Origin of the sequence: Bradyrhizobium sp. B039 (assembly GCF_038965675.1) — a bacterium.
GTDB classification, from domain to species: Bacteria; Pseudomonadota; Alphaproteobacteria; order Rhizobiales; family Xanthobacteraceae; genus Bradyrhizobium; species Bradyrhizobium diazoefficiens.
Genome location: NZ_CP152416.1, coordinates 1,420,851 through 1,475,142, shown reverse-complemented (window position 1 = coordinate 1,475,142; position 54,292 = coordinate 1,420,851). Strand labels below are relative to the sequence as shown.

The following is a 54,292-nucleotide window of genomic DNA, read 5'->3' as shown; positions in this document are numbered from 1 at the left end:
GGCTCGCGAACGCGCCGATGAAGCCGGGCTTGTCCTCGTTGGTCACGTAGATCATCGACTTGCCGAACTCGGCATCGACGCGGATGCCCTTGACGTCGACGAGGCGCGGCTTGCCGTCATGATACACGGTGCCGGAGACCGAGCGCTCCTGGCGCTCCGTCGCCACCGTGACGGTGATCAGGCTCTCATAGTCGCTCTGGGCGGCGCGCACGATCTCGTCCACCACCATGCCGCGCTCCTTGGCGACCACGGGCGCGGACACCACGTTGACCTCGCCCAGCATCGGCCGCAGCAGGCCCGACAGCACGGCGGAGGTGATCGCCTTGATCTTCATCTCGGCGACGTGGCCCTCATAGGTGATCTCGACCTTGAGGATGCCGCTCTCGGTGAGCTGGCCGGCGAACGAGCCGAGCTTCTCGGCGAGCGCGATGAACGGCTTCAGCTTCGGCGCTTCTTCCGCCGTGATCGAGGGGAAGTTGACCGCGTTCGAGATCGCGCCGGTGAGCAGATAGTCCGACATCTGCTCGGCGACCTGGAGCGCGACGTTCTCCTGCGCTTCGGTGGTGGAGGCGCCGAGATGCGGCGTGCAGATCACGTTGGGATGGCCGAACAGCACGTTGGTATTCGCGGGCTCCTCGACGAAGACGTCGAAGGCGGCGCCCGCGATGTGCTTGGAATTCAGCGCATCGACCACCGCCTGCTCGTCGACGAGACCGCCGCGGGCGCAGTTGATCAGGCGCACGCCCTTCTTCATCTTGCCGATCGCGGCAGCATCGATGATGTTCTTGGTCTTCTCGGTCAGCGGGGTGTGCAGCGTGATGAAGTCGGCGCGCTTGAGGAGGTCGTCGAGATCGACCTTCTCGACGCCGATGTCCTTGGCGCGCTCCGGCGACAGGAACGGATCGAACGCGACCACCTTCATGCGCAGGCCGAGCGCGCGGTCCGCGACGATCGAGCCGATATTGCCGCAGCCGACCACGCCGAGCACCTTGCCGGTGATCTCGACGCCCATGAAGCGGTTCTTCTCCCACTTGCCGGCCTGGGTCGAGGCGTCGGCCTGCGGGATCTCGCGGGCGAGCGCGAGCATCAGGGTGATGGCGTGCTCGGCGGTCGTGATCGAATTGCCGAACGGCGTGTTCATCACGATGATGCCCTTGGCCGTGGCGGCGGGGATCTCGACGTTGTCGACGCCGATGCCGGCGCGGCCGATCACCTTGAGGTTGGTTGCCTTCTCGAGGATCTTGGCGGTCGCCTTGGTCGCGGAGCGGATCGCGAGGCCGTCGTAATTGCCGATGATCTCGGCGAGCTTGTCCTTGTCCTTGCCGAGATTGGGCTGGAAGTCGACCTCGATGCCGCGATCCTTGAAGATCTGCACGGCGGCGGGCGAGAGCGCGTCGGAAATGAGAACTTTGGGTTTGGTCATGGGAATGATCCTCTACCTTCCTCGCAAAGAGGGGCGGCCTTCGGGAGCAGGGTGATGCTGTTTCTTCTCCCTCTCCTCGTTCTTACGGGGAGAGGGTTGGGGTGAGGGGCAGCCACAGGCGAAGGTACTCGCGGAGAGAGCCCCTCACCCGGATTGCTGCGCAATCCGGCCTCTCCCCGTAAGAACGGAGAGAGGCTAAGAAAGCTCACGCCGCCTTGGCGAGCTGCGCCTTGGTCTCGGCGAAGGCCCAGTCGATCCACTGGGTCAGGAGCTCGACGTCCCTGGCCTCGACAGTGGCGCCGCACCAGATGCGCAGGCCGGCCGGTGCATCGCGATAGTAGGCGAAGTCGTAGCCGGCGCCTTCCTTCTCGACCAGCGCGACCAGCTTCTTGGAGAACTCGGCCTGCGCGTCGTCCGAGAGCGCGGTGAGCGCGGGATCGATGAACTTCAGGCACACCGAGGTGTTGGAGCGGATCGAAGCGTCCTTGGCCAGGAAGTCGATCCAGGGCGTCTTCGCCTTCCAGTCGGCCAGCACCTTGGTGTTGGCGTCGGCGCGCGCGATCAGCGCCTTGAGGCCACCGATCGACTTGGCCCAGTTCAGCGCATCGAGATAGTCCTCGACACAGAGCATCGACGGCGTGTTGATGGTCTCGCCGACGAAGATGCCTTCGTTGATCTTGCCGCCCTTGGTCATGCGGAAGATCTTCGGCAGCGGCCAGGCCGGCTTGTAGGTCTCGAGCCGCTCCACCGCGCGGGGCGACAGAATCAGCATGCCGTGCGCGGCTTCGCCGCCGAGCGCCTTCTGCCAGGAGAAGGTGACGACGTCGAGCTTGGCCCAGTCGAGGGCCTGCGCGAACGCCGCCGAGGTGGCGTCGCAAATGGTCAGGCCTTCGCGGGTCGCGCTGATCCAGTCGGCGTTCGGGACGCGCACGCCTGAGGTGGTGCCGTTCCAGGTGAAGACGACGTCCGACTTCGGATCGACCTTGGAGAGATCGGGGATTTCACCATAGGCCGCATTGAGCTTGGTGACGTCCTTGAGCTTCAATTCCTTGACGATGTCGCTGACCCAGCCTTCGCCGAAGGATTCCCAGGCGAGCGTGGTGACGGGCCGCGCACCAAGCAGCGACCACAGCGCCATCTCGACCGCGCCGGTATCGGAGGCCGGCACGATGCCGATGCGATAATCGGCCGGCACTTCAAGCACTTCGCGCGTCAGATCGATCGCGAGCTTGAGCTTGGTCTTGCCGACCTTCGCGCGATGCGAACGGCCGAGCGCTGCGTCCTTGAGATTTTGGGCATTCCAGCCGGGGCGCTTGGCGCAGGGGCCGGAGGAGAAATGCGGCACGTTGGGCCGCGAAGCGGGCTTCGCTACAGTCATATTCTACCCTTCCAGATAGTAAGCCTCCCGTTGGGGGGAGGTGTCCCGCCGCGGCTGATACGGGAAACGGGAAGAGTCGTCAAGGAAGTTCCGGCACCTCACGCGCGAGTGATGGCGCTTCCGGCGCGATATCGGGGGATTCAACCCTGGCGAGCGCGTTCAGCAGATCCGTGGCCTCGCTGATCAGTTGCGCGGCTTTGCGTCGGCTGCCGACCTTCAAAATGCATTTGTCATTGGCCTGCACAACGTAGTCGTTGTCGACCTTGATCATCGAATAGCTTGTCATCGAAATCCCCGAACCGACCGAGCTCGGTGTCTGACGCTGCCGTAGCACCGTTCGTTCCCGGCTCAACGTGAACGACGGCTGGGTAGTTTACCGGCTCTTAACATGAACGAATGCGCGATCCGAATTCGCTGATTACGCAAGGCGCGCGACCGGAGCCCCATTCCGATACAATCGGAATGGGGCTCTTGATTTTGGTGTTGACGCGTTTTCTTTACGCGAACCGGTATCCACTTCGCTCGAAAACGCTCTTACTGCCTCAAAAGCGGACAGTCATGCCGACATGACTCGCTGTGAATCCGAGCCGCTTGTAGAAGCGCTGCGCGTCTACTCGCGTCTGATGCGTCAACAGCTCGACCAGGTTGCAGCCACGCGCTTTCGCTTCCGCGATGGCCCATTGCACCAATTGCTCGCCGATGCCGCGGCTGCGACAATCGGCGGCAACGCGCACGTCTTCGAGCAGACCGCGGATGCCGCCTTGCGAGCTGATGCCTGCCAGCACAGCAAGTTGCAGGCAGCCGACCACCCTGCCCTCGCTCTCGGCAACCACCAGCGCGAGATTTGGATCGCGCTCGACCCGCGCGAACGCCTCGTAATAGGCGGCAGGCAGCGGCTCCTCCACGCGCTCGCGGCCGCGCCCGAGATGATCGTCGGCGAGCATCGCCACGATCGCAGCGACGTCCTCGCGGCGTGCGCGACGAATGGAGACGGATTCGGCGTTCATACGGAAACTCCAGGACTCAGCGCGCCGGCGGCAGGCCGAGAAAGGTCTCGACTTCGCCGATCCAGCGGCGGACCGCCGCGTAGCGACCAAGATCGAAGCCGCCCTCATGCGCGACGCGCGTATAGGCGAGCAGCGAGACGTCGGCGAGCGAAACCGCTTCGCCGGCGAAGAAGCGGCTACCGGAGAGATGCTGCTCCATGCGGTCGAGCGCCGCATAGCCGCGCTTGACCTTTTCGGGATCAAGCTCGGAGGCGTCCTTGCCGAGATAGACGAGCTGAAAGCGGCACACCGCGATATAGGGCTCGTGGCTGTACTGCTCCCAGAACAGCCATTCATCCATCTTGGCAGCAGTAAAGGCGTCGCGCGGGATCAGCGCGCTGTCGCGGGCGAGGTAGCGGATGATGGCGTTGGACTGCGCCAGCGTGCGGCCGTCGTCGAACGCAACGGTCGGCACCTGGCCGGCGCCGTTCATCGCCAGAAATTGCGGCGTGCGCGTCTCGCCCTTGCGGGTGTCGATGTCGATCCAGTCGTAGGGCAATGCGAGCTTGTCGCAGACCCACTTCACCTTGAGACAATTGCCGGAGTTGGTATCGCCGTAGATCTTCATCGCTGCCGCCCCGCTTCGGAGCGACAGAGCATCAGGACGGAGGGAAACTGTCAACCGCGCTGCGGCGATCCAGCGTCAGAACTTGTAGCCGAGTCCGACGCGCGCATTGTTCAGCGTCACCGAGGTGTTCATGACCGGCGAGAATTTCACGTATTCGTATTCCACGCGCGCGAACAGACCGTCCCAGATGCAGTATTCGACGCCGAGGCCGGCGGTCCAGCCCACCGCGAATGCGTTGGTTCGACGCTGAGTCTGCGACTGAGACTGAGCCGGAACGGCCTGCGGCGCTCCGAAGGTGGTCGTGGTCAACGTGGCGCCGCCGACGACAATCGTATTCGTCACATCCTGACGCAAATCCACAATGCTCGTCACCGAGCGGGACACGTCCATTCGGCCAACCGCAGCGCCCATGAAGGCATACGGCATGAAATCGCCGCCGTCCCAACCCACCCGGCCCCGGAGCGTGATCATGTCCTTGACTTTCGCCGCGGCAGTGCCGGTCAGCGTCACGTCATAATTGTCGGTGACGTTCGCAGCGTGTGCGTCGCCGGGCGGGTTGACGATCGTGAGCGAGTTGGTGCCCGACGTGAGCGTCGAGAGGTTGTTGAAGTAGCTGTAGGTGCCCTCAAGACCGAGAATGGCATCGTACCATTGCCAGTTGCGGCCGACGAAGGCGCCGAAATTTGTGCTCTGCGTGTTGGTCTTGTTCATCAGCGACCAATTCGCGGTCGGCTGCTGCAGCACGCTGTCGCGGAAAATGAAATTGGTCAGGCCGACGACGCTCTGGCTGAAATCGGTCGCGTCGGCCGTGTAGCCGCCATTGACGCCGACATAGGCGCCATCCCAACGATGGGACGTCTTGGACAGACCGTCGGTGAAGCCGCCGCGCAGGACGGGCAGATCCGGCATGTCGGCCGCGTGTGCGGCGGATACAGATCCGAACACCGCCGCCACCAACCAAAGCCTACGCATTGCAACGCTCCAAATCGAACTCGAACTTTCGCCATGATCATGGCTCGTTAACCTTAACCAATGGTTGCGCCGGAGCCCTTCGTCGCCGCGAGCAATGAAAAATACGCAAAGCAAAACGGCGCGGGATGATCCCGCGCCGTTAAGAAGTCCTAACCGATGAGGCTGACGATCAGCCCTTGGTGACGAGCGGCGGCGGCACGTAGGCCGGCGGGCTGTTGAGATCCCAGCGCACGCCGAGCTTGAGGTCGTGCGAGGTGAGCTCCTTGAGCTTGATCGAGGTCGGGCCCGAAGCGCTGTTGTCGAACAAGCGGAAGTTGCCGGGCGCCGCGTCGCCGAGGTTCATGTAGCTGTAGGCCAGTTCGACGGTGAACCCGGGATTGACCTTGTAGGCGAGACCGGCGTGGGCGGCCCAGGCGAAGTTCCACTTTCCGCTGTCGGCGAAGTAGGCAACGCTGGCGCTCGGGGTCGGGGTCAGTGCGGCGAGATAGGCAATGCCGTCGTCGCGGAAGCCGCTGATCTTGTTGTAGGAGCCGCCGACACCGGCGCCGATGAACGGGGTGATGCACCACCAGGTGCCGAGATCGACATAGGCGTTGGCCATGACGACCCACTCGGACTTGCTGCCGCTGTAGTTGTCGGAACCGACGAAGCCGGGCCCAATGACGTTGTCCGCACCATGCAGGTTGGCCTTGCCCCGGTACTGGCCGATCACGTCCGCACGAAACCAGTTGTTGAAGCGATAGCCGACGCCGAGGTCGAACAGCGGGGACGAGTCGAAGCCGAGTCCCTCCGTCGTCTTCGTAAACCCGGGCGCTACGGTGGCCTCGATGCTCTTGGCGCGCTGGTTGGTCATGCCGATGTCACCGCGCAGATACCAGCCGCCGAAGTCGGCGGGCGGAGCCGGCGGCGCGTACATGGGAGGGGGCGCCGCGATCGGCATATCGGCGGCGAACGCCATCGACGAGATCAGGGATGCCGCACCCGCGGCAAGGAGAGACTTAACGCTACGCATTGGCTTCGTCCTTATGGCCGGTGAGGCAAAATGCAGACGCCTCACGTTCTGGAAACTCACGGCCCGGACGATGGCAGCAAATGTTTAAGCGCCACTTAACCCTAATTTTTAAGGTTGATTTTTTCTGACTGTACACGCGGATGCGGCGGAAGCGTTGCAAAAATGCAGCGCCCTTTGTCCTCATTTGCTAACGATGTATGAAGCCGCGTTGCTGCAAAAAAGGATCTGTTAACGCGCGTGCCGCGGCAGTTTTGGCAGGAACACGGCGAGCAGCCCGATCGCCGGGAGGTAAGCGCAGACCTGATAGACGAACTCGATCGAGGTGTGGTCGGCGAGCTTGCCGAGCACGGCCGCGCCGAGGCCTCCGATGCCGAAGGCGACGCCGAAGAACACGCCGGAGATCATGCCGAAGCGGTGCGGCACCAGTTCCTGCGCGAACACGATGATCGACGACGTCGTCGACGAGATGATCAGGCCGATGATGACGCTGAGCACCGCGCTGGCGTGGAGCCCGGCATAAGGCAGCGCCAGCGTGAACGGCAGCGCGCCCAGAATCGAGATCCAGATCACGATCTTGCGCCCGAAGCGATCCCCGAGCGGACCACCGAGAAACGCGCCGACCGCGTTCGCGGCAAGGAAGACGAAGAGATAGATCTGCGCGGCCTGCGTCGACACGCCGAAGCGGTCGATCAGATAGAAGATGTAGTAGCTCGACAGGCTCGAGACGTAGAGCTGCTTCGAGAACAGCAGGGCCACCAGCACGAGCAGCGCGACCGCGACGCGGCGCGAGCTCGGCGCGTCAGGATGGGCTTGAACCGCCGCCGTCTTCTTCGCCTTGATCTGCGGCGCGTACCAGCGGCCGATGCGCCAGAGAACGACGATGGCAAGGAACGCGATCGAGGAGAACCAGGCGATGCTGCCCTGCCCGAACGGCACCACGATCAGCGCCGCCAGCACCGGGCCCATCGACGTGCCGAAGCTGCCGCCGAGCTGGAACACCGATTGCGCGAAGCCGTAGCGGCCGCCGGAGGCGAGCCGCGCGATGCGCGCGGATTCCGGATGAAACACCGCCGAGCCGAGACCGACCAGCGCAGCGGCGACGAGGATGACGAGATATTGGTGCGCGGCGCTGAGCAGCAAGAGACCGAAGAAGGTCGAGGCCATGCCGATCGCCAGCGAATAAGGCTGCGCCTTCTTGTCGGTGTAGTGCCCGACCACCGGCTGAAGCAGCGAGGCCGTGAACTGGAAGGCCAGCGTGATCATGCCGATCTGCGCGAAGTCGAGCGCGTAGGTGTCCTTCAGGATCGGGTACACCGAGGCGATCAGCGACTGCATGGTGTCGTTGAGGAAGTGCGAGAAGCTGATGCCGGCGAGCACGACATAGGCCGGCCCCGCAGCCTTGGCGGCAGCGGGCGCCACGTCGCTGACGACGACGGGCTCGGTCAGCGTTTCCGCAGGTACGACGACAGGCTTGTTCAACGGACCAATCCCGGCAGGCGCGGCGAACCGCCGCATCCGCTAGTTACGATGCAAGCGGCGGTGGAACCACCGCCAAACGTCGATGGCTGGGATGCGCTCGTCTGGCCCTCTCCCCTTGTGGGAGAGGGTGGATCGCCGCGCAGCGGCGAGACGGGTGAGGGGTCTGCCTCCGCGAGTCGATCTAGCAGCTGTGGTCGGGGATAGAACCCCTCATCCGGCGCTTCGCGCCACCTTCTCCCACAAGGGGAGAAGGAAGAGCTCAGGCCGCCGCCTGTCCGAGCGCCGAGACGATGGTGTCGACGACGTCCTCGACCAGGATGCGGTCCTCGCCTTCGCCCATGACGCGGATCACGGGCTCGGTGCCGGAGGAGCGGATCAGCAGGCGGCCATGGCCGTTGAGGCGCTTCTCGCCGTCGGAGATCGCCGATTTGACGTCGGAATCGTCGAGCGGCTTGCCGCCCTTGTGCCGGACGTTCTTGAGGATCTGCGGCAGCGGATCGAAGCGGTGGCAGACTTCCGACACCGGCCGGCGCGACTTCTGCACCACGGCCAGCACCTGCAAGGCGGCAACGAAGCCGTCGCCGGTGGTGGCGTAGTCGGACAGGATGATGTGGCCGGACTGCTCGCCACCGAGATTGTAGCCGCCGCTCAGCATCTGCTCGAGCACGTAGCGGTCGCCGACCGGCGTGCGCACGAGATCGAGCCCCTGCCCTTTCAGGAAGCGCTCGAGCCCGAGATTGGACATCACGGTGGCGACGATGCCCGGCCGCGACAGCCGGCCGTCTTCCTTCCAGCTCTGCGCGATCACCGCGAGCAGCTGGTCGCCGTCGACGACATGGCCGCGCTCGTCGACCAGGATGACGCGATCGGCGTCACCGTCCAGCGCAATGCCGATGTCGGCGCGCATCTCGCGCACCTTCTTCGACAGCGCTTCCGGCGAAGTCGAGCCGCAATCCTTGTTGATGTTGAAGCCATCGGGCTCGACGCCGATCGGCACCACGTCGGCGCCCAGCTCCCACAGCGCTTCCGGCACCACCTTGTAGGCGGCGCCGTTGGCGCAATCGACGACGACGCGCAGCCCGTCGAGCGACAGATCGCGCGGCAGCGTGCGCTTGGCGAATTCGATGTAGCGGTCATGCACGCCGTCGATACGGCGGGCGCGGCCGAGGCTCGCGCTCTGCGCCAGCCGCTTGTCGATGGGCTCGTCGAGCAGCTGCTCGATCTGCTTCTCGACGTCGTCGGAGAGCTTGAAGCCCTGCGGACCGAACAGCTTGATGCCGTTGTCCTCGAACAAATTGTGCGAGGCCGAGATCATCACGCCGAGATCGGCGCGCATCGACTTGGTCAGCATCGCAACCGCCGGCGTCGGCATCGGGCCGACCAGCAGCACGTCCATGCCGACCGAGGTGAAGCCGGCGACCATCGCATATTCGATCATGTAGCCGGACAGGCGGGTGTCCTTGCCGATCACGACCCGATGGCGGTGGTCACCGCGCTGAAACGCAAGGCCCGCGGCCTGGCCGACCTTGAGCGCGAGCTCCGGCGTGATCAGTCCGTTGGCGCGGCCCCTAATCCCGTCCGTCCCGAAATATTTGCGGCTCATATCGTCCCCCACGCAACAACCAGGGAATCCCCTCTACAACCACGGAGTGCCCGAACGGGCCCCGCATCCCTGATTTGCTGAGGTCTTATAAGGCCATCACGGCTAACTTGGCTTCAAAAAATGTGATTAATCATTACGGAATAGGGGCCGCCTTCGCCCCGCTAACTAATTGTTAACACTATATTTCCCGTTAGGGAACCGAAATGGGGCGGAACCCGCCCCTATTTGGAGCGCTTCACATGGCCGTCGCCGCGGCTCGGCGCCGGCTGGGTGACGTTGACGGGATCCGAGCCCGGGAAGGTCTCTTCGAGGCCCTCCTCCAGGGCGTCCTCGAGATCCTTTTTCTCCTTGATCTCTTCCGGTGTCGGTGCGGCGTGCGGTCTCGTCATGGCACCCTCCTCTCAAACGATTTGGCTGTGCATCCAACCATGCTAGATGACCCCTCGATCTTCCGATGCAAGACTTTCGGATACGAGACGGGCCCGGGGACACGTTCATGAAGCACATCACCTGTATCGACGATCTTCGCGCGCTGCATAAGCGCCGCGTGCCGAAGGCGTTCTTCGATTATTGCGACCGCGGCTCCTATGCCGAGGAAACGCTGCGCGCCAACCGCGAGGACATGCAGGCGATCAAGTTCCGCCAGCGCATCCTGGTCGACGTCTCCAAGCGCGACACCTCGACCACGATCCTCGGCGAGACCTCGACCATGCCGCTGGTGCTCGCGCCCGTGGGCCTGCTGGGCATGCAGCATGGCGACGGCGAGATCCACGCCTGCCGCGCCGCACAGGCCGCCGGCATCCCGTTCACGCAGTCGACGATGTCGATCTGCTCGATCGAGGACATCGCCGCCAGTGTCGAGAAGCCGTTCTGGTTCCAGCTCTACGTGATGAAGGACCGCGGCTTCATCAAGGCGCTGATCGAACGCGCGATCGCGGCGAAATGCTCGGCGCTGGTGCTGACCGTCGATCTCCAGGTGATCGGCCAGCGCCACCAGGACATCAAGAACGGCATGACCGTGCCGCCGGAATGGTCGCTCTCGAAGCTGATCGATTTCGCCACCAAGCCGGCCTGGGTGTCGGGTGTGTTGCAGGGCAAGCGCCGCACCTTCGGCAATCTCGCCGGCCACCTGAAGGTCAGCGACGACATCACGTCGCTGTCGACCTGGATCAACTCGCAGTTCGACACCTCGCTGAACTGGAACGACATCGATTGGATCCGCAGCATCTGGCCGGGCAAGCTGGTCCTGAAGGGCATTCTCGACGTCGAGGACGCCGAGCTCGCCGCGAAGACCGGCGCGCAGGCGATCGTGGTCTCCAACCATGGCGGCCGGCAGCTCGACGGCGCACCGTCCTCGATTGAGGTGCTGCCCGAGATCGTCGATGCCGTCGGTGACAGGATGGAGATCATGTTCGACGGCGGCATCCGCTCCGGCCAGGACGTGATGCGCGCGCTCGCGCTCGGCGCAAAGTCCTGCATGATCGGCCGCGCCTACGCCTATGGCCTAGGGGCCGGCGGCCAGGCCGGCGTCGCCAAGGCGATCGACATCATCCAGAAGGAACTGCTGACGACCATGGGCCTGTGCGGCGTCAACAGGATCGAGGAGATCGACGATCACATCATCGCGGTGTGACCGCAGCGTCGGTGCCGTAGGGTGGGCAAAGCGAAAGCCTGCCCACCATCCTGCAGGTCTGCGGATCGATGGTGGGCACGGCGCAAGCACGCCTTTGCCCACCATACGATTCCGAGGCGCTCGAAGCCTCCAAAATCTCGGCTGTCGTCCCGGCGCAGGCCGGGATCGATGACCACAAGCAGGCGCGGTTACGGGGACTCGGAGTGACCTGCTTCGCGCAACAACTTCATCTTGTGGTTATGGATCCCGGATCTGCGCGCGCCTAGGGGCGCGCTTGTCCGGGACGACGGAATTTGTGGCAGTAGTCGCGCCTCATATCTCGCACCCTCACATCGGCGGCGTGATCCCGTCCCTGCCGACGTTGACGCGGTTGGCTTCCAGCGAGCCGTCCTCCTTCTTCGCCGCGCCGAAGATGATCAGCTTGGCGCCCGGCTTGATCTCGGACCTGTCGCTGGCGACGAAGCTGACGATCGGGGTATCCGGCGGCACCACGACTTTCTTCTCGCCGTCCTTGTATTTCACCGTGATGTTCTGACCGTCGGTGCCCTTCACGGTCTGCGTCACGGTGGCGTTGGTCATGGTCGAGTTGGCGCGCGCGTCCCAGGGCCGAAAACCTTCGGCCGCGCCGCGCTGGTTCTCCGGGAAGATATGCACCGCGATCGCCCTCTGGGTGCCGTCGGGCTCCGGCATGGCGGTGACGCCGATATAGGAGCCTTCCTTGATCTCCGACAGCTCCGTCTTCACCACGGCGAAGACCGCGACGTTGTCGGTCATGCGCACATTCACGTCGCTGCCTTCGCGCGTCTTGATGTCGAGCATGTTGCCGTCGACGTTCGCGATGGTGCCGCGGATGCGCACCGTCGGCGCCTGCTGCGCCGAGACAGAGGAAACAGCGATAAAGGTCGCGAAGGCTGCCGCGACGGCGCGCGGCATCCAGTTGTTCGGCTTCGGCATGATTATCCCCTCCAGGGAGTTGCGACGGTCAAACACGGCAACCCCGTGTGACCGCCGCTATTCCCGGCCGTGACGATCACATCGGCGGCGTGAGGCCGTCGCGCCCGACGTTGACGCGGTTGGTCTCGAACGAGCCGTCCGGCAACTGCTTCATGAAGGCGATCACCTTGGCGCCGGCCTTCAGGTCGGTCTTGTCGCCGGGCACGAAGGTCACCACCGGCGTGTTGTCGGGGACGAACACCTTCTTCTCGCCGTCCTTGTACTTGACCAGCAGCGTATGGCCGTCACTGCCGACCACGCTCTCCGACACCGTGGCGTTGGTCATGCTCGAGTTGGGCTTGAGGTCATAGGGGCGCGAGCCTTCGCCGGTGCCGCGCATGCTCTCCGGAAACACATGCACCTCGACGGCGTTGTCGCCGCCGTCAGGCCCCGGCACCGTGGTGGCGCCGACGAAGGAGCCGGGTTTGATGTCGGCGAGTGAAATTTTGGTAATGCCGGACACGCGCACATCGGATGCGATGTGGAGCTTGACGTCCTCGCCGCTGCGCGACTTGACCTGCAGGATGTCGCCGTTGACGCTCTCGATCGTGCCGCGCACCCGCGTCGGCACCGGCGCCCTCTGCGCGAAGGCATAGAGGGTGGAAGCGGCCACCATCGCGACGGCGATGAGCGGACGTGTGAAAGTTGCACGTTGAACAGGCATGATTGTCTCCGATTGTCCCACTGGGATAGAACTCCGGAGGTGGTGCGCTATTCGCCGTTACCCTCTCAAGACTTTGTGAGATCGGCCTCGACCAATGCGCGCAGCTCGTCCGTGACCCGCGGCCGCCGGCCGAACCACAGCTCGAAGCCGCGCACGGCCTGGTGCAGCAGCATGCCGAGACCGTCGGCGGTCCTGAGGCCGCGTGCCTTTGCTGCGGCGAGCAGCGGCGTCACCAGGGGGACATAGACGAGATCGGCGACGACGGCCGCCTGCGGCAGGCGTGCAACATCAACATCGAGTGAAGGCTGACCGCGCATGCCGAGCGAGGTCGTGTTCACGAGAAGTTTTGCACGCGGCAGCACGTCGTCGATCCCGTCCCACGTAACGGGCTGCACGTTCGGCCCGAACTGCTTCGCCAGCGTCTCGGCCCGCGCGATGGTGCGATTGGCGAGATGGATGCGTTTGATGCCGCGCTCGCGCAGGCCGAACACGACCGCGCGCGCGGAGCCGCCGGCCCCGAGCACCAGCGCCTCCTCGGCCGTGTCCCAGCCGGGCGCGCTGGCATCGAGATTGTTGATGAAGCCCTCGACGTCGGTGTTGGTCGAGCGCAGCTCGCCGTCCTCGAACCACAGCGTGTTGGCGGCGCCGACGGCCTTGGCGCGCGCATCTGGCGTCGACAGCGCCAGCACGCCCTCCTTGTGCGGGATGGTGACGTTGGCGCCGACGAAGCCGCGCAGCGACAGCCGCAGCACGAAATCGCGGAGATCCTCGGGCGGGACGGCCTCGATGACATAGCCGCCGGCGATACCGAGCGTGCGCAGCCAGTAATGATGGATCAGCGGCGAGCGCGAATGCGCGGCGGGCCATCCGATCAGACAGGCTGCGGGAGCCTTGGTCACGGTCATCTTCTCCCCGGATCGTATCGGAGGCGATCCATTTCGCGTCCCGCGGGCTCTGTCAAGCGCGCGGACACGATTCCCGCACTGCGCTTCCGCAAGGCCGTGATGCGGCTCCGGCCTGAGAAGGTGCGCGCCGCCAGGTCGCGGCCATATCATCGGCCGCGGACAGAGCCGCGCCGCCCTTGATGTCGGCGACCGCGCGCGCGATGGTCACGCGATAGCGCGCACGGGGCGGGACGCCATATGGGTGAGCAGCGCGCGGCGGACGGCGGGCGAGGCGCCGGTGATGAACAGCCGGATGCCCCGGCGGTGGGCCTTGGCGGCGACGCGGCCGAGCACGTTGGCCGCCGTCGAATCCAGGAACGGCACCGCGGCGAAATCGACCACCATGCCCTTGCGCTTGTCGGCGATGCCGTCGAGCACGCTTCCGATCGCGGAGGCGGCGCCGAAGAAAAACGCGCCGGTGATGCGATAGACCAGCACGTCGCGATCGACCAGACAGTCTGGATTGCTTCGCTGCGCTCGCAATGACGGAGAGGAGGAGGCTGCGTGAGTCCAACTTTCGCCGTGCGCTCGGACGCAGCCCCTCACCCCACCCTCTCCCCGTAAGAACGGGGAGAGGGTGTGAGAGAGCGTGCTTCCCTCACTGCGCGAGAGACAGACTCACGCCGCGTGCTGATGCGCGGCGATGATCTGGTCGGCGGCGCGGCCGGTGACTTCGGCCATGTGGTCGAACGTACGGGTGAAGCTGCCGGCGCCGGCCGTGGCCGAGCGCAGCTCGACGATCAGCTCGCCGATCTCGGCTTCCGGCATCATGGCGCGGACACAGTCCCAGCCGCTCCAGCCGTCGCGGGTGTCGAAGCCGAGGATCTGGCCGCGCCGCGCCGACAGGATCGCGTTGATCTTGGCGGTGGCATCCGTCGGGCAGACGATCTCGACCACATGGATCGGCTCCAGCAATACCGGCTGGCATTGCTGCAGGCCTTCGTTGAGTCCGACCCGCGCGGCGGTGCGGAAGGCGAGATCGGAGGAATCGACGCTGTGATAGGAGCCATCGGTCAGCGTCACCTGCACGTCGGTGACGGGGAAACCGAGCGGACCGCGCGTGAGCCCGTCGACGACACCTTCTTCCACCGCCGGGATGTAGTTGCGCGGCACCGCGCCGCCCACCACTTTCTCGGCGAATTTGAAGCCGTCGCCACGCGGCAGCGGCTTGATGTCGAGCACGACATCGCCGAACTGGCCGTGGCCGCCGGACTGCTTCTTGTGACGGCCGCGCTGGGTGATCGGCTTGCGGATTGTCTCCTGATAGCCGATCGCGGGCGGCTGCGAGGTGACCTTGACGCCGAAGCGATCGCGCAGGCGTTCGCTGGCGACGCGCAGATGCATCTCGCCCTGGCCCCACAGCACGGTGTCGTGGGTCTTTGCGTTCTGCACGACCATGAGCGAGGGATCCTCCTCATGCAGCCGCGTCAGCGCCTGGCCGAGCTTGACGTCGTCCTTGCGGTCGGTGGCCGCAACCGAGATCGCAAGCACTGCCGATGTCGGTTCTGCCGTAACCAGCGCCTCCGGCTGGGTCTTGCCGCTCGAGACCATGTCGCCGGTCTTGACCGGATCGAGCTTGGCGAGCGCGACCGTGTCGCCGGCTTCCGCCGCGGCACGCTTGGTGTCGTAGGCACCGTTGACGGCGAGGATGCCGGAGATGCGCCCCGCGCCGCCGGAGGAGGATTGCAGCGTGGCACCGTCGTCGAGATGGCCGGCGAGCAGCCGCGTCAGCGACAGCTTTCCGCCATGCTGCGAATGCAGCGTCTTGAAGACGTAGCCAAGCGCGTCCTTGCTCTCCGGTGCGCCGAGACGCTTTGCAGTCTCCTCAACACCCGGCGCCTCGTGGCGCAGCGCCTTCATCAGGCGCAGCACGCCGTTTTCGCGCGCCGCGGCGCCGAGCAGCACCGGGCAGATCAGCCCTTCGCGCAATTCGCGGGCGAGATCGTCGAACACGGCATCGCGCGGCGGCTGGATGTCTTCGAGGAGTTGTTCCATCAGCGCATCGTCGTGGTCGGCGAGCTTCTCTAGCATCGAGAAGCGGGCCTCCTTCTCGCGGTCGAGATCGCCGCCTGCGAGCGCGATCACCTCGGAGGCCTTGTGCTCGCGATAGATGAAAGCGCGCTCCAGCGCGAGATCGACGAAGCCCTCGATCAACTCGTCCTTCCAGATCGGGATCTGGCGCAGCACCAGCGGCACGCGCGAGGCGGGCTGGAGCGTTGCGAGCGTCTCGCGGATGCGCTTGTTGGCGCGGTCGATCTTGTTGAGGAACAGGAAACGCGGAATCTTCAGCTCCTCCAGCTCGCGCAGGATGATCTGAAGCTGGGGCAGCTTCTTCTCGTCGGCTTCGCAGACCACGACCGCGGCATCGACCGCGGGCAACGCGGCGCGCATGTCGTGGGCGAATTCGACGGAACCGGGACAGTCGAGGAAGGTGTAGCTGTCGCCCATGAAACTCGTGGTGGCGGCAGTGAGGCCGACGGTCATCTTGTGATGACGGGCCTCGGGCGTGGCGTCGCCGACGGAAGTTCCGGCATCTACGCTGCCGGCACGCGGGATTGCGCCCGTTCGTGCCAATATCGCTTCAAGAAGTGTGGTTTTACCGCTTTGGAATGGGCCCACCAGCGCAATGCACCGTGGACCTCGGGGACTTCTGACGTCTTGTCCCATTCGCCGCCTCCTTGGTGTGGAGCTCGGCCCATGATTGGGTCGGCAAACGCGGATGCTCTGCCCGTCCCCGAGATTTGGCAAGCGTCAAACGTCGCTGCGGTGCGTCCGTGTGATCGCGCCGGTGGAACGGCGCGATCACACGCATAATTGTTAACGGCCGGGGCGGAGTTCCAGGCTTTCGAGGCCGGCGGCGACGTTGAGTCCGACCTGGCCCTGCACGCTGAGCGGCTGGAGCGCGATCGAATTGTTGGAGCCGCCGACCAGCGCATTGCCACCGATACCGACGCCGACCGAAGCGCTACCCTGCGCGCCGGCATAATTGCCCGAGAGATCGCCGGGGCCGAGCCGGTCGACCGGCGCGAACACGCCCCAGGCCAGCGTCGTCTCCTGGGTGATGCCGATGTCGAGACCGACTTTGCGGATGGTCGCGACATAGCGATCCTCCGGCAAACCGTCGGCACGCAGGACGCAGCCGAGATTGGTCACCGATCCCACGATGAAGCCAACGCTGGCACCGCCGCGGCATTCGAGCACGCCAACCCGGACCATCCGCTGCTGCTGAGCGTCGCTGTTTGCGACGGAGACAACGAGGCTGGCGGCAGTGAGCCCGGCGAAGATGAACGAACGGCGCATGAATGTCTCCGGCGATGAATGTGATGCGAGCAGAGAGTCGCGCCTGCAAGCGAGGCGCGACGTTCTATGCCACAAGAGTCGTAGTGGTGCCAGATCACGCGTGACGATAAGCGTGCAAACAATAAAAAGGCCCACCAGAGGCGGGCCTTTTCGATAGGTATTTGCGACAGGCTCAGCGGAGATTGCCGCAGAAGCGCTGGATGCGCTTGCAGGCGTCTTCGAGGTCCGAGGTCTTGGTCGCGTAGGAGATGCGGAACGCCGGGCCGAGGCCGAAGGCCGAACCCTGCACCACGGCGACGCCTTCGGTCTCCAGCAGCTCGGTGACGAACTGCTCGTCGTTGGAGATCACGTTGCCCGACGGCGCTTTCTTGCCGATCGTGCCGGCGCAGGACGGATAGACGTAGAACGCACCCTCGGGGCGCGGGCACTCGATGCCGTTCGCCTGGTTGAGCATGGAGACGACGAGGTCGCGGCGCTCCTTGAACACCTTGTTGTTGGCGGGGATGAAGTCCTGCGGACCGTTCAGCGCCTCCACCGAGGCCCACTGCGCGATCGAGCACGGGTTCGAGGTCGACTGCGACTGGATGGTCGCCATCGCCTTGATGAGCTGGGCAGGGCCGCCAGCATAGCCGATGCGCCAGCCGGTCATGCAATAGGCCTTCGACACGCCGTTCACGGTGAGCGTGCGGTCGTAGAGGCTGGGCTCGACCTGCGCGACCGTGGTGAACTGGAAGTCGTCATAGACGAGGTGCTCGTACATGTCGTCGGTCATCACCCACACATGCGGGTGCTTGACCAGCACGTCGGTGAGCGCCTTCAGCTCGGCCCTGGTGTAGGCAGCGCCGGTCGGGTTCGACGGCGAGCACAGGATCACCCATTTGGTCTTCGGCGTGATCGCGCGCTCGAGCGCTTCCGCCCCGAGCTTGAAGCCGGTCGCCGCGGTGCAGACCACCGGCACCGGCTCGCCGCCGGCGAGCGCCACCATCTCGGGATAGCTGACCCAGTACGGCGCCGGGATGATCACCTCGTCGCCAGGATTGATGGTCGCCATCAGCGCGTTGTAGAGCACCTGCTTGCCGCCGGTGCCGACGATGACCTGGTTCGGCTTGTAGACGACGCCGTTCTCGCGCTGAAACTTCGCGATGATGGCTTCCTTCAGCTCGGGGATGCCGTCGACCGCGGTGTACTTGGTCTTGCCGGCTTCGATGGCGTGGATCGCCGCCAGCTTGATGTTGGCGGGCGTGTCGAAGTCGGGCTCGCCGGCACCTAAGCCGATGACGTTGCGGCCCGCCGCTTTCAGCGCGCGTGCTTTATCCGTGACCGCGATGGTCGCGGACGGCTTCACACGGTCGAGCGCAGCGGCAAGGAAGGACATCGTCATCTCCTGACAAGCGTCGTGACCCATAGGTCGTCACGACTCTGATTGTGGGAATGAAGCCACCCTAAAACGTGTGCCGCTGCGCCGCAAGAAGCTTCGGCCCGATCTCGAAAAAGTTTACGGATTCCGGCGTTTCGAGGCGGGATTTCCCGCAATATTCCGTAACTTTGCCGTCCGAATCCCTCATATCCGGCAAGGCCTGTCCTCGGAGCAATTTTGCGTGTTTGCCGTCGCCAAACCAGACCGTCGTCATGCCCAGGCTTGGTCGTCCGAAGGACGGCGTCGCTTTCGCTCGCCTATGTCCCGGGCATCCACGTTCTTTCTGCCGTGCGGCGAGGCGTGGATGGCCGGGACAAGCCCGGCCATCACGATGTGGAAGCATGGTGCCCTGAACCGATCGCCCCTCTCGCGGAGCAACGCATCCACACGTTGACGCAAGCGTGATCTGATTTGCATCGTCGCGTGGAAATGATCTTCCGTGGCGTTGCAGTGCGGTAGGGTTTTCGAGTTTTTCTATTGGCTGGCTCTTGCGGCGGATTCGCATCGGCATCATTGTTTAGCCGCGTTGCGGGGCAACAAGCGCCGCGCCTTCCCGTCCTCGGTTTAGAACTCCCAGAATGTACAAGCTCTATTCGATGCAACGCTCCGGCAACAGCTACAAGGTCCGCCTTGCGCTGGCGCTGTTGAACTTGCCTTACGAAGCGGTCGAGGTGGACATTCTGCGCGGCGAGAGCCGGACGCCGGACTTTCTGTCCAAGAACCCGTCAGGCCAGGTGCCGCTTCTCGAGGTCGACGGCAACCGTTATCTCGCCGAGTCCAACGCCATCCTCTGGTACGTCGCCGTCGGCACGCCGCTCGCGCCGGAGAACCGCATCGATCGCGCCGAGGCGCTGCAATGGATGTTCTTCGAGCAGCACGCGCTCGAGCCGAACATCGGCGCCGCCTATTTCTGGCTGTCGCTGGTCAAGGGCGGCCGCGACCTCCAGACCCATTCGCTGGAGGACTGGATGGAACGCGGCTATGGCGCGCTCCAGGTGATGGAGAACCATCTCAAGACCAACGCCTATTTTGCCGCGCGCCAGCTCACGGTCGCCGACATCGCGCTGTACGGATACACCCATCTCGCCGACCGCTGCGATTTCGACCTTTCGACCTTCCCGGCGATCCGGGACTGGCTGAAGCGCGTCGAGGCCGCGCCCGGCTTCGTCGCGATGGACTGGCGGCCGGCCGACATCGACGACCCCGCCAGCATCGCCGCCAGCGCCTGATGGCGCGGGCCCGGGCGAATAGCGGGCATAAGGGTCGTCTTTGCCGCAATACCGCCATTTTCGTTGCGGCAGCCGCCGCAATATTGCCGGTTGAAACTGGGAAATTCTGGAAAGTCGCGGGTGATTCGCTCGCACGTTGAAGGATTTAGACCCATGATTCGGGCGTCCGGCACGGCAGGCTTTCAGGGCCAACCCGCTACCGTTTCGTCTTCCCGGCTGACCAACGCGGTCGCGGCCTCGCTCGCCGTCGCCGCGCTCTCGCTGTGCCTGATCGTCACCCTGACGGTGCTGTCGACCAAGGCGACCATGGCGATGGGCCTGCCGGTCTGATTCCCGTTTCATCCTGGACCAGCCTTCAGGGCGCCGCGTGACCCGCGCCGACCGGCATCGCGACAGGACGTCGATGAAGTCACCTGTGGTAGTCGTTGCAATCACCCTGACTGCGGCCATCCTGGTCGCGGCCTCGCTGTTGATTTTCACCGGCATGCGCAAGAGCTCGGGCACCTCGACGCTGAATGCGCCCGCGTCGCAGCAACGCGTCAGGCACGCGCACTTGGTCTAAAATCATCCGAAAGCTTTGCGCACCGCCGCAAGCCGCCCTTAAGCACTTCGCACGAATTCGCACCGCACCGGTGCAACCATCAGTCACTGTTGCCGCCTTACCTCGTTCAGGGAGGAACGAGACAGGCCCATGCGATACGGATGGCGTGCGATCTGTGGTCCGGTGCTGACAGCGGCGACCCTGCTGCTGGCGATCCTTTTCGATCGCGCCATCCCCTCGCCCGCACCGCTGCTCGTCTGCATCGTGGCGCTTGCGGGCGCGCTGTCGGGTTTCGCCTCCGCCATCACCAGCGCAGCCCTCGCCGTGACCGGCACGGTGCTGCTCCTGTTCTTCCACCGCGCCATGCCCTTGGCGACCGCGGATCTGGCGCAGCTCGGCCTCCTCGCGGTGACGACCGCCGGCACTGCCGCGATCAGCGGCCTGATGCGCGAACGGCTGCTCGGCACCTTTGCCGCCGAGCGCCAGAGCCACGCCACCGCCGCGCGGCTGTCGGCCGCGCTCGACCAGGTCGATATCGGCATCGTGCTGCTGGATGCCGAGACGCGCGCCGAATTCATCAACTGCGCGTTCCGCGATTATTTTGCGGTGCCGGACGACATCGCCGACGGCAAGCCGCCCTTCGTCGCGCTGATGTATCACGGCCGCGACACCGGCGCGTTCGAGCTGCCGGAGGACGAGCTCGCCACCTTCATCGCGCAGCGCATGGAGATGGTGCGCATCGGCGATGCCACGCCGATCAACATCGCCTTGCGCAGTGGCGAGGTGCTGCGCTTCGTCTGCGCCGCGCTGCCCGATGGCGGGCGCATGCTGAGCTACACCCCGGTAACCGACCTCGTGCGCCACACCGATGCGCCCTCGCGCGCCGACTATTACCGTTCGCTGCGTGACCCCACCGGCCGCAGGCTGATCCGGCACCTGCGCGCCGCGGAATAGCGTCACAGCACGATTGATCGACGCGCCCTTCATCACGTATGAAGGTTGCTTCATCGATCGCGGAATTTCCAGATGTCGCTCACCGTTCGCTCCGTCACCAAGCAGGACTACGATCAATGGCTGCCGCTGTGGGACGGCTACAACGCCTTCTACGGCCGCTCGGGCCCGACCGCGCTCGCGCCCGAGATCACGCGGATGACGTGGCAGCGCTTCTTCGACGCCTATGAACCCGTGCATGCGCTGGTCGCCGAAAGCGACGGCCGGCTGCTCGGGCTGACGCACTACCTGTTCCATCGCAGCACCACCGCGATCGAGCCGTCCTGCTATTTGCAGGATCTGTTCACGCTGGAGGCCGCGCGCGGCAAGGGCGTCGCCTCGGCGCTGATCCATGGCGTGTACGAGCGGGCGAAACTGGCGGGATCGCCGCGGGTCTACTGGCAGACGCACGAGACCAACGTCACGGCGCAGCGCCTGTACGACAAGGTCGCGGAGCGGTCCGGCTTCATCGTCTATCGCAAGCTGTTCTAATCCCGCGCGCAGCCTGTGGATAACTCCCGCTGTCACCTACGCGTTACATAGCGGGACTAGGCTCCACCTGCGTCTGATCAGGCCCCCCGTCACCGATCAAGCGCCCCAAAGCGGTCCCCGTCAGTCGCCGCGTCTGACAGGGGCCGCATTTTTTTGTCCGCTCTGCCGGCATGGCAGCAGCGCGGCGAGCAGCTTGCTGGCGCGGTGCACCGCGGTCACAATGTGCTGCTGCTCGTCTCACAGGATCTCCCATGGAAATTCGCAATCTCGGCGCCTCCGGCCTTCGCGTGTCTGCGGTCGGGCTCGGCTGCAACAATTTCGGCCAGCGCACCGACCTCGAGACCTCGCGCAAGGTGATCCATCGCGCGCTCGATCTCGGCATCACGCTGTTCGACACCGCCGACATCTATTCGAACATGGGCGGCTCGGAAAACGTGCTCGGCACTGTGCTGGGCGATCGCCGCAAGGACATCGTGCTGGCGACGAAATATTCCAAGCCGATGGCGGAGGACGGAACCAAGCAGGGCGCCTCGCGCCGCTACATCATGGCCGCCGTGGAAGCGAGCCTGAAGCGGCTGAAGACCGACTACATCGATCTCTACCAGCAGCACGACTATGACCCGCTGACGCCGATCGAGGAGAGCCTGCGCGCGCTCGACGATCTCGTCCGGCAGGGCAAGGTCCGCTACATCGGCAATTCGAACTTTCCGGCCTGGCGGATCGCCGAGGCCGAGTACGTCGCACGCGCGATGAATGTCAGCCGCTTCGTCTCCTGCCAGGACGAATATTCCCTGGTGGTGCGCGACATCGAGAAGGACTTGCTGCCGGCAGCAACGGAATACAAGCTCGGCCTGTTGCCGTTCTTCCCGCTCGCCAGCGGACTTCTGACCGGAAAGTACCGGAAGGGCGAGAGCGCGCCTGACGACACCCGCTTCGGCAAGGTGCCGCGGCTGCGCGACCGCTACGTCACTCCGCGCAACGAGGACATCGTCGAGAAGCTCCAGGCCTTCGCCAAGGCGCGCGGCCACAGCATGCTCGAGCTTGCCTTCTCCTGGCTCGCCGCGCGCCCGCAGGTGTCGAGCGTGATCGCCGGCGCCACCCGCGTCGAGCAGATCGAGGAAAACGTCAAGGCGATCGCGTGGAAGCTCAGCACTGATGATCTTGCCGGGATCGACAAGATCACATTGGGCTGATGTTTTGAAACGCGGCGCTATTTCGCGCCGCGCCCCACCGTCTGCATCACTTCGAAGCCTTCGAATTGCGGATGGCCGAGATAAAGCGGCTTGTTGTCGCCGGCCTTGTGATGCGCGGCCCGAAAAGCCTCCGACTTGGTCCACGCCTCGAACGCCGCGTGGTTCGCCCACACGGTGTGCGAGGCATACAGCGTGTGGTCCTCGAGCTCGGGGCCGCGCAGCAGATGGAATTCGACGAAGCCCGGCACCTTGTCCAGATGCGTGTCGCGCGAGAGCCAGACCTGCTCGAAGGCGGCCTCGGAGCCCTTGGCGACGCGGAAGCGGTTCATGGCGATGTACATGGGTGGTCTCTCCTGATGCTCAGGCGATTATCTCGTCATTCCGGGATGCGCCGCAAGGCGCAGGCCCGGAATCCATAACCCCGATCGGGAGTATGGATTCCGGGCTCGCGCCAAGAGGCGCGCCCCGGAATGACGGCGTTTGTGGATTAGGCCACCAATCCCTTCATCGGCCTTGCGCTTGCGCTGTCCGGGAACACCGTCTCGGCCAGCACGCGATCGGACAGGCCAAACTGGCCTTGCAGCACGCCCTTGATCACGGAGCGCAAGTCCGTGGTGGGCTTGAGGTCGCGGGCCTCATAGAGGTTGGCGGGCTTGAGGCCCGGCCAGTCGGAGATGACGCGGCCGCCCTTCACCGCGCCGCCGGCGAGCAGCGCGATGGTGGCGGTGCCGTGATCGGTGCCGTCGGTGCCGTTGATGCGCGCGGTGCGGCCGAATTCGGTTGCGACGACGACGACGGTGTCGCGCCAGCGCTCGCCGAGGCCGCCCTCGAATTCGGCGAGCGCGCCGTCGAGCCCGCCGAGCAGGAAGGCGAGACGCCCGACCGGGCCGCCTTCATTGGCGTGCGTATCCCAGCCGTCGAAGGCGAGCGCGGCGATGCGCGGGCCGTCGTCGGCCGCCATCAGCTTGGCTGCGCCGCGCGCGACCTGGCGCATCTGCGCGACCTGATTGCCGCCCTTCGGCTTCATGTCGTCGCCGCTTGCGGCCTTCTCCAACTGGAGGCCCTGCGAGAGGGCCATCGCCAGCGCGGGATCGCGGTGGCGATAGAGATCGACGAGCCGCATCGCGGTGTCGTCGTCGGCCTGCGGCAGCGCCACCGGCGCCCAGCCGACGGTCGGCGCATTGCCGCGCAGCACCAGCGGCGTGGTCGGCCCGACCGCAAGGCCGCTCGACACGCGCTCGCCGCGCGGCAGCGCTTCCAGCGCGCGGTTGAGCCAGCCGGACTGCACCCGGCCGGGGCCGGCATAACCGCTTTCGAGCACGTCCTGGCCGTCGAAATGCGAACGGTCGCGATAGGGTGTCGCCACCGCGTGGATCACTGCGGCATGCATGTCGCGATACATGCGCGCGAACTCCGGCATAGCCGGATGCAGCGCGAAGAAGGAATCGAGCATGATCGCGGGATGCGCGCCGTCCGCCGCGAGCGCGATCGATCCGTGCAGGCCGGCATAATCGGGGTCACCGACCGGCGCGACGGTCGAGAGCCCGTCGAGCGCACCGCGCAGGATCACCACGATCAGCCTGGGATCGCGACCGTCGGCCGCGCGGGCGAATTTCGGCAAATAGGCCCAGGCCGCGAAGGAGGCACCGCCGAGCAGAAGACCGCGGCGCGAGGTGAGGAGCCGGTTCTCGACGCAGTCGATCATCATCATCTCCTCTGCATTTCCGGCGACATCAGCAGCAGCGCCAGCGCCTGCTGGCGCGATTCCGCGCGCTCGATGGTCCGCCGCGTTTCGATCGACGCCGCGTCTGCCGCTGCGAATTCCAGCAGGTCGAGCGGGTCGATGTTGTTGCCGAGCCGCGCGCCCATCTGCGCGGCGATGTCGAGCCGCAGCTTCATGCCTTCGGGCGCGGCCCAGGCCGCAACGGTGTCCGGGAAACCGTTGGGACCGGACGGCGACCACAGCGGCTGGCCGAGCAGATTGAGACCGTTCAGATAGGCGCCGGGATCCTCCGGCACGCGCGCGAGCAGCCGGCCGCTCGCGACCAGGAAATCGTAAGGGCTGCGCATCTTGGTCAGCGGCGCCTTCCAGGCCTCGTCAGAATCGACCAACGCGGTCGCCATGGCCTTGAGATCACCATCGGTCTTGACGAAGACGTCGCGCAGGCGCGCGACCAATGCCTGGGGCGGATCGTCGGCGACGAAATGACGAACGAGCTTGGTCGCGATGAAATTCGCGGTCGACGGATGCCGGGCGATGTCGGCGAGCGCCGCCTCGCCCTGCGCCAGCCCCGTCGGCTCGTAGGTCTTGCCGAGCAGCACTTGCGGCCCCGGCTGGTGCGCGTTGACGTTGAAGGCGAAGGAGCCGGGTGTGCCGAGCCCGCCTTGCCGTCCGGCAAAGGTCCAGCCCGTGATGATGCGCGCGAGCGAGGTGACGTCCTCCTGCGTGTAGCCGCCGCCGACGCCGAGCGTATGCAGCTCCATGATCTCGCGCGCGAGATTTTCGTTGAGCCCGCGCTTGCGGTTCTGCCCCGCCCGCGAGTCCGGCCCGAGCGATTGCTGGTTGTCGAGGAAGAACAGCATCGCCGGATGCTGCTCGACCGCCTTGAGCATGTCGGCGAAGCGTCCAAGCACGTGCGGCCGGATCGCCTCGCGCTCGAACGCGCCGGCCCAGATTCGCGCCAGCTCGCCCTTGCTCGCGGAGATGCAGAAATGGTTGGACCAGAACACGACCAGCCGCTCGGTGAAGCCGCACTCGACCAGCGTGGCACGCTGCAAGCGCGCCAGCGCTTCGGCACGAAAGGTTTTCTGGATCACGTTGAGCGGCTGCGGTGCAGGTTTTGCGGCGGGCGGCGCGGCCATGTTCGGCTGCATGGTCTCGGGCTTTGCCGCAGCGTCGGCCGGCTTGGCTTCGGCCATCTGGCCGGCGATCTCGGTCGCAGCCGTGTTCAGCGAGAGATTGCGGCGCGGCCCGGGCTTCTGATCAGCCGGCGCCTGCAGTGGCGGCGCTTCGGGCGGCGTGCCGGCCTTGGCGGCGGCCTCGCGTGCCTGCTTGACCTCGTCCTGATAGGCGAACACGGCCTGGCCGAGTTGCGGCGTCGATAGCAGGCCGGGCGCCTCCAGCAGCACGCCGTTGGGACGCGCCAGTTCCGCCTTCACGAAACCGCGCGGATCGGACGCCGCGTTGATCAGATCGCCGGATGCCCCGCCGCGGGCGCCGAAGCCGAAGCGGTTGAGCGCGACGAGGGCGGCTTGCGAATCGCGGGCCATCGATTTGTCCTTCGCGGATTGCCAACCGCTTTCCTGGTCTGTGCGCGGCGGATAATATACCGCAGCCGGAGATGAACCCGACATGAAAATGACGGCACAGCTTTTGCGCAAATCATGACAATTCCGAAAGAATCCTCAATGCAGGAACCGCGCCGTCTCACCTGCTCCCGCTGCGGCACCGAGTTCGGCTGCGACCTCTCGGGCACCTGCTGGTGCGCGGAGGAAACCGCGCGACTGCCGATGCCGGTCAAGGGAGAGGATTGCTTGTGCCGGGACTGTCTGCGCAAGGCGGCGGCGCGTAGCCCGGATGGAGCGCAAGCGTAATCCGGGCTACGGCAGTATCGTAGGGTGGGCAAAGCGAAGCGTGCCCACCATTTTCATTGCGCGTGTGGGGAGATGGTGGGCACGGCGCTTTGCGCCTTTGCCCACCCTACGAAGCGACAAAACTTACACCGCATGCCCCGGCGATGTCCGCGCCATGCCGTCGAACGCGTCGAGCAGCTTCTCGCGCCAAGCGTAGACCGGATCATCCGCCTCCAGCAGCTTGAACGGGCTCGTCACGCGCGCCCACTGAAAACCGCCGAACACGATGTAGTCGGCATAGTTCGGCGCGCCGCCGCCGATGAAGGGCTGCTTCTTCAACGTTTGCCGCATCATCTCCAACGATTTGCGGAAGGCGACCACGCCGGCATCGCGGCTGGCCATGATCTCTTCCAGAGTCTTGCCGCCAAAGCGCGCTTCGCGCGATTGGCGGAAATAGGCGGCATCGACGTCGGCGAGATTCTTCGGGATGTCGGCGACGATCAGCGGAAAGATGCCGCCGACGATGGCGATGTCGCCGAAGGCGTTGATCATGCGCGCCATTGCGCGGCCGCCCTCGCCGCCGAACAGCGACGGGCGATCCGGAAACCTGTCTTCGAGATAGTTCGCGATCGTCCAGGAATCGACGACGGGCTTGTCATCATGCAGGAGCACCGGGACCTTCTCCGAGCCGTGCGGCGCGATCGCGCTCTTCTCGGTGAAGCGCCAGGGCAGTGATTCCGCCGCCAGCCCCTTGTGCGCCAGCGCCATCCGCGTGCGCCAGCAATACGGGCTGAAGGGACGCGAGGCGTCGGTGCCGACGAGTTCGAACAGTTTGAGCGACATGGCCGGTGCTCCGTGATTGCGAACGCAGCGAAGCAATCCAGACTGCCGCCGCGGAGACACTCTGGAATGCTTCGCTGGCGCTCGCAATGACGATGTGGAGACCTCACCGCCCGTGCGTGCGCAAGAACCTCTCGCCGTCCTCCGTGACCGCGATCACCAGCCCGAGGCCTGCAACCGTCTCGCGCGCGACGTAGCCGCGGTCGGCGGCGTCTTCCCAGATGGTGAGGCGCGGGCACGAGGTCTTCCAGGTCGAAATCACCTCGGCATAGGCGCGCGGCTCGCGTGCGACCCATTCGACGAAGTCCAGCACCAGCGGATCGGCAGTCTCGCTCATTGCAAACCTCCCTTGTCGAAGGCCGCCAGCACCGGGGTGCGAACCAGGAGCCAGCCGCCATAGGCGACGTAGTAGCAGGCGATGGTGGTGATCAGCTTGTTCGACCAGACGATGAATTGCTGGTCGGTCATGGCTTCGAGAATGCGGCGCGCCAGCGTCGTGCCGAGCATGGATGCTGCGATCGCGACGCCGGCGAGCACGGGATCGAGGCTCGCGGCCTGGTCGATGATGCCGCCGAAATAGATCAGCTTGGTGAAGTGGCTGACGAGTTGGCACATCGCCTTCGTCGCCACCTTCTCGCGCCGGCCAAAATCGCCACCGAGGAAGAAGGTGTCGAGCAGCGGACCCGACACGCCGGTCATCAGCATCAAGCCCATGCAGATCGTGCCATAGACGGTGCCCTGCCAGAGCCTATCAGGGTCCGGCTTGATGTTCACCGGCAGCAGCCGCGCCATGAACGGGGTGATGCCGAGCAGCAGCAGCGCCATCGGCTTGTCAGGCACGTAGCGGGTGAGCGACCAGGCCGCGAGCGCGATGGTCGCGCCGACCATATAGTTCGCGACCGGACGCCAGCGGATATGCGCCCGCCACAGGAACGCACGCCAGCCGTTCGAGGCCATCTGCGTGATCGCATGCAGCACCATCGCGGTCGGCAGCGGCATCAGGGCCAGCAGCACGCCGATCAGGATCAGCCCGCCCGCCATGCCGAACAGCCCCGACAGGAACGCGGTGGCGACCATCAGCAATCCAAGGGCAGCGATCATCATGGGTGTCACGCGGGGTCTCCGTGGCAAGTGAGGGACGCAGACTGTGCGCTCTCCCTCGCCCCGCTTGCGGGGAGAGGGTGGGATGAGGGGGAGCCTCCACAAGGGAGGTGGCAGTTGGACTCGCGGAGACTCCCCCTCACCCGGAATTTGCTGTCGCAAATTCCGGCCTCTCCCCGCAGGCGGGGAGAGGCGAAGAAGCAGCCTCCCGCTCAACAAAATCAGCGTGGATTACGCTGATATTTCTGCCTCGCTTGCTCCCCTCGCGCAAACTGAGTTATCTTGCCCTGGCATCAGCTTTCCTGAGGGTCGGTCATTTGCGGCGGCTGCTCTTTCTCAACGGCATCAAGGCATTCGAGGCGGCGGCGCGGACCGGCAGCTTTGCTGCGGCGGGCGTCGAGCTCAACGTGTCGGCGGCCGCGGTCAGCCGCATGGTGCATCTGCTGGAGGAGCGGCTCGGCGTCGCGCTGTTCGAGCGCAAGGCCAACCGGCTGGTGCTGACGCAGGCGGGACGCGCCTATCAGAGCGGGCTGACGCCGATCTTCGATGCGCTCGCCAGCCTGACCGCGCAGGTGACGGCCCCCTCCAGCGTCCGCGTGCTCACCATCGGCGTCGGCCACACCTTTGCGATGCGCTGGCTGATCCCGCGCCTGTCGGAGTTTCGCAACGAGGAGCCCGACATCGAGGTGCGCTTCACCACCGGCGGCGCGTCGGTGCCGTTCGGCGAGGACTGGAGCTGCGGCATCAAGCTCGGCACCGGCGACTGGCCCGGGCTGGTCGCCGAGCCGCTGTTCGCCGGCGACCTCACGCCGGTCTGCGTGCCCCGTCTCGCCGCGAGCCTGAAGCGCCCGGCCGATCTCAGGGGACCCAGCCTGATCCGCGTCGCACATTCAGCCGAGGACTGGCCGATCTGGCTGAAGGCCGCCAACCTCGCGCGCATCAATGCGCGCGGGCCGGAATTTCAGTTCTACGGCCAGGCGCTCCAGGCCGCCGCCGACGGGCTCGGCATCGCCATGGGCATCCGGCCCTACATCGACGACGATCTCGCCGCCGGGCGCCTGGTAGCGCCGTTCGACCTCTCGGTGCCCAAGGGCATGCGCTGGTATCTGGTCTATCGCAGCTTCCAGACCGAGCAGCGCGACTTTGCCGCGTTCCGCCGCTGGATCATGCGGGCGGCGTCGGAACCCGCCGCCCGTCCGGCGAGGCGCACCGGCCGCACCACCGCGCGGAACTGAAATTCAGCGGTTCCGCGGGCAAAAAACCCCGTCGCATGTGAACCGCTTCACATCCTGAAATCCGCAAACGTGGTCCCCTGACCCTCCAACAAGGCGCTCGAGCAACAGACTCGACCAAGACACTCCGGGGACTACCAATGACGACCATCTACGACGGCTTTGACATCGAATCCTTCGAAGCTGGCAAGGGGCTGTGGCACGCCCGCATCCGGCGCGCCGATTTCAGCCTGGTTGCCATCGACGGCGTGCTGTTTCCGGCCATGGAGGTCGGCTTCGCCTGGCCCGATCGCGACGCCGCGATTGCCGATGCCAAGCACCACATCGATCGCTTCCGCCGGCGGGCCGACAGCGACGACGAATAATCGGTCAGGGACGGCGAAGGGGAACCGGTCATGTCAATCACCGAATTCGACGACGGAGCGCGGCCTCGGATCTACAACCGCGCCGTCCTGTCGAATTGTCCCGAATGCAACGGCGATCTCGCGGTGCTCCGCGTGATCGGCGGCCGCGCCGGGTGCGAGTACTGGACCATGCGCTGCACCGATTGCGGCGGGATCCACCTCGACATCCTCAAGCCGCATGGGACGGCCGAGGACAACGAGGGCCCGCTGCCGGCGGCGTGACGTTTCGGCCTGCTGCCAACCTGCTGTCAGCAGCCTGCGCACGGACGGGCATTCGCCCTTTCCTGAGGGGCGGACTCGTCCCATATTCGCCCCATGGCGAAGAAACCTGCATCCTCCGAAAAATCCGGCAAATCCCCCAAGTCCAAGGCTCCGTCCAAGGCCCCGAACTCGAAGGCGCACCGCCCTGACGTGCAGCCGATCGGGCCGGCGCTGGCCGAGCTGCTCAATCCCGCGATCAACCGCGGCGATGCCGGGCTTGGATCGGGCACCGGCCTCCAGCCGCCGCCGGACAATTCGCGCGACCGCCGCGCCGGGGGCGAGGCCGCCGCGCATCGCGCGCGCGCCTCGACGCCGAAGGACTTTCCCAGTGACCGCCCGGCGGGACTCGACGAGGCGCCGCAGGCCAATTACGGCACCGCGGCCACGATCCCGACGCTCGATCCGGAACTGGCGCGGCAGCTCGGCCTGCCCACCGAGGAGGACGATGCCGAGGCGCTGGCGCGTCCGCCGCGCAGCAAAATGGAGGCACTCGGCGTCAAGGCGACCGCGGATGCGCTGGAGTCGCTGATCCGCGAGGGCCGGCCGGAGTTCCGCAAGGACGACGGCTCCACGAAGGTATGGACCCCGCATCGGCCGCCGCGCCCGGAAAAGTCCGAAGGTGGCGTGCGCTTCGAGATCAAGTCGCACTACGAACCGCGCGGCGACCAGCCGACCGCGATCGCCGAGCTGGTCGAGGGCATCCAGCGCAACGACCGCAGCCAAGTGCTGCTCGGCGTCACCGGAAGCGGCAAGACCTACACCATGGCCAAGGTAATCGAGGCGACGCAGCGCCCCGCCATCATCCTGGCGCCGAACAAGACGCTGGCCGCCCAGCTCTATGGCGAGTTCAAGAACTTCTTCCCCGACAACGCGGTCGAGTATTTCGTCTCCTATTACGACTACTACCAGCCGGAAGCCTACGTTCCGCGCACCGACACCTATATCGAGAAGGATTCCTCCATCAACGAGCAGATCGACCGCATGCGCCACTCGGCGACGCGCTCGCTGCTCGAACGCGACGACGTCATCATCGTCGCCTCGGTGTCCTGCATCTACGGTATCGGCTCGGTCGAGACCTACACCGCGATGACCTTCGCGCTGAAGAAGGGCGAGCGCATCGACCAGCGCCAGCTGATCGCCGACCTCGTCGCGCTCCAGTACAAGCGCACCCAGGCCGATTTCACCCGCGGCACCTTCCGGGTCAGAGGCGACGTCATCGACATCTTCCCGGCGCACTATGAGGACCGCGCCTGGCGCGTGAACCTGTTCGGCGACACCATCGAGACCATCGAGGAGTTCGATCCGCTCACCGGCCACAAGCAGGACGAGCTCGAATTCATCAAGATGTACGCCAACTCGCACTATGTGACGCCGCGCCCGACGCTGGTGCAGGCGATCAAGTCGATCAAATCGGAATTGAAGCAGCGGCTCGATCAGCTGCACGACCAGGGCCGCCTTTTGGAAGCGCAGCGGCTGGAGCAGCGCACCACCTTCGACCTCGAGATGATGGAGGCGACCGGAAGCTGCGCCGGCATCGAGAACTATTCGCGCTATCTCACCGGACGCCTGCCCGGCGAGCCGCCGCCGACGCTGTTCGAATACGTGCCTGACAACGCGCTGGTGTTCGCCGACGAAAGCCACGTCACCGTCCCCCAGATCGGCGCCATGTTCAAAGGCGACTTCCGCCGCAAGGCGACGCTCGCCGAATACGGTTTCCGCCTGCCCTCCTGCATGGACAACCGCCCGCTCCGCTTCGAGGAATGGGACATGATGCGGCCGCAGACCATCGCGGTGTCGGCGACGCCGAGCGGCTGGGAGCTGAACGAGAGCGGCGGCGTGTTCGTCGAGCAGGTCATTCGCCCGACCGGGCTTATTGATCCTCCGGTCAACATTCGCCCCGCCCGCACCCAGGTCGACGATCTCGTCGGCGAAGTCCGCGCCACCGCGCAGGCCGGCTATCGCTCGCTGATCACGGTGCTGACCAAGCGCATGGCGGAGGATCTCACCGAATATCTGCACGAGCAGGGTATTCGCGTCCGCTACATGCACTCGGATATCGACACCATCGAGCGCATCGAGATCATCCGGGATCTCCGGCTCGGCGCCTTCGACGCGCTGGTCGGCATCAACCTCCTGCGTGAAGGCCTCGACATTCCCGAATGCGCGCTGGTCGCGATTCTCGACGCCGACAAGGAAGGCTTTTTGCGCAGTGAAACGTCCTTGATCCAGACCATCGGCCGCGCCGCGCGCAACGTCGACGGCAAGGTGATCCTCTATGCCGACCAGATGACCGGCTCGATGGAGCGCGCCATCGCGGAGACCAACCGCCGCCGGGAGAAGCAGGTCGAGTACAACACCGCCAACGGCATCACGCCGGAGAGCGTGAAGAAGCAGATCGGCGACATCCTCAATTCCGTCTACGAGCGCGACCACGTGCTGGTCGAGGTCGGCGGCCACGACATGACCGACGACGTCATCTCGATCGGACACAATTTCGAAGCCGTGCTCGCCGATCTCGAAACCCGCATGCGCGAGGCCGCGGCCGATTTGAACTTCGAGGAAGCCGCGCGCCTGCGCGACGAAGTCAAGCGCCTGCGCGCCACCGAGCTCGCGGTGGTCGACGACCCCACCGCCAAGCAGCGCACCGTGCAGGGCAAGGCCGGCGCCTATGCCGGCACCAAGAAGTACGGCGACGCGGCGAACCTGCCCGTCAGCGCGATGAAGAAGAAAACCGTGAGCTCCGCGCTGAAGGCCAGCGGCGGCGGCATCGGCTCGAAGGTGCACAAGCCGCATCTCGACGAGATGCACGGGCCGGAATCGTTGCCTTACCGCGAGAAGCCGAGCCTGCCGGCAAAGCCGTTCGGCAGCACGAGCCGGATCATCCAGCCGACGGACTCGCGACAGTCAGGACCGGAGTTCGGCCCCACCCCGCGCTCCAGCGGCGGCGCGCCGGGGCATCGCGGCGGGTGGAAGAAGAGGTAGGGGGCGCGGGGTCATCCGCGTTGTTCGTGGTTATGGATTCCGGGCTCGCGACTTCGTCGCGCCCTGGAATGACGAGGGAGAGATATGCTCCCTCACCCCACGCTCGCCGTCACCACGGCCATCACCGACAGCAGCAGCACGATGGTCACGAGCTGGAGCGAGGCGACCGGCTGGGTGCGCCAGGCGGTGATCTTGTCGCCGAGCGACAAATGGGCTTCGAAGAATTTCGGTTCGTAGACGGTCTTGAAGACGGTGGGGAAGCTCGGGCCCAGGGCCACCGCGAGCAGCGCGTGGCGAGCTAGGCGATTGCGACGAAGATGGCGACGCCGGGGTCGCCGACGAGGTCGTGGTTGCCGAGCAGCTTGAGCAGCATCGCGGCGGTGGCGAAGGTCGGGAAGCTCTGGAGGGTCGCGGTCAGCGCGAGGCCTTCGACCGCGTTGTGCAGGCGGGACTTTGGGGATGACGTTAGTCGCGATGCCGCACGGGTGATGTGAGTTGGGTCACGCGCCTTTTTGGCGCCGGAACAAGAGGCGAGATGGATTCCGGGTTCGCGCCAAGTGGCGCGCCCCGGAATGACAGGGAGCTACAGCTTCCCCTGCCCGTTCACCTGGCCCTGCTGTTGCCGCTGCCTTTCTTGCTCCTTGGCGTGGTGCCGGCCGTAGAGGCAGCCGGCGGCGGCGCCGAGGACGCCGTGATGGCCGGCATAGTGGCCGGCGACGCCGCCGACGACGGCGCCCTTGATGCAGCCCTTGGCGTTGGCGGTGGAGGTTGCGCCGAGCACGAGAAGCGCGGCAGCGACGGCGAGAAGCGGGGATTTCATGGATCGATGTCTCCGGATGCGGTGTCGGCGTCTCAACGGGCGCGGGCGCATCGCGGTTCCACGCGCCTGCGCGGCCCCGGCATTGCGCATTGGTCCACGCGCCTCGCGCGCCATGCAGCCCAATGCAGGGCGATTTCGTGCAGGCGCACGGGCGCTCAACCCATAATTGCAGCCATGAACCTGGCATTGCGCTTGCGCGTCATATCGACTGCAACACTCCTGTGGTTTCGCGGATTGCCGGTGCGCGAAACCGCGCGTTAGCGTTGCGCAACGCCATGCGGCCAATGAGGACGGGCGGAATGACAGTCGAGAAGCTCAATCGCCAGCGCGTCGTGCATCTGCTCGACGCCTTCGCGCGCGGCGACATCGAGGCCGCGCTGTCGTGCTGCACCGACGACATCGACTTCCTCACCCACGCGCCGATCGACATCCTGCCGCACATGGTGCCGCGCCACGGCAAGGCCGAATTGCGCGCGCTCTGGCAGACGGTCTGGGTGCGCTATTCGGAGATCCGCTACAAGGCGCCGCACATCGTCGCCGAGGGCGACGAGGTCGCCACCTACATGCAGACCTATTTCAGGAAGCGCAGCAACGACCGCGTCGTGCAGTTCGACATGGCGGTGTTCTATACCTTCCGCAACGGACAGGTGGCGCAGATCCGCGAGATCATCGATTCCTACGATCTGGTGCAGCAGGTGCTGGAGCGCGAGATCGGACCGCTGATCGTGGGGGCGCGGGTGGACGGGGGTTAAGGCAACCGCGACCTCACCTGCTTGCCGGCTTCTCGGTGTCGTCCTGGCGAAAGCCAGGACCCATACCCACCGACTTCTGCAATGGGCAGGCTGGTGGTGGCAATGTGCCGTCACACTGGCAGTCCGGGTAATGGGTCCTGGCTTTCACCAGGACGACGTTGGCGCCTACGCTGCGGTTCGATCGCAATCGAACGGGAAACCGCGCCCGGCCGCACCCGGAAGATTACGGGGTTCTGTTGTAAATCTCACAAAACGCGATCAATTGTGCATTGCGAAAACGTGAATTGCGTTTTGGCCGAAATTCCGTATTTTATTCGCATACAAACGAGTTGAGCCGCCCCGAGGCACGTTTCCTGTGCATCGGGCTGCTTTCCGTTTTTTTTTGCAAGCCAGCTTCAGGACTGCCCAAAATGACAGAGCACAGCCTCTGGCGTTTCTCGCGCGCATTGCACCGCGCGATCAACGACCGGCATTTCGAGGATATCGAGGCCCTGATCGACGAGGACGTCGAGTGGGCGCTCTATGGCCCGATCGACATGTTTCCGTTCCTCGGCGCGCGCCAGGGCAAGGACGCCGTGCTCGACGTCATCCGCCAGCTCGCCGACAATTTCCAGGTCCGCCGCTTCGACCGCGAGAGCATCATGCTCGGCGTCGATTCCGCCGCCTCGATGCTGCGCTATTCGCTGACGGCGCTGGATTCCAACAAGCCGATTTCCTTGCGGGTCGCGCAGTTCGCCCAGTTCAGGGCGGGCAAGCTCGTCAGCTTGCGCGTGCTGATCGACACCTTCGACCTGGTCGAGCAGGCACTCGGGCGCGCCATTCATCTGCCGAAGATGAGCAGCGTCGGCTGAGGGGGACGCCAACGGGCCCCGCTCTTCGGGACCGATGACGATGCGTGGCGCGACGTCCTGGCCTCCAGCCCCGCCGGATGCCGTCGTGCCGGAAGCCCGTCGTCGGGCGCGCGCCTTGCGCGCGGCCCGTTGGTTCGCGTCCCCAGGCGTCTCGAGGCGAGCCGCCACAATTTCGCAACGATAGGTCAGCATCCTTTGGGCGGAATGGCGCATGGTCATTGCAGACGGCCGATATATGTTATCGGACGGCATGCGCCGGGGTTCGCGGGCAGGACGATGGAATTCTCGACAGGTTTTGGCTGGACCAGGCTGCCGGTGCTGGCGGCCGCGTTCATTTTGGGCTCGGTGCTGACGGTCTCGGCGCAGATCATCCCGCCCTTCTCCCCACCCGCGGCCGCGCCCGACGAGGACGCCGAGGCGGCCGAAGCCCCCGACGCCAACGACCCCGACGTGCTCAAAGGCATCGACGTCGACAAGCTCGACTGGGGCCAGCTCGCGATCGACGCCGGCACGCTCAACGACCTCATCGCCGCCAAGAAGCGCGCGCAGGCCGCCGCCAATGACGGGATGAACTGGTCGTCGAACGCCAATGCCAACGGCTCCTCGGCGGTGACGGTGAAGCAGTCGGTATCCTCGTTCTGGGACGCCCGCATCGGCGCCGACATGACGGTGACGAGCGAGCCGCGGACGATGTCCGAGCTCTTGGCGCAGAAGGCCGCCAATGGTGGCAACCTGCCGCAATCCTCCGGCAGCGCCTGGGCGGCGGCGACCGCGCCCGGCGCGGGCCCGATCTGGGACAAGACCGCGGTGGAAGCCCGTGTCGACCCCGGCGCCGAGCAGAGCAAGCTCGGCGCGTCGCTGACCAAATCGGTGCCGCTGTCGGGCGACACGTCGCTGACACTCCAGAACGGCTACAGCGTCAACCAGCAGGGCACGACCGCGGTCCCCGGCATCGGCGGGCACATCACCCGCAATTACGAAACCGACCAGTCCGCCAAGGTCACCCTCACCGACACCGGCACCAGCATCACCGCCGGCCAGACGCTCTCGACCACCGACGACAAATGGCTGCGCAAGTTCGGCGCCGAGCAAAAGCTGTTCGACAACGTCACCGTCTCCGGCTCGGTCGGCGAGACCTCGCAGGGCGCGATCAACAAGAGCCTGACGGCGGGGTTCAAGAAGAGCTGGTGAGTGTGTTTTCGCCTCTCCTCGCTTGCGGGGAGAGGGAGTCAGACACCGGCCGTGCCGCGAAGGCGCTCCGCCGCAGCCGCCGTTTAGACATTCCTAACCATACGCCACGGCAAAACCCCCGAATGGTCCGCCCTTGCCGCATCTCGGCCCAGTTACGGTCAAAATCCGGCGCCCTGATGCGGATCGCCTTACAGACGTCGTCGTGCGGGGGACACTCGCGCTGCGCTCAACGCGAACAGGGGAACAACGATGAACGCCATGCGTCCGGAAAAGACCGAGACCACCGAGACCGAGACCGTCGACAGCAATCTCGCCGCGGTGACGGAAGTCGAAGCCGGCATCCGTGACTTCGTCCGCAACGACATCGCCTATCTGCGCCGGCCGGCAGCGACGACCACCGACGCGCCGCCGCTCGATCCGAGCGCGGAGGCCACCGTCACCAACGTCAACTCGCTGATCCAGCGTGTCGCCGGCACCTCGCTCGCCGAGATCGAGAATCTGATCTCCGAGCTCGAGAGCCTGCGCGACCTGCTCCATGCCGAAGGCCAGCGCGTCCAGCGCGAGATATCCGGCTACGCCCAGCTCAGCCAGGCCGCGATGAAGTCGACCCGCATGATCGCCGACAACGTCGCGCAGTGGAAGCGCGCCGCCGACGGCCTCCGCAACAGCTGATCGGTCAGCCACCCGGCATCACCGGCCGCCGCGTTCCGAAAGGGGCGCGGCGGTTTTGATTCCGGGGCGGTGTGAATGCGCGTGTCCGCACGCTGTCTCCCCAATGCAGGCGTCATCGCCCGCCTTGTGCGCACTTGCGCACTGGAGCGGGCGATCCAGTATTCCAGAGACGGCGGTGATTGAGCGGAGACGCCGCGGCGTACTGGATGCCCCGGACAAGCCGGGGCATGACAGCGGAGGGCTTGGCAGGCGGCCACGCAAGTACGTCGGCCAGAGCCCCCCTTTGAACCCTCCACCCCTCCCCGGCGACCAATGCCAGGCGCCGGTCGGTTTTACGCGGGCTCAGGGGGACATTTCATGGAAAGCATTCGGCCCGACACCACGGAGCCCATACCGCTGCGACCCGCGCCGAACCAGTTCGGCACGATCATGCTGCGCTTCGTTGGATTATTGGCGGTTGCGATCGCGGTGCTGGCGTTCGTCTATAGCCGCTGAGGGGAAGCCGGACACCGGCCCCGAAACGTTAACGAGCTCTTACCGGGCGGCTTCCACGGTCGAGGCTTCCAGGGTGTAGGCGCCATCGGCATAGCCCTTCACCACCATGCCGGCGACCAGCATCACGGCCAGCGTCGCGGTCGCAAAGATAAATCCGACAAACTTGAGTGCGCCGCGGTCAGCCATGGTCCTCGTCCCCTGTCCTCTGCCTATTCGTTCAAATAGACAGCGACAGGTTCATAATTGGTTAGCAACTCGATGGTTCCCCCAACTGCTTCGCGGGCAACCATGTTGCGCAGGCTTATGGCAGCCGCCCGGAATCGCGTCCATAGCGCGCGGGCAACACTCGCGCTCTTTTCAGCCCTTCATCTTGGAACTGATCTAACCGCCCTTCCGCATCGGCACGAAGGCTGAGGCGGTGATGGCGTAGACCTCTTCGCCGCGCTGGTTGGTGCCGGTGGTGCGGGCCGTCAAAATGCCCCAGCCGGGGCGCGAGGCGGAGCTGCGCTTGTCGATGACGACATTGGCGTAAGAGACGGTGTCGCCGGCGAGCACCGGCCTGATCCAGCGCAGGTCGCGAAAGCCCGGTGACGGGCCCCACACCGCGACCTCCTCGCCGCGCGCTGCGGCCTCTCGCGCCAGACGCTGGCCGTCCGCGACAAGCAAGCTCATGCAGGCCGAGCCGACATGCCAGCCCGAGGCCGCGAGCCCGCCGAACAGCGAGTTCTTGCCTTCCTCCTCGTCGAGGTGAAAGCGCTGCGGATCGAATTTTTCGGCGAATGTCTTAATCGACTCCGCGGTGAACGTATAGGCGCCGATCTCACGGCGATGGCCGATCTCGATCTCCTCGAAAAACGGCATCAGACCGCCCCCTCGCGCCGCTCGATCAGGATCGGCGAGGTCATCTCGCACAGCACTTGTCCCTTGGCGTTGCGCACGGTGCATTTGAACTTGACGATGCCGAGGTCGGGGCGGCTCTTCGAGGCGCGCGCCTCCATGACATCGACGTCCAGCATGAGGTCGTCGCCGGGCCTGAGCGGCGACAGCCAGCGCACCTCGTCAACGCCGGGGGAGCCGAGCGAGGCGGCGCGGGTGATGAAGCCGTCGGCCATCATCCGCATCATCAGCGAGCACAGGTGCCAGCCCGAGCCGGACAGGCCGCGCAGCATGCTCTTGCTGGCGGCGTCCTCGTCCAGGTGCATCGGTTGCGGATCGAACTCGGCGGCGAAGGCCAAGACCTCGTCGCGGGTGACATGGCGCGGGCCGAACGTTCCGAACCGGCCGGGCGGGAAGTCTTCAAAGGTCAGGGTCATCTTGGGATTGCTGGCGGAAATGACAGATTGTGGCCGCACTTTGCGGCAATCTCAACCCGCCGGCCCGCATGGCTCGTGCTACATTCGACGCGGCGATTCTGGCCTTGAGTCGGGTCAACCGAGGGCCGAAGCCCGATTTGACAAGGCCCGATTTGTCCGGGGGAGAGCGATGTTTTCATTCAGCGACCTGTTTCAGTGGGACCGCTTTATCACGCCGACGATCATCAAGACCTTCTACTGGCTGGTGATCGCGCTGATCTGCCTGTTCGGCCTCTCCGGCATCTTCTCCGGCCTAGCTGCGATGGCGATCAGCCCGTTCGGCGGCTTCCTGGTGCTGCTGTCGTCGATCGCGAGCGTCGTCGTCGGCATCGTGTTCTCGCGCATCGTCGCGGAACTGATCCTGATCGTCTTCCGCATCAACGAGCATCTCGGCGCGATCCGGGATCAGGGCGGCGGGATGCGGTAGCCCGTCATTCCGGGGCGCGCGCAGCGCGAACCCGGAATCCATCGGGCCTCAGAACAAGTGGATGAATGGATTCCGGGCTCGCGCCAAGAGGCGCGCCCCGGAATGACAACTCCGGCTTACGTATTGAACCGGAAATGCATCACGTCGCCGTCGGCGACGACGTATTCCTTGCCTTCGAGGCGGAGCTTGCCGGCATCGCGGGCGCCGGCTTCGCCGCCGAGCGCGACGTAGTCGTCAAACGCGATCGTCTCGGCGCGGATGAAGCCTTTCTCGAAATCGGTGTGGATCACGCCGGCCGCTCCCGGCGCCTTGGTGCCGCGATGGATGGTCCAGGCACGCGCTTCCTTCGGGCCCACCGTGAAATAGGTGATGAGGTCGAGCAGCGTGTAGCCGGCGCGGATCAGGCGGTCGAGGCCGGCCTCTTCGAGACCCAGCGTCTCCAGGAAGTCGGCGCGTTCTTCGCGCGAAATGGTGGCGATCTCGGATTCGATCTTGGCCGAGATGACGACGGCGACGGCGCCTTCCTTGGCGGCCTGCTCCTGCACCGCCTTGGAGAACGAATTTCCGGTCGCGGCCGAACCTTCCTCGACGTTGCAGACATAGAGCACGGGCTTGGACGAGAGCAGGCCGAGCATCCCGAAGGCGCGCTCCTCCTCCGCCTTGCGCTCGACGAGGCGCGCGGGCTTGCCCTCGCGCAGCAGCACCAGGGTGCGGTTGACGAGGTCGAGCTGCTCCTTGGCGTCCTTGTCGTTGCCCTTGGCCTTCTTGGTGAGGTTGTCGACGCGCTTCTCGAGGCTGTCGAGGTCGGCGAGCATCAGCTCGGTCTCGATGGTCTCGATGTCGGCGAGCGGGGCGATCTTGCCCTCGACATGGGTGATGTCGGAGTCTTCAAAGCAGCGCACGACATGCGCGATGGCGTCGACCTCGCGGATGTTGGCGAGGAACTGGTTGCCGAGGCCTTCGCCCTTGGAGGCGCCGCGCACGAGGCCCGCGATGTCGACGAAGGTCAGCCGGGTCGGAATGATCTGGCCGGACTTGGCGATCTCCGCAAGCTTGTCGAGCCGCGGATCGGGCACGGCCACCTCGCCGACATTCGGCTCGATGGTGCAGAACGGATAGTTCGCAGCCTGCGCCGCGGCCGTCTCGGTCAGCGCATTGAACAAGGTCGACTTGCCGACATTGGGCAATCCGACGATCCCGCATTTGAATCCCACGAGCGTTATTCCTTGCCGTTGTCGTCCTTGGTCAAAAACCCCTTCGCCTGCATGGCAAGATGCACCCTGTTGGCGAAGGTCGCGTCCGTGCCCTTGGCGATCAGCGCGGCGTGCTCGGCGACCGCGTCGCAGAGTGTCGCCACCCAGTCGTTGTCGGCCTTGGCGAAGTCCGACAGCACGTGGCCGTGCACCAGTTCCTTGACGCCGGGATGACCGATGCCGAGCCTGACACGGCGGTAGTCGTTGCCGATATGCGCCGAGATCGAGCGCAGACCGTTGTGGCCGGCGATACCGCCGCCGACCTTCACCCGTACCTTGCCCGGCGGCAGCTCGAGCTCGTCATGGAACACGGTGACGTCGCCAGGGGCGATCTTGAAGAAGCCTGCCGCCTCCTGAACGCTCCGGCCGGAATCGTTCATGTAGGTCGTCGGCTTGAGCAGGATCACGCGCTCAGTGCCGAGCGCGCCTTCCGAGGTCTCGCCCTGAAACCTGCGGCGCCATGGCGAGAAACCATGACGCCGCGCGATCTCGTCGACGGCCATGAAGCCGATATTGTGCCGGTTACGTGCGTATTTCGCGCCGGGATTGCCGAGCCCAACAAAGAGTCGCATGACGCGGCGCGCCCCTCGCTCGGCGCGCGGGTCACAGGACCGCGCGCCAGCTCTTTGAGAGATTACTTCTTCTTGTCGCCGCCGGCGGGAGCCTTGGCAGCCGCTGCCGGAGCAGCAGCAGCCGGAGCAGCCGCACCAGCCGCAGGAGCTGCCGCAGCCGGAGCCGCGCCACCAGCAGCTGCCGCAGCAGCAGCCTTCTGCTCTTCGGCGTAGCCGGACGGCGGCACGATGGTGACGAGGGTCGCGTCCTCGCGGGTCAGCGCCTTCACGCCGGCCGGCAGCTTGACGTCCGACAGATGCAGCGAGTGACCGATTTCGAGCGAGCCGACGTCGGCCTCGATGTACTGCGGGATGCTCTCGACGCCGCATTCGAGCTCGATCGCGTGGGCAACGATGTTGACGGTGCCGCCGCGCTTCACGCCCGGGGAGGCTTCCGACTTCACCACGTGCAAGGGAACGCTGATGCGGATGGTGGCGCCTTCGCCGAGCCGCATGAAGTCGACATGGATCGGGAAGTCCTTGACCGGATCGAGGTGATAGTCGCGCGGAATCACGCGGTGCTTCTTGCCCTCGAGGTCGATGTCGACCAGCGTGGTCAGGAACCGGCCGGCGAGGATGCGCTGGCGCAGTTCGCGATCTTCAATCGAGATCGTGACGGGGGGCTGGTTGTTGCCATAGATCACTCCGGGCACTCTGCCGGCGCGACGCTCAGCCCGGGCGGCCCCCTTGCCGCTCTTCGGACGTGCGGTCGCCTTCAATTCCTTGACGGTCGTCGCCATGTCGTTAAGTCCTTGTTTTTGCAAAAGTTAATGGGCCGCAGCGCGGCCCATGGCATCGTCCACAGCAAGCCTCCAGGGGTGCGGGGGCCGCGGACGTGGCGGGCTTTTACCCGGAAGATGCGGAAATGACAAGAAGAATGGGCTGGCGGGCCGCGCCGGACTAGCCGTCATTCCGGGGCGGTCGCGACAGCGACCGAACCCGGAATCTCGAGGTTCCGGGTTCGATGCTGCGCATCGCCCCGGAACGACAAATACCTATCCCCCCAGCTTCGCCTCCAGCGCCGTGATGCGCGCCTTCAGGGCTTCGTTCTCCTCGCGCGCCAGGCGGGCCATGTCCTTGACCGCCTCGAACTCCTCGCGCTTGACGAGGTCCATGTCGCGCAGGAATTTTTCGGCCTGGGTCCGCATCACCGTGTCGAACTCGCGCTTGACGCCCTGAGCCGCACCGGCGGCGTCGTTCATCAGGCGGCCGATCTCGTCGAAAAACCGGTTGTTGGTCTGGGTCATGTCGGTCTCCTGGCGGCCTGCGATAAACTTTGCGCGAACTCTTGGGAAGACAATGGCAATCCGATCGGACCGGATCAAGGGCCGATCGGCCGTATCCTTGTCATGCCCCGGTTTCCTTGCAATCGTATTCAACGTCCCGGCATAAGAAGAATCACAAGGCGCACGAGATGATCGACCAGCAGATCGCGATTCCCACCAAGGACGGCCACACCGCAACCTTCATCAGCCATCCCGAGCGTGGCGGGCCGTTTCCGGTCATCCTGTTCTACATGGATGCGCCGGCGATCCGCGAAGAGCTGCGCGACATGGCGCGCCGGCTCGCGACATCAGGCTATTACGTGATGCTGCCGAACCTCTATTACCGCTCCGGCGTGATGGAGCTGGGCGCGCTGCCGACCGACCCGAACGCACCGGAGCGCAAGCGCATGTTCGCGCTGATGAGCTCGCTCTCCATTCCCATGATCATGGACGACACACGCGCGCTGCTCACTTACGCCGAGGGCCAGGCCGCCGCGAACACGAAGATTGTCGGCACCGTCGGCTACTGCATGAGCGGCCGCTACGCGGTCAACGCCGCCACGCATTTCCCCGATCGCGTCAAGGCCGCCGCCTCGATCTACGGGGTGCAGCTCGCAACCGACCAGGACGACAGCCCGCATCTCGCCGCAGCCAAGACCAGGGCCGAGCTCTATTTCGCCTGCGCCGAGACCGACATCTACGCGCCGCCGGAGACTATCGAAAAGGTCAAAGAGGGCATGAAAGGTGCCAAGGCCGAGGTCGAGATCTATCCCGGCACGCATCACGGCTTCGCCTTCCCCAAGCGCCCGGTCTATGACCGCGACGCCGCCGAGCGGCACTGGGAGCGTCTGCTGGCGCTCTATCGCCGCAATCTCGTGTGAGCAGCAGTATGATCGGCCTATCCGCGAACTCGGTGCACCTCTCCCGCTTGCGGGGGAGGTCGGCGCGAAGCGCCGGGTGGGGGTTCTCTCCACACGGAGATTATCTCGATTGCGGAGACACCCCCTCCCCAACCCTCCCCCGCAAGCGGGAGAGGGGGCGCAGCTCCGTCGGGGCCGCAGCTTGCCCATCAAACTCTAGAAACAAGGCGTGATGCCCTTTCTTCTCATCGACTTTCCCGCCTTCAAGCCGATCGCGATCGAGATCGGTCCGTTTGCGATCCGCTGGTACGCGCTGGCCTATATCTGCGGCATCGTGTTCGGCTGGCTCTATGCGCGCTCGCTCCTGAAGAACGAGCGCTTGTGGGGCGGGCCGGCGCCGATCTCGCTGGTGCAGGTCGACGACTTCATCCTGTGGGTCACGCTCGGCATCATCCTCGGCGGCCGCACCGGCTACGTGCTGTTCTACAATCTGCCCTTCTTCATCGACCACCCCGCCGCGATCTTCCGACTGTGGGAGGGCGGCATGTCGTTCCACGGCGGCTTCCTCGGCTGCGTCGTCGCGGTGATGTGGTTCGCCTACCGCAACGGGATCCCGATCCTTTCGCTCGGCGACATCACCACCGCGGTCGCGCCGGTCGGGCTGCTGCTCGGGCGCATCGCCAATTTCATCAACGGCGAATTGTGGGGCCGTGCCACCGATGCGAGCCTGCCCTGGGCGATGGTCTTCCCCAACGATCCCACCCAGCTGCCGCGGCATCCGAGCCAGCTCTATGAGGCCGGCATGGAGGGCATCCTGCTGTTCACGGTGCTTGCGATCATGATCCGCCTCGGCGCCCTGAAGCGGCCCGGAATGATCCTCGGCGCCTTCATCCTGATCTATGGTCTGACCCGGATCGCCGGCGAGCATTTCCGCGAGCCGGACGTCCAGCTCGGCTTCCTCTGGGGCGGATTAACCATGGGCATGCTGTTGTCGATCCCGATGCTTATTGTAGGTCTCATACTTATTGTATTGGCTATCAGGCGCGGTGCGCCGAGGCCGATCGAGGCCATTCGTTAATTCCTTTCGAGAAGAAGGCCGTGACCGAACAGCCGCTACTCAACGAGATCAAGGCGCTGATCAAATCCTCAGGCCCCATGCCGGTCTGGCGGTACATGGAACTGTGCCTGATGCATCCGCGCTATGGCTATTACGTCTCGCGCGATCCGCTCGGGCGTGAGGGCGACTTCACCACCGCGCCCGAGGTCAGCCAGATGTTCGGCGAGCTGCTGGGCCTGTGGACCGCCTCGGTGTGGAAGCAGATGGGCTCGCCGCAATCTTTGCGGCTGATCGAGCTCGGCCCCGGCCGCGGCACCATGATGGCGGATGCGCTGCGTGCGCTCCGCGTGCTGCCGCCGCTCTACCAGGCGCTTCAGATCCACCTGGTCGAGGTCAATCCCGTCCTGCGCGAACGGCAGAGTGCGACGCTGTCGGGCGCGCGCAACATCGCCTGGCACGACAGCATCGACGACGTGCCCGAAGGCCCGAGCATCATCCTCGCCAACGAATATTTCGACGTGCTGCCGATCCACCAGATGGTGAAGCGCGAGAACGGCTGGCACGAGCGCGTGATCGAGATCGATCCCAACGGCAAGCTTCAGTTCGGCGCGGCCTCCGAGCCGACGCCGCGCTTCGACGTGCTGCTGCCGCCCCTGGTGCGCGCCGCGCCGGTCGGCGCCGTGTTCGAATGGCGTCCCGACGGAGAGGTCATGAAGCTCGCCACGCGCGTGCGCGACCAGGACGGCGCGGCGCTGATCATCGACTACGGCCATTTGCGCAGCGATGCCGGCGACACCTTCCAGGCGATCGCGCGCCACACCTTCACCGATCCCTTGAAGGCGCCGGGCCAGGCCGACGTCACCGCCCATGTCGATTTCCAGGCGCTGGCGCGTGCGGCCGAGGATGTCGGCGCCCGCGTGCACGGGCCGGTGACGCAGGGCGACTTCCTCAAGCGCGTCGGCATCGACACCCGCGCGGCCGCCTTGATGCACAAGGCGACGCCCGAGGTCGCCACCGACATTTCGGTGGCGCTGAAGCGCCTGACCGACACCGGGCGCAGCGGCATGGGCTCGATGTTCAAGGTGCTCGGCATCTCCGAGCCGCGGCTAACTGGCCTTGCCGGCCTCAGCGATCTCGAACACGCCGGAGGGAACTGATGACCCTCGCTTCGTCACTGCTGTCGGCGGTGCCAGGGCTGCGCCATTCCTTCTTCACCCGTGAAGGCGGCGTCTCCGGCGGCATCTACTCGGCGCTGAACGGCGGCCTCGGCTCCAACGATGATCAGGCCCTCGTCGCCGAGAACCGCCGCCGCATGGCCGAGCATGTCGGCGTGGCGCCGGAACGTTTCCTCAGCCTGCACCAGATCCATTCGCCCGACGTGCTCATTGCCGAGACGCCGTGGCCGAGCGGGCCGCGGCCGAAGGGCGACGCGCTGGTCACCAGGACGCCCGGCATCGCGCTCGGCGTCTCCACCGCCGATTGCGGGCCGGTGCTGTTCGTCGATCCCAATGCGCGCGTGATCGGCGGTGCCCATGCCGGCTGGAAGGGCGCGCTGACCGGCGTGCTGGAGTCCACGATTCTAGCGATGGAAAAGCTCGGCGCCACGCGCGGCGGCATCATCGCCGCGATCGGCCCGCTGATCCGGCAGGAGAGCTACGAGGTCGGCAACGAGTTCGTGGCGCGCTTCATCGAGGCGGACGCGGACAACGCGATGTTCTTCATCCCGTCGGTGCGCGAGGGCCACGCGATGTTCGACCTCGCCGGCTTCATCCGGACGCGGCTGGAGGCCGCCGGCATCCTGATGATCGACGACCTCGGCCTCGACACCTATGCCGACGAGCGCTTCTTCAGCTATCGCCGCTCGGTGCATCGCAAGGAGCCGGATTACGGCCGCCACGTCCACGCGATCGCGCTCGAGGGGTGAACACACAGGCAACACGCCGTCATTCCGGGGCTCGCGAAGCGAGAACCCGGAATCATCGTGCAGCAATTTATGCGGAGAAATGGATTCCGGGTTCGCGCCAAGTGGGCGCGCCCCGGAATGACAGTGGGATGTGTCGCCCCTGCCCTAGACGTTAATGCGTTTTAACGATATCGCTGCCCTCCATAATGAGGGACGCGTCATTCATCCTGGGCCGCGCGGGTTCGCGCGTGCTGGCGGTCATGCTGCTGGCAGCGGCGACCGCGCTTGGCGGTTGCGCCGGCGGCGGCGGTGCCGCCAACTCCTATGCGATGGCGCCGAGCGCCGGCAGTGGAGCGACGGTGGCGTTCGAATCCATCGACGGGCCGCCGCCACAGGTGTTCGACCGCATGGTCGGCGTGCTCGACAGCGAATCCAAGCTGCGCAGCCTGTCCGTGGTCTCCCGCGAGGGGACGGCTGCCTATCGCGTGCGCAGCTACCTCTCCGCCCAGATCGTGCGCGGCAGGACCGTGATCGCCTGGGTCTGGGACGTCTACGACGCCAACCAGCAGCGGGCGCTGCGCCTCTCCGGCGAGGAACCCACCTCGGCCAAGGGTGGCCGCGATGCGACGCGCGATCCTTGGAGCGCCGCCGACGACCTGGTGCTGCGGAAGATCGCCCAGGCCGGATTCAGCGGACTTTCCAACATGATCAACGGCACGCCGGAGGCGCCAAGCGCTGCTCCGGGCCTGCGGGGACCTGCGGTGGCAAGCGTCACCCCGGAGGCTCCGGCACCGGAGATGCCGGCCTCGGCGCTCGGCTACGCCGAGCGATAACCCCCGCTAAACCACGGCCTCAAGTTGCGACCAAACCGTTGGCCCGACTCAGGATTTTCAAAGGGAAAACGTAGCATCCCGGGTTGCCATTGCAGCCCCCGGCCTGATATTTCCTCGCCCGTCGTAACCGTGCTTCGAGTGGGTATTCCCAGATGTTGAACGTCCTATCCAGCAAAGCGCGGGAGGAAGCGTCCATGTCGGCCAAGAACGGCTCCATCAAGCTTGTCGCCGGCAACTCCAATCCGGCTCTCGCCCAGGCCATCGCGCAAGGCCTCCACCTGCCGCTGACCAAGGCGGTGGTCCGGCGCTTCGCCGACATGGAGATCTTCGTCGAGATCCAGGAGAACGTCCGCGGCTCGGATGCCTTCATCATCCAGTCGACCTCGTTCCCGGCGAACGACCACCTGATGGAGCTCCTGATCATCACCGACGCGCTGCGCCGCTCCTCGGCGCGCCGCATCACCGCGGTGCTGCCCTATTTCGGCTACGCCCGGCAGGACCGCAAATCGGGCTCGCGCACGCCGATCTCGGCCAAGCTCGTCGCCAACCTGATCACGCAGGCCGGCGTCGACCGCGTCATGACGCTCGACCTGCATGCCGGCCAGATCCAGGGCTTCTTCGACATCCCGACCGACAATCTCTACGCGGCACCGCTGATGGTGCGCGACATCAAGGACAAGTTCGACCTGTCCAAGACGATGGTGATCTCGCCCGACGTCGGCGGCGTGGCCCGCGCGCGCGGCCTCGCCAAGCGCATCAACACCCCGCTCGCCATCGTCGACAAGCGCCGCGAGCGGCCGGGTGAATCCGAGGTCATGAACGTAATCGGCGACGTCGCCGGCTACACCTGTATCCTGGTCGACGACATCGTGGACTCCGGCGGCACGCTGGTGAACGCGGCCGACGCGCTGATCGCCAAGGGCGCCAAGGACGTGTACGCCTACATCACCCACGGCGTGCTCTCCGGCGGCGCGGCCGCCCGTATCACGAACTCCAAGCTGAAGGAGCTCGTGATCACCGACTCGATCCTGCCGACGGACGCGGTGAGCAAGGCGCCGAACATCCGCACGCTCCCGATCGCCAGCCTGATCTCGGACGCGATCGCGCGCACCGCCGCGGAAGAGTCGGTGTCGAGCCTGTTCGATTGATTTTTCTTCGCCTCTCCCCGCTTGCGGGGAGAGGCCGGAATTCGAAGCGCGGATTCCGGGTGAGGGGGACTCTCCGCGAGTCTTCACTCTCACCGTCCCTGTGGAGACTCCCCCTCACCCCACCCTCTCAGCGCGAGCGAAGCTCGTCGCGGCCCCGCATCCGCCTCGCCAAGGCTTCGGCGGGCAAGAGCGGGGCGAGGGAGCGCGCGACGCTTGCGTCCCTTACGACCTAGTCCCACGGGTTGTTGCCAACCGCGGCCCATGACATCATCCGGACGCCGAGTCATCTCTGCCCTCTGGATGCCTGATGCCACGCCGGAAATTTGCCTGGGAGAAGCTGTCGGACGACGAATTGCTCGAGCAACGTCTCAGCAGCCTGAGGGTTACGGTCGAAGGCACCTGGCTCGAGGATTGCGTCGCCACCCTCCACGAGGAGCTCGAAGAGCGGGGCATCCGGCTGCGGCCGCACACATGGATCTCGAGCGAATGGTTCAGTCCGGGCGATGTACCCGGCATCGCCATCCCATTCTATCTCGCCCATCCCCGCCTGATGAAGCTCGAGAAGAAGATGATGTTCGACGTCGAGGGCGGAACCTGGCGCGAGTGTATGGCCATCCTCCGTCACGAGGCGGGCCATGCCATCCAGCACGGCTATCAGCTGCAGCGCCGCCGGCGCTGGCAGCAGCTGTTCGGTCCGTCGTCGAAGCACTATCCGCGCTACTACCGGCCCAATCCGGCGAGCCGGCGCTACGTCCAGCATCTCCGGCTCTGGTACGCGCAGAGCCATCCTGACGAGGATTTCGCCGAGACTTTTGCGGTGTGGCTGCGGCCGCGTTCGAACTGGCGAACACGATATGCCGGCTGGCCCGCACTGAAGAAGCTCGAATATGTCGACGAGCTGATGGGCGAGATTGCGGGAAAGCGGCCGCTGATCACGACACGGGAGCGTGTCGACCCGTTGAGCAAGCTCGGCCAGACGCTCGAAGACCACTACAAGAAGAAGCAGGCGTTCTACGCCTTCACGCCGCCGAAGACCTACGACCGCGACCTCTCGAGGCTGTTTTCCGCCGATCCACGGCATCACCGCTCAAAACCGGCTTCGAGCCTGATCAGACGGCACCGCGCCCAGATCAGGCAATTGGTCGCGCGGTGGACGGGCGAGAACCAGCTCACGCTCGATGCCGTGCTTGACGACATGATCTCCCGCTGCCGCGAGCTCGATCTGCGCGCGGTCGGCCCCGAACAGAAGCTCGTTCTCGATTTCACCGTCCTCGTGACCGCCAAGACGATGCACGCGCTGTTTGGCCCGTCTCGGCGCAAATGGATCGCGCTATGAGACGCTTGCGTATTCTGGTCCTGATGCATCCGGATTTCATGCCTCCGGATTCAAGCGACGGATACACCGCGCAGGAAATCAACGCGTGGAAAACGGAATACGACGTGGTGAGCACCTTGCGCGCGGCCGGCCACGAGGTTCGCGCCCTCGGCGCGCAGGACGAAATCAAGCCGGTGCGCGAGGCGATCGAGGAGTTCAAGCCGCACGTGGTTTTCACGTTACTGGAGGAATTCCACAACAACGTCGCCTACGACCAGCACATCGCCAGCTATCTCGAGCTGATGAAAGTCCCTTATACCGGGTGCAATCCGCGCGGCCTGATCCTGGCGCGCGGCAAGGATTTGTCCAAGACGCTGGTGCATCACCGTCGGATCGCGGCGCCGGCCTTCGCCGTCTTCCCGATGCGCCGCAAGGTGAAACGCCCGACGCGCCTTGCGCTGCCGCTGATCGTCAAGAGCCTGAACATGGACGGGTCCTTCGGCATCTCGCAGGCATCGATCGTCGATACCGACGAGAAGCTCGCGGAACGGGTCGCCTTCATCCACGAGCGGGTCGAATCCGCCGCGATCGCCGAGCAGTTCATCGAGGGGCGCGAGCTTTACGTCGGCGTGCTCGGCAACAACCGGCTGCGCGTCCTGCCGATCTGGGAACTGAAATTCGGCAGCATGGGCGGGCGCAGGTCACGGCACATCGCCACGGAGAAAGCCAAGCACGACACCGACTATCAGGAGAAGGTCGGCATCGTCGACGGGCCGGCGAAGGACCTCGCGCCCGAAGTCACCGCGCGCATCCAGCGCGCCGCGAAACGCATCTACCGAGCGCTTGGCCTCGACGGCTACGCGCGTATCGATTTTCGTCTCGCCGCCGACGGCACGCCGTATTTCATCGAGGCCAATCCCAACCCCGAGATCGCCAAGAGCCAGGAGTTCGCCACGGCGGCTCAACATGCCGGGCTCAAATATCCGGATCTCCTGCAGCGCATCCTGGCTCTCGGAATAAGCCGGGCCAAGGCGGGGGTGTCGCTGGGGTGATGCAAGATGGCAGCGATCATAGAGTAACCCCTCATCCTTCGAGACGCGCTACGCGCTCCCTGGGATGAGGGGTGATGGTCGTTGCGTTGGGTTAGGCAATTCCCGCCGCGACCTGGCCGCGCAAACGCTCCAGGCCTAGCAGCGTGTTGGCGCAGGCTTCCGCGACCTCGACGCCCTTGATCGCAAAATGCCTGCGGAAGAAATCGTAGTGCACTTCGGTCTCGTGGAATTGCTGCGGCGTCAGCACCGCCGAGAACACCGGCACCTCGGTGCGCAGCTGCACGTCCATCAGCGCCTTGATCACGGTGTCGGCGACGAACTCGTGGCGATAGATGCCACCGTCGACGACGAGGCCGGCCGCGACGATCGCGGTGTAGCGCCGCGTCTTGGCGAGGATCTGCGCGTGCAGCGGGATCTCGAACGAGCCCGGCACCTCGAACACGTCGACATGGGTGAGGTGGCGCGCCTCGGCCTCCTTCATGAAGGCGATGCGGGCCTCCTCGACCACGTCGCGGTGCCAGCAGGCCTGCACGAAGGCCACCCGCTGCGGCTTTGCAAAACGCGGATGTTCGATTGCCGGCGGATCCACGGGAACCGGCGGCTGGGTTGTCTCGGCAGTTTCGGCTTTGAAAGTTTCGGCTTGGGAAGTTTGGACTTGGGGATCTTGCAACATCTGATTCATGGCTTTCCTCAGTTAAGGACCAGAATCAGGGCACACGGAACGACAAACAGCCGCACCTTGCGATGCGTCTGCCACCGACCGTTCTCTTTCATCCGGACTTTAACCGTCGGCTTCGGAGTTGCACCGAATCTGCTGACCCTTCCCTCCGAGGGGTCCCGAGGGAATCCCTATCAAGGAGAAGGCGCTCGCGGGCTTAGGCCTTTCGGCCCTTACCGCCGGTGGGGACTTTCACCCCGCCCTGAGAACTTATCCACCCGATATGGGTGGACTATTCCGAATTATGACGAACAGGGAGGCGGCCAGCAAGAACCTTCCTTATGGGTACTACGCATGTGCCTATGACGTCAGGGCGAAACTCTGCGAAAATCCTGCGGGGCAGAAGGTCGAACAGGGCGGGACCGATCCGGACCCGCAAGGAGGGCACCGGCACATGGAACGCAGCAGGCGCCGGCCGATCCGATTCCGGTTTGTTCTCCTCCGTTAAGAATTGTGGCGGAGATGAGCTGTGGACGAACGAGTCCTGACTTGTGGACGAACTCGGCAGCCAGTTGCGCAGATTCCGCAAATCACATCAGTTGATCCGCGACAAGCCCGCGCTGATCCCGGGATCGCGAGAGCGACGCCAAGGGGATCGCCTTAGCAATATTAAGGGAGCGCGCGCCGGACCAACCGCGTGCGTATCAAAGACAACAAGAAGGCAAGAGGTCGAGACGGCATGTCCCTGCTCGAAGGCGCTATCGATTCCCGAAATCACCCGCTCGCGGTGGTCGAGGATATCGCTGCCAGCAACAACTGGCCGTTCGAACGCTCCGGCGAAGACGAACTCACGATTGTCTCGAAGGGACAATGGACCGACTACCAGCTCTCCTTCACCTGGATGGGCGGGATCGAGGCGCTGCATCTGGCCTGCGCGTTCGACATGAAGATTCCGGTCGCACGGCGGAGCGAAGTGCAGCGGCTCGTCGCCGCCGTCAACGAGCAGTTGTGGGTCGGCCATTTCGACCTGTGGACCAACACCGGCATGGTCATGCACCGCCAGGCCCTGGTGCTGCCGGGCGGGCTTACCGCCTCGACCGCGCAATGCGAAGCCATGCTCGCCGGCGCCATCCACGCCTGCGAGCGCTACTTCCCGGCGTTCCAGTTCGTGGTGTGGGCGGGCAAGACCACGACGGAAGCGATGGACGCGGCGATGTTCGACACGGTGGGAGAGGCGTAGGGCCTCTCGTGACGTAAGGGCGCTCCCTCCCCACATCATCCCGGACAAGCGCGCCCAAAGCGCGCGCAGATCCGGGATCCATACCGCGTGATTTCGTTTGTGGCACGCGGCTTGTTGCCAACAGCTGCATCCACTAGAAACATTCGTGGTTATGGGTCCCGGCCTTCGCCGGGACGACACCGAATTTGTGGTGACCACAGTGGCGAACAGCACTCTTCAAAACATCACCGGCACCATCCTTCTCGCCGGCGCCGGCAAGATGGGCGGCGCGATGCTGACCGGATGGCTGGCGGGCGGACTCGATCCGCGCCGCGTCGCGGTGGTCGACCCGCACATCGCACCTGAGATCAGCGCGCTTGCCGCCAAGGGCGTGGCGCTCAATCCCGATGCGAAGGCGGCAGGTCAGGTCGAGACGATGGTCGTCGCGGTGAAGCCGCAGATGTTCCGCGAGGCCGGCGCGAAGCTGAAGTCCTTCGTCTCGGAGAAGACCTCCGTGGTCTCGATCATGGCGGGAACCACGATCGCCTCGCTTCAGGAGGTCTGCGGCGGCGCTGTCGTGCGCGCGATGCCGAACACGCCGGCCGCGATCGGCCGCGGCATCACGGTGGCGGTTGCGGCGAAGAACGTCAGCACCGCGCAACGCGCGGTGGCCGACGCGCTGCTGCGCGCCACCGGCTCGGTCGAATGGGTCGAGGATGAGAGCCTGATGGATGCGGTGACCGCGGTGTCCGGCTCGGGACCGGCCTATGTGTTCCTGCTCGCCGAGGAACTTGCGCGCGCCGGTGTCGAAGCGGGATTGCCCGAGGCGCTGGCGACGAAGCTCGCGCGCGAAACGGTGGCAGGCTCGGGCGAGCTGCTGCATCAATCCGAGCTGCCCTCCGGCACGCTGCGCCAGAACGTCACCTCGCCCGGCGGCACCACGGCCGCAGCGCTCGGCGTGCTGATGGGCGAGCCCGGCCTGCGCGACCTGATGATCCGTGCAATCGCAGCGGCGACGCAGCGGTCGAAGGAATTGGCGAAGTAGCAAGATGCCGTAGGGTGGGCAAAGCGAAGCGTGCCCACCACATCTGTCTTGCACGCTGAGCAATGGTGGGCACGGCGCTTCGCGCCTTTGCCCACCCTACGATTTCGAGCCTGCCCCGAGCCGCTTGTTGAACATCTCGACATTGACGAGCCCGCGCGCGTGGCGGCCCTCGCCGAGCTTGCGCGTGCCCTCGAACGCCTCGACTTCGAAACGGATGACGCGGCGCTCGACCGCGACCACCTT

At 65.4% G+C, this 54,292-nt stretch carries 62 protein-coding genes, 1 pseudogene and 1 riboswitch (2 of these 64 only partly in view); of the genes and pseudogenes, 28 read left to right on the top strand and 35 right to left on the bottom strand.

The window, feature by feature from the left end; all coding sequences use genetic code 11:
• The 10 genes from serA to AAFG50_RS06890 form a co-directional block, all read right to left on the bottom strand.
• Positions 1-1,423, bottom strand: the 5' portion of a protein-coding gene (gene serA, locus AAFG50_RS06935) for a phosphoglycerate dehydrogenase (protein WP_028174707.1). Its footprint begins 167 nt before the window's first position; the window shows 1,423 of its 1,590 coding nt (coding positions 1-1,423); it begins with the start codon at positions 1,421-1,423; its stop codon lies beyond the left edge, outside the window.
• 205 nt (positions 1,424-1,628) lie between these two features.
• Entirely contained in the window at positions 1,629-2,801 is a 1,173-nt protein-coding gene (locus tag AAFG50_RS06930) for a phosphoserine transaminase (protein ID WP_011090137.1), read from the bottom strand.
• Between the two features lie 79 nt (positions 2,802-2,880).
• Positions 2,881-3,072, bottom strand: a complete 192-nt coding sequence (locus AAFG50_RS06925) for a hypothetical protein (protein ID WP_231166627.1) — start codon at positions 3,070-3,072, stop codon at positions 2,881-2,883.
• 271 nt (positions 3,073-3,343) lie between these two features.
• The gene (locus AAFG50_RS06920; RefSeq protein WP_028174705.1) at positions 3,344-3,808 is read right to left on the bottom strand and encodes a GNAT family N-acetyltransferase; all 465 of its coding nucleotides are present in this window, start codon (positions 3,806-3,808) and stop codon (positions 3,344-3,346) included.
• Between the two features lie 16 nt (positions 3,809-3,824).
• Positions 3,825-4,415, bottom strand: a complete 591-nt coding sequence (locus tag AAFG50_RS06915) for a glutathione S-transferase family protein (RefSeq protein ID WP_011090139.1) — start codon at positions 4,413-4,415, stop codon at positions 3,825-3,827.
• A 75-nt stretch (positions 4,416-4,490) separates the two neighbouring features.
• Positions 4,491-5,387, bottom strand: a complete 897-nt coding sequence (locus tag AAFG50_RS06910; protein ID WP_011090140.1) for an outer membrane beta-barrel protein — start codon at positions 5,385-5,387, stop codon at positions 4,491-4,493.
• Between the two features lie 169 nt (positions 5,388-5,556).
• Positions 5,557-6,399, bottom strand: coding sequence for an outer membrane beta-barrel protein (locus tag AAFG50_RS06905; protein ID WP_028174704.1), 843 nt, complete (start codon positions 6,397-6,399; stop codon positions 5,557-5,559).
• Between the two features lie 228 nt (positions 6,400-6,627).
• The gene (locus AAFG50_RS06900) at positions 6,628-7,878 is read right to left on the bottom strand and encodes an MFS transporter (RefSeq protein ID WP_028174703.1); all 1,251 of its coding nucleotides are present in this window, start codon (positions 7,876-7,878) and stop codon (positions 6,628-6,630) included.
• 259 nt (positions 7,879-8,137) lie between these two features.
• Entirely contained in the window at positions 8,138-9,481 is a 1,344-nt protein-coding gene (gene glmM / locus AAFG50_RS06895; protein ID WP_028174702.1) for a phosphoglucosamine mutase, read from the bottom strand.
• A gap of 221 nt (positions 9,482-9,702) precedes the next feature.
• Positions 9,703-9,870, bottom strand: a complete 168-nt coding sequence (locus tag AAFG50_RS06890) for a hypothetical protein (RefSeq protein WP_165448176.1) — start codon at positions 9,868-9,870, stop codon at positions 9,703-9,705.
• A 107-nt stretch (positions 9,871-9,977) separates the two neighbouring features.
• On the opposite strand from AAFG50_RS06890, the gene AAFG50_RS06885 reads away from it, so the two are divergent.
• Entirely contained in the window at positions 9,978-11,114 is a 1,137-nt protein-coding gene (locus AAFG50_RS06885) for an alpha-hydroxy acid oxidase (protein ID WP_011090144.1), read from the top strand.
• A gap of 327 nt (positions 11,115-11,441) precedes the next feature.
• Here the strand turns inward: AAFG50_RS06885 and AAFG50_RS06880 are convergent, their stop codons facing one another.
• The 8 genes and pseudogenes from AAFG50_RS06880 to AAFG50_RS06845 all read right to left on the bottom strand — a co-directional run bounded on the left by AAFG50_RS06880 (position 11,442) and on the right by AAFG50_RS06845 (position 18,646).
• A complete protein-coding gene (locus AAFG50_RS06880) occupies positions 11,442-12,047 on the bottom strand; it encodes a hypothetical protein (RefSeq protein WP_162185899.1) in 606 nt (201 codons plus the stop codon).
• Between the two features lie 97 nt (positions 12,048-12,144).
• Positions 12,145-12,771 carry a hypothetical protein gene (locus AAFG50_RS06875; RefSeq protein WP_028174699.1) on the bottom strand — a complete coding sequence of 209 codons (627 nt, stop codon included), beginning with the start codon at positions 12,769-12,771 and terminating at the stop codon, positions 12,145-12,147.
• A 65-nt stretch (positions 12,772-12,836) separates the two neighbouring features.
• Positions 12,837-13,676 carry a shikimate dehydrogenase gene (locus AAFG50_RS06870; protein WP_039187079.1) on the bottom strand — a complete coding sequence of 280 codons (840 nt, stop codon included), beginning with the start codon at positions 13,674-13,676 and terminating at the stop codon, positions 12,837-12,839.
• 160 nt (positions 13,677-13,836) lie between these two features.
• Positions 13,837-14,165 (bottom strand): annotated as a pseudogene (locus tag AAFG50_RS06865) (sodium-independent anion transporter); the annotation flags it as partial.
• Positions 14,166-14,333: 168 nt separating this feature from the next.
• Entirely contained in the window at positions 14,334-16,382 is a 2,049-nt protein-coding gene (locus tag AAFG50_RS06860; protein WP_028174696.1) for an elongation factor G, read from the bottom strand.
• A 150-nt stretch (positions 16,383-16,532) separates the two neighbouring features.
• Positions 16,533-17,015: a DUF992 domain-containing protein gene (locus tag AAFG50_RS06855; RefSeq protein ID WP_028174695.1), complete on the bottom strand. Its 483-nt coding sequence runs from the start codon at positions 17,013-17,015 to the stop codon at positions 16,533-16,535.
• Positions 17,016-17,187: 172 nt separating this feature from the next.
• The gene (locus tag AAFG50_RS06850) at positions 17,188-18,390 is read right to left on the bottom strand and encodes a pyridoxal phosphate-dependent aminotransferase (RefSeq protein ID WP_028174694.1); all 1,203 of its coding nucleotides are present in this window, start codon (positions 18,388-18,390) and stop codon (positions 17,188-17,190) included.
• Positions 18,391-18,457: 67 nt separating this feature from the next.
• A complete protein-coding gene (locus AAFG50_RS06845) occupies positions 18,458-18,646 on the bottom strand; it encodes a hypothetical protein (RefSeq protein ID WP_028174693.1) in 189 nt (62 codons plus the stop codon).
• Between the two features lie 364 nt (positions 18,647-19,010).
• On the opposite strand from AAFG50_RS06845, the gene AAFG50_RS06840 reads away from it, so the two are divergent.
• The 6 genes from AAFG50_RS06840 (at position 19,011) to AAFG50_RS06815 (ending at position 22,877) form a co-directional block, all read left to right on the top strand.
• Positions 19,011-19,661, top strand: a complete 651-nt coding sequence (locus AAFG50_RS06840) for a glutathione S-transferase family protein (RefSeq protein WP_011090153.1) — start codon at positions 19,011-19,013, stop codon at positions 19,659-19,661.
• Positions 19,662-19,814: 153 nt separating this feature from the next.
• Entirely contained in the window at positions 19,815-19,991 is a 177-nt protein-coding gene (locus AAFG50_RS06835) for a hypothetical protein (protein WP_007596747.1), read from the top strand.
• Between the two features lie 37 nt (positions 19,992-20,028).
• Positions 20,029-20,223 (top strand): hypothetical protein, encoded by a 195-nt coding sequence (locus AAFG50_RS06830; RefSeq protein ID WP_074077493.1) that lies wholly within the window; start codon positions 20,029-20,031, stop codon positions 20,221-20,223.
• A gap of 129 nt (positions 20,224-20,352) precedes the next feature.
• Positions 20,353-21,156 carry a PAS-domain containing protein gene (locus tag AAFG50_RS06825; RefSeq protein ID WP_028174692.1) on the top strand — a complete coding sequence of 268 codons (804 nt, stop codon included), beginning with the start codon at positions 20,353-20,355 and terminating at the stop codon, positions 21,154-21,156.
• A 72-nt stretch (positions 21,157-21,228) separates the two neighbouring features.
• Positions 21,229-21,684, top strand: coding sequence for a GNAT family N-acetyltransferase (locus AAFG50_RS06820; RefSeq protein ID WP_027548413.1), 456 nt, complete (start codon positions 21,229-21,231; stop codon positions 21,682-21,684).
• A gap of 251 nt (positions 21,685-21,935) precedes the next feature.
• Positions 21,936-22,877 carry an aldo/keto reductase gene (locus AAFG50_RS06815; RefSeq protein ID WP_028174691.1) on the top strand — a complete coding sequence of 314 codons (942 nt, stop codon included), beginning with the start codon at positions 21,936-21,938 and terminating at the stop codon, positions 22,875-22,877.
• 17 nt (positions 22,878-22,894) lie between these two features.
• On the opposite strand, the gene AAFG50_RS06810 is transcribed toward AAFG50_RS06815, so the two are convergent.
• The 3 genes from AAFG50_RS06810 to AAFG50_RS06800 form a co-directional block, all read right to left on the bottom strand.
• Positions 22,895-23,218, bottom strand: a complete 324-nt coding sequence (locus AAFG50_RS06810) for an antibiotic biosynthesis monooxygenase (RefSeq protein ID WP_008544592.1) — start codon at positions 23,216-23,218, stop codon at positions 22,895-22,897.
• Positions 23,219-23,364: 146 nt separating this feature from the next.
• Positions 23,365-24,582, bottom strand: coding sequence for a DUF1501 domain-containing protein (locus AAFG50_RS06805; protein ID WP_039187316.1), 1,218 nt, complete (start codon positions 24,580-24,582; stop codon positions 23,365-23,367).
• Positions 24,583-24,584: 2 nt separating this feature from the next.
• Positions 24,585-26,147, bottom strand: coding sequence for a DUF1800 family protein (locus tag AAFG50_RS06800; RefSeq protein WP_028174689.1), 1,563 nt, complete (start codon positions 26,145-26,147; stop codon positions 24,585-24,587).
• A gap of 114 nt (positions 26,148-26,261) precedes the next feature.
• Between AAFG50_RS06800 and AAFG50_RS06795 the strand changes: the two genes are divergently transcribed.
• Complete coding sequence (locus tag AAFG50_RS06795; protein WP_053815149.1) at positions 26,262-26,471, top strand: cysteine-rich CWC family protein; 210 nt, start codon at positions 26,262-26,264, stop codon at positions 26,469-26,471.
• Positions 26,472-26,594: 123 nt separating this feature from the next.
• On the opposite strand, the gene AAFG50_RS06790 is transcribed toward AAFG50_RS06795, so the two are convergent.
• The 3 genes from AAFG50_RS06790 to AAFG50_RS06780 all read right to left on the bottom strand — a co-directional run bounded on the left by AAFG50_RS06790 (position 26,595) and on the right by AAFG50_RS06780 (position 28,403).
• Positions 26,595-27,293, bottom strand: a complete 699-nt coding sequence (locus AAFG50_RS06790) for a glutathione S-transferase family protein (RefSeq protein WP_028174688.1) — start codon at positions 27,291-27,293, stop codon at positions 26,595-26,597.
• 103 nt (positions 27,294-27,396) lie between these two features.
• A complete protein-coding gene (locus tag AAFG50_RS06785) occupies positions 27,397-27,627 on the bottom strand; it encodes a hypothetical protein (RefSeq protein ID WP_011090162.1) in 231 nt (76 codons plus the stop codon).
• Positions 27,624-28,403 (bottom strand): sulfite exporter TauE/SafE family protein, encoded by a 780-nt coding sequence (locus AAFG50_RS06780; protein WP_028174687.1) that lies wholly within the window; start codon positions 28,401-28,403, stop codon positions 27,624-27,626. The genes AAFG50_RS06785 and AAFG50_RS06780 overlap by 4 nt, the downstream gene beginning before the upstream one ends.
• A 305-nt stretch (positions 28,404-28,708) precedes the next feature.
• On the opposite strand from AAFG50_RS06780, the gene AAFG50_RS06775 reads away from it, so the two are divergent.
• The 4 genes from AAFG50_RS06775 (at position 28,709) to uvrB (ending at position 33,270) form a co-directional block, all read left to right on the top strand.
• The gene (locus AAFG50_RS06775) at positions 28,709-29,626 is read left to right on the top strand and encodes a LysR substrate-binding domain-containing protein (RefSeq protein ID WP_028174686.1); all 918 of its coding nucleotides are present in this window, start codon (positions 28,709-28,711) and stop codon (positions 29,624-29,626) included.
• Between the two features lie 137 nt (positions 29,627-29,763).
• On the top strand, positions 29,764-29,988 hold the full coding sequence (locus AAFG50_RS06770) for a hypothetical protein (protein ID WP_028174685.1): 225 nt from the start codon (positions 29,764-29,766) through the stop codon (positions 29,986-29,988).
• A 30-nt stretch (positions 29,989-30,018) separates the two neighbouring features.
• Positions 30,019-30,249, top strand: a complete 231-nt coding sequence (locus AAFG50_RS06765) for a hypothetical protein (protein WP_028174684.1) — start codon at positions 30,019-30,021, stop codon at positions 30,247-30,249.
• A gap of 93 nt (positions 30,250-30,342) precedes the next feature.
• Positions 30,343-33,270: an excinuclease ABC subunit UvrB gene (gene uvrB, locus AAFG50_RS06760; RefSeq protein WP_074077500.1), complete on the top strand. Its 2,928-nt coding sequence runs from the start codon at positions 30,343-30,345 to the stop codon at positions 33,268-33,270.
• A 92-nt stretch (positions 33,271-33,362) separates the two neighbouring features.
• On the opposite strand, the gene AAFG50_RS06755 is transcribed toward uvrB, so the two are convergent.
• The gene (locus tag AAFG50_RS06755) at positions 33,363-33,548 is read right to left on the bottom strand and encodes a hypothetical protein (RefSeq protein ID WP_231166626.1); all 186 of its coding nucleotides are present in this window, start codon (positions 33,546-33,548) and stop codon (positions 33,363-33,365) included.
• Positions 33,549-33,853: 305 nt separating this feature from the next.
• On the bottom strand, positions 33,854-34,090 hold the full coding sequence (locus AAFG50_RS06750; protein WP_028174683.1) for a hypothetical protein: 237 nt from the start codon (positions 34,088-34,090) through the stop codon (positions 33,854-33,856).
• Positions 34,091-34,389: 299 nt separating this feature from the next.
• Between AAFG50_RS06750 and AAFG50_RS06745 the strand changes: the two genes are divergently transcribed.
• From AAFG50_RS06745 to AAFG50_RS06725, 5 genes are all read left to right on the top strand, one after another.
• Complete coding sequence (locus AAFG50_RS06745) at positions 34,390-34,842, top strand: nuclear transport factor 2 family protein (protein ID WP_028174682.1); 453 nt, start codon at positions 34,390-34,392, stop codon at positions 34,840-34,842.
• A 410-nt stretch (positions 34,843-35,252) separates the two neighbouring features.
• Positions 35,253-35,693 carry a nuclear transport factor 2 family protein gene (locus AAFG50_RS06740; protein ID WP_011090168.1) on the top strand — a complete coding sequence of 147 codons (441 nt, stop codon included), beginning with the start codon at positions 35,253-35,255 and terminating at the stop codon, positions 35,691-35,693.
• Positions 35,694-35,969: 276 nt separating this feature from the next.
• Positions 35,970-36,884, top strand: a complete 915-nt coding sequence (locus AAFG50_RS06735; protein ID WP_028174681.1) for a hypothetical protein — start codon at positions 35,970-35,972, stop codon at positions 36,882-36,884.
• Between the two features lie 249 nt (positions 36,885-37,133).
• The gene (locus AAFG50_RS06730) at positions 37,134-37,556 is read left to right on the top strand and encodes a hypothetical protein (protein WP_011090170.1); all 423 of its coding nucleotides are present in this window, start codon (positions 37,134-37,136) and stop codon (positions 37,554-37,556) included.
• Between the two features lie 357 nt (positions 37,557-37,913).
• The gene (locus AAFG50_RS06725) at positions 37,914-38,051 is read left to right on the top strand and encodes a hypothetical protein (RefSeq protein ID WP_165448177.1); all 138 of its coding nucleotides are present in this window, start codon (positions 37,914-37,916) and stop codon (positions 38,049-38,051) included.
• 39 nt (positions 38,052-38,090) lie between these two features.
• Here the strand turns inward: AAFG50_RS06725 and AAFG50_RS06720 are convergent, their stop codons facing one another.
• From AAFG50_RS06720 to AAFG50_RS06710, 3 genes are all read right to left on the bottom strand, one after another.
• Positions 38,091-38,237: a hypothetical protein gene (locus AAFG50_RS06720; protein ID WP_027545961.1), complete on the bottom strand. Its 147-nt coding sequence runs from the start codon at positions 38,235-38,237 to the stop codon at positions 38,091-38,093.
• Positions 38,238-38,432: 195 nt separating this feature from the next.
• Positions 38,433-38,912, bottom strand: coding sequence for a MaoC family dehydratase (locus AAFG50_RS06715; protein WP_028174680.1), 480 nt, complete (start codon positions 38,910-38,912; stop codon positions 38,433-38,435).
• Positions 38,912-39,364: a MaoC family dehydratase gene (locus AAFG50_RS06710; RefSeq protein WP_028174679.1), complete on the bottom strand. Its 453-nt coding sequence runs from the start codon at positions 39,362-39,364 to the stop codon at positions 38,912-38,914. Before AAFG50_RS06710 ends, AAFG50_RS06715 begins: the two co-directional genes overlap by 1 nt.
• A gap of 169 nt (positions 39,365-39,533) precedes the next feature.
• Between AAFG50_RS06710 and AAFG50_RS06705 the strand changes: the two genes are divergently transcribed.
• Positions 39,534-39,830: a DUF4282 domain-containing protein gene (locus AAFG50_RS06705; protein WP_018648333.1), complete on the top strand. Its 297-nt coding sequence runs from the start codon at positions 39,534-39,536 to the stop codon at positions 39,828-39,830.
• Between the two features lie 116 nt (positions 39,831-39,946).
• Here the strand turns inward: AAFG50_RS06705 and ychF are convergent, their stop codons facing one another.
• The 4 genes from ychF to AAFG50_RS06685 form a co-directional block, all read right to left on the bottom strand.
• Positions 39,947-41,044, bottom strand: coding sequence for a redox-regulated ATPase YchF (gene ychF, locus AAFG50_RS06700; RefSeq protein ID WP_028174678.1), 1,098 nt, complete (start codon positions 41,042-41,044; stop codon positions 39,947-39,949).
• A 5-nt stretch (positions 41,045-41,049) separates the two neighbouring features.
• On the bottom strand, positions 41,050-41,655 hold the full coding sequence (gene pth / locus AAFG50_RS06695; protein ID WP_011090174.1) for an aminoacyl-tRNA hydrolase: 606 nt from the start codon (positions 41,653-41,655) through the stop codon (positions 41,050-41,052).
• Between the two features lie 62 nt (positions 41,656-41,717).
• On the bottom strand, positions 41,718-42,434 hold the full coding sequence (locus AAFG50_RS06690) for a 50S ribosomal protein L25/general stress protein Ctc (RefSeq protein ID WP_011090175.1): 717 nt from the start codon (positions 42,432-42,434) through the stop codon (positions 41,718-41,720).
• A 255-nt stretch (positions 42,435-42,689) separates the two neighbouring features.
• Positions 42,690-42,941: an accessory factor UbiK family protein gene (locus AAFG50_RS06685; protein WP_011090176.1), complete on the bottom strand. Its 252-nt coding sequence runs from the start codon at positions 42,939-42,941 to the stop codon at positions 42,690-42,692.
• A 167-nt stretch (positions 42,942-43,108) separates the two neighbouring features.
• Here AAFG50_RS06685 and AAFG50_RS06680 point away from each other — a divergent pair, with 167 nt between their 5' ends.
• From AAFG50_RS06680 to AAFG50_RS06645, 8 genes are all read left to right on the top strand, one after another.
• Positions 43,109-43,840: a dienelactone hydrolase family protein gene (locus AAFG50_RS06680; protein WP_028174677.1), complete on the top strand. Its 732-nt coding sequence runs from the start codon at positions 43,109-43,111 to the stop codon at positions 43,838-43,840.
• Between the two features lie 211 nt (positions 43,841-44,051).
• Entirely contained in the window at positions 44,052-44,897 is an 846-nt protein-coding gene (lgt, locus tag AAFG50_RS06675; RefSeq protein WP_028174676.1) for a prolipoprotein diacylglyceryl transferase, read from the top strand.
• 20 nt (positions 44,898-44,917) lie between these two features.
• Positions 44,918-46,033: an SAM-dependent methyltransferase gene (locus tag AAFG50_RS06670; protein WP_028174675.1), complete on the top strand. Its 1,116-nt coding sequence runs from the start codon at positions 44,918-44,920 to the stop codon at positions 46,031-46,033.
• Positions 46,033-46,800, top strand: coding sequence for a peptidoglycan editing factor PgeF (gene pgeF, locus AAFG50_RS06665; protein WP_011090180.1), 768 nt, complete (start codon positions 46,033-46,035; stop codon positions 46,798-46,800). The genes AAFG50_RS06670 and pgeF overlap by 1 nt, the downstream gene beginning before the upstream one ends.
• 185 nt (positions 46,801-46,985) lie before the next feature.
• Positions 46,986-47,612 (top strand): hypothetical protein, encoded by a 627-nt coding sequence (locus AAFG50_RS06660; protein WP_011090181.1) that lies wholly within the window; start codon positions 46,986-46,988, stop codon positions 47,610-47,612.
• A gap of 194 nt (positions 47,613-47,806) precedes the next feature.
• A complete protein-coding gene (locus AAFG50_RS06655; RefSeq protein WP_028174674.1) occupies positions 47,807-48,760 on the top strand; it encodes a ribose-phosphate pyrophosphokinase in 954 nt (317 codons plus the stop codon).
• 307 nt (positions 48,761-49,067) lie between these two features.
• Complete coding sequence (locus AAFG50_RS06650) at positions 49,068-50,096, top strand: putative zinc-binding metallopeptidase (RefSeq protein ID WP_028174673.1); 1,029 nt, start codon at positions 49,068-49,070, stop codon at positions 50,094-50,096.
• Positions 50,093-51,127, top strand: coding sequence for an ATP-grasp domain-containing protein (locus AAFG50_RS06645; RefSeq protein ID WP_028174672.1), 1,035 nt, complete (start codon positions 50,093-50,095; stop codon positions 51,125-51,127). The genes AAFG50_RS06650 and AAFG50_RS06645 overlap by 4 nt, the downstream gene beginning before the upstream one ends.
• A 91-nt stretch (positions 51,128-51,218) precedes the next feature.
• On the opposite strand, the gene AAFG50_RS06640 is transcribed toward AAFG50_RS06645, so the two are convergent.
• Complete coding sequence (locus AAFG50_RS06640) at positions 51,219-51,809, bottom strand: 6,7-dimethyl-8-ribityllumazine synthase (RefSeq protein WP_028174671.1); 591 nt, start codon at positions 51,807-51,809, stop codon at positions 51,219-51,221.
• Positions 51,810-51,885: 76 nt separating this feature from the next.
• Positions 51,886-52,059: riboswitch (FMN riboswitch) on the bottom strand.
• A 465-nt stretch (positions 52,060-52,524) separates the two neighbouring features.
• On the opposite strand from AAFG50_RS06640, the gene AAFG50_RS06635 reads away from it, so the two are divergent.
• Entirely contained in the window at positions 52,525-53,025 is a 501-nt protein-coding gene (locus AAFG50_RS06635) for a YbjN domain-containing protein (protein ID WP_028174670.1), read from the top strand.
• 151 nt (positions 53,026-53,176) lie between these two features.
• Positions 53,177-54,049: a pyrroline-5-carboxylate reductase gene (proC, locus tag AAFG50_RS06630; RefSeq protein WP_186363051.1), complete on the top strand. Its 873-nt coding sequence runs from the start codon at positions 53,177-53,179 to the stop codon at positions 54,047-54,049.
• Positions 54,050-54,145: 96 nt separating this feature from the next.
• Here proC and AAFG50_RS06625 read toward each other — a convergent pair whose 3' ends face one another.
• A protein-coding gene (locus AAFG50_RS06625; protein ID WP_011090189.1) for a thioesterase family protein crosses the window boundary here: on the bottom strand, positions 54,146-54,292 show its 3' portion. The gene runs 258 nt beyond the window's last position; 147 of the gene's 405 nt are visible here — the last part of the coding sequence; the start codon falls outside the window, past its right edge; its stop codon occupies positions 54,146-54,148.

Bases quoted from the DNA above. Each gene is read 5' to 3' on its own strand.
- AAFG50_RS06880 (WP_162185899.1), bottom strand. From the start codon at position 12,047: ATGCCGCGCGCCGTCGCGGCAGCCTTCGCGACCTTTATCGCTGTTTCC.
- AAFG50_RS06705 (WP_018648333.1), top strand. From the start codon at position 39,534: ATGTTTTCATTCAGCGACCTGTTTCAGTGGGACCGCTTTATCACGCCG.
- AAFG50_RS06925 (WP_231166627.1), bottom strand. From the start codon at position 3,072: ATGATCAAGGTCGACAACGACTACGTTGTGCAGGCCAATGACAAATGC.
- AAFG50_RS06765 (WP_028174684.1), top strand. From the start codon at position 30,019: ATGTCAATCACCGAATTCGACGACGGAGCGCGGCCTCGGATCTACAAC.
- AAFG50_RS06735 (WP_028174681.1), top strand. From the start codon at position 35,970: ATGGAATTCTCGACAGGTTTTGGCTGGACCAGGCTGCCGGTGCTGGCG.
- AAFG50_RS06885 (WP_011090144.1), top strand. From the start codon at position 9,978: ATGAAGCACATCACCTGTATCGACGATCTTCGCGCGCTGCATAAGCGC.
- AAFG50_RS06750 (WP_028174683.1), bottom strand. From the start codon at position 34,090: ATGAAATCCCCGCTTCTCGCCGTCGCTGCCGCGCTTCTCGTGCTCGGC.
- AAFG50_RS06870 (WP_039187079.1), bottom strand. From the start codon at position 13,676: ATGACCGTGACCAAGGCTCCCGCAGCCTGTCTGATCGGATGGCCCGCC.
- AAFG50_RS06660 (WP_011090181.1), top strand. From the start codon at position 46,986: ATGAGGGACGCGTCATTCATCCTGGGCCGCGCGGGTTCGCGCGTGCTG.
- AAFG50_RS06690 (WP_011090175.1), bottom strand. From the start codon at position 42,434: ATGGCGACGACCGTCAAGGAATTGAAGGCGACCGCACGTCCGAAGAGC.
- AAFG50_RS06730 (WP_011090170.1), top strand. From the start codon at position 37,134: ATGAACGCCATGCGTCCGGAAAAGACCGAGACCACCGAGACCGAGACC.
- AAFG50_RS06910 (WP_011090140.1), bottom strand. From the start codon at position 5,387: ATGCGTAGGCTTTGGTTGGTGGCGGCGGTGTTCGGATCTGTATCCGCC.
- AAFG50_RS06860 (WP_028174696.1), bottom strand. From the start codon at position 16,382: ATGGGACAAGACGTCAGAAGTCCCCGAGGTCCACGGTGCATTGCGCTG.
- AAFG50_RS06805 (WP_039187316.1), bottom strand. From the start codon at position 24,582: ATGATCGACTGCGTCGAGAACCGGCTCCTCACCTCGCGCCGCGGTCTT.
- AAFG50_RS06800 (WP_028174689.1), bottom strand. From the start codon at position 26,147: ATGGCCCGCGATTCGCAAGCCGCCCTCGTCGCGCTCAACCGCTTCGGC.
- AAFG50_RS06835 (WP_007596747.1), top strand. From the start codon at position 19,815: ATGATTCGGGCGTCCGGCACGGCAGGCTTTCAGGGCCAACCCGCTACC.
- AAFG50_RS06650 (WP_028174673.1), top strand. From the start codon at position 49,068: ATGCCACGCCGGAAATTTGCCTGGGAGAAGCTGTCGGACGACGAATTG.
- AAFG50_RS06740 (WP_011090168.1), top strand. From the start codon at position 35,253: ATGACAGAGCACAGCCTCTGGCGTTTCTCGCGCGCATTGCACCGCGCG.
- pth (WP_011090174.1), bottom strand. From the start codon at position 41,655: ATGCGACTCTTTGTTGGGCTCGGCAATCCCGGCGCGAAATACGCACGT.
- AAFG50_RS06745 (WP_028174682.1), top strand. From the start codon at position 34,390: ATGACAGTCGAGAAGCTCAATCGCCAGCGCGTCGTGCATCTGCTCGAC.
- AAFG50_RS06810 (WP_008544592.1), bottom strand. From the start codon at position 23,218: ATGTACATCGCCATGAACCGCTTCCGCGTCGCCAAGGGCTCCGAGGCC.
- AAFG50_RS06850 (WP_028174694.1), bottom strand. From the start codon at position 18,390: ATGTCCTTCCTTGCCGCTGCGCTCGACCGTGTGAAGCCGTCCGCGACC.
- AAFG50_RS06915 (WP_011090139.1), bottom strand. From the start codon at position 4,415: ATGAAGATCTACGGCGATACCAACTCCGGCAATTGTCTCAAGGTGAAG.
- AAFG50_RS06820 (WP_027548413.1), top strand. From the start codon at position 21,229: ATGTCGCTCACCGTTCGCTCCGTCACCAAGCAGGACTACGATCAATGG.
- AAFG50_RS06640 (WP_028174671.1), bottom strand. From the start codon at position 51,809: ATGAATCAGATGTTGCAAGATCCCCAAGTCCAAACTTCCCAAGCCGAA.
- AAFG50_RS06840 (WP_011090153.1), top strand. From the start codon at position 19,011: ATGTACAAGCTCTATTCGATGCAACGCTCCGGCAACAGCTACAAGGTC.
- AAFG50_RS06795 (WP_053815149.1), top strand. From the start codon at position 26,262: ATGACAATTCCGAAAGAATCCTCAATGCAGGAACCGCGCCGTCTCACC.
- AAFG50_RS06875 (WP_028174699.1), bottom strand. From the start codon at position 12,771: ATGCCTGTTCAACGTGCAACTTTCACACGTCCGCTCATCGCCGTCGCG.
- uvrB (WP_074077500.1), top strand. From the start codon at position 30,343: ATGGCGAAGAAACCTGCATCCTCCGAAAAATCCGGCAAATCCCCCAAG.
- glmM (WP_028174702.1), bottom strand. From the start codon at position 9,481: ATGAGCCGCAAATATTTCGGGACGGACGGGATTAGGGGCCGCGCCAAC.
- AAFG50_RS06845 (WP_028174693.1), bottom strand. From the start codon at position 18,646: ATGACGACGGTCTGGTTTGGCGACGGCAAACACGCAAAATTGCTCCGA.
- AAFG50_RS06815 (WP_028174691.1), top strand. From the start codon at position 21,936: ATGGAAATTCGCAATCTCGGCGCCTCCGGCCTTCGCGTGTCTGCGGTC.
- AAFG50_RS06855 (WP_028174695.1), bottom strand. From the start codon at position 17,015: ATGCGCCGTTCGTTCATCTTCGCCGGGCTCACTGCCGCCAGCCTCGTT.
- AAFG50_RS06685 (WP_011090176.1), bottom strand. From the start codon at position 42,941: ATGACCCAGACCAACAACCGGTTTTTCGACGAGATCGGCCGCCTGATG.
- AAFG50_RS06825 (WP_028174692.1), top strand. From the start codon at position 20,353: ATGCGATACGGATGGCGTGCGATCTGTGGTCCGGTGCTGACAGCGGCG.
- AAFG50_RS06930 (WP_011090137.1), bottom strand. From the start codon at position 2,801: ATGACTGTAGCGAAGCCCGCTTCGCGGCCCAACGTGCCGCATTTCTCC.
- AAFG50_RS06890 (WP_165448176.1), bottom strand. From the start codon at position 9,870: ATGACGAGACCGCACGCCGCACCGACACCGGAAGAGATCAAGGAGAAA.
- AAFG50_RS06635 (WP_028174670.1), top strand. From the start codon at position 52,525: ATGTCCCTGCTCGAAGGCGCTATCGATTCCCGAAATCACCCGCTCGCG.
- AAFG50_RS06905 (WP_028174704.1), bottom strand. From the start codon at position 6,399: ATGCGTAGCGTTAAGTCTCTCCTTGCCGCGGGTGCGGCATCCCTGATC.
- AAFG50_RS06725 (WP_165448177.1), top strand. From the start codon at position 37,914: ATGGAAAGCATTCGGCCCGACACCACGGAGCCCATACCGCTGCGACCC.
- lgt (WP_028174676.1), top strand. From the start codon at position 44,052: ATGCCCTTTCTTCTCATCGACTTTCCCGCCTTCAAGCCGATCGCGATC.
- AAFG50_RS06720 (WP_027545961.1), bottom strand. From the start codon at position 38,237: ATGGCTGACCGCGGCGCACTCAAGTTTGTCGGATTTATCTTTGCGACC.
- AAFG50_RS06920 (WP_028174705.1), bottom strand. From the start codon at position 3,808: ATGAACGCCGAATCCGTCTCCATTCGTCGCGCACGCCGCGAGGACGTC.
- AAFG50_RS06770 (WP_028174685.1), top strand. From the start codon at position 29,764: ATGACGACCATCTACGACGGCTTTGACATCGAATCCTTCGAAGCTGGC.
- AAFG50_RS06655 (WP_028174674.1), top strand. From the start codon at position 47,807: ATGTCGGCCAAGAACGGCTCCATCAAGCTTGTCGCCGGCAACTCCAAT.
- AAFG50_RS06785 (WP_011090162.1), bottom strand. From the start codon at position 27,627: ATGAGCGAGACTGCCGATCCGCTGGTGCTGGACTTCGTCGAATGGGTC.
- proC (WP_186363051.1), top strand. From the start codon at position 53,177: ATGGGTCCCGGCCTTCGCCGGGACGACACCGAATTTGTGGTGACCACA.
- pgeF (WP_011090180.1), top strand. From the start codon at position 46,033: ATGACCCTCGCTTCGTCACTGCTGTCGGCGGTGCCAGGGCTGCGCCAT.
- AAFG50_RS06680 (WP_028174677.1), top strand. From the start codon at position 43,109: ATGATCGACCAGCAGATCGCGATTCCCACCAAGGACGGCCACACCGCA.
- AAFG50_RS06790 (WP_028174688.1), bottom strand. From the start codon at position 27,293: ATGTCGCTCAAACTGTTCGAACTCGTCGGCACCGACGCCTCGCGTCCC.
- AAFG50_RS06645 (WP_028174672.1), top strand. From the start codon at position 50,093: ATGAGACGCTTGCGTATTCTGGTCCTGATGCATCCGGATTTCATGCCT.
- AAFG50_RS06710 (WP_028174679.1), bottom strand. From the start codon at position 39,364: ATGACCCTGACCTTTGAAGACTTCCCGCCCGGCCGGTTCGGAACGTTC.
- AAFG50_RS06715 (WP_028174680.1), bottom strand. From the start codon at position 38,912: ATGCCGTTTTTCGAGGAGATCGAGATCGGCCATCGCCGTGAGATCGGC.